Annotated in this window: 52 protein-coding genes, 1 tRNA gene and 1 pseudogene (1 of these 54 only partly in view); 24 read left to right on the plus strand and 30 right to left on the minus strand. The window is 70.7% G+C overall.

The features are described from left to right. Nucleotides 1–191: 191 nt before the first annotated feature. On the minus strand, nucleotides 192–1,484 hold the full coding sequence (locus OU416_RS10610; RefSeq protein ID WP_270926721.1) for a UDP-glucose dehydrogenase family protein: 1,293 nt from the start codon (nucleotides 1,482–1,484) through the stop codon (nucleotides 192–194). 154 nt (nucleotides 1,485–1,638) lie between these two features. Between OU416_RS10610 and OU416_RS10615 the strand changes: the two genes are divergently transcribed. The 3 genes from OU416_RS10615 (at nucleotide 1,639) to OU416_RS10625 (ending at nucleotide 3,829) form a co-directional block, all read left to right on the plus strand. After that, nucleotides 1,639–2,595, plus strand: a complete 957-nt coding sequence (locus OU416_RS10615; RefSeq protein WP_270926722.1) for an aldo/keto reductase — start codon at nucleotides 1,639–1,641, stop codon at nucleotides 2,593–2,595. Between the two features lie 248 nt (nucleotides 2,596–2,843). Beyond that, complete coding sequence (locus OU416_RS10620) at nucleotides 2,844–2,966, plus strand: hypothetical protein (RefSeq protein WP_270926723.1); 123 nt, start codon at nucleotides 2,844–2,846, stop codon at nucleotides 2,964–2,966. A gap of 104 nt (nucleotides 2,967–3,070) precedes the next feature. Then, on the plus strand, nucleotides 3,071–3,829 hold the full coding sequence (locus OU416_RS10625) for an SDR family NAD(P)-dependent oxidoreductase (protein ID WP_270926724.1): 759 nt from the start codon (nucleotides 3,071–3,073) through the stop codon (nucleotides 3,827–3,829). 161 nt (nucleotides 3,830–3,990) lie between these two features. Here OU416_RS10625 and OU416_RS10630 read toward each other — a convergent pair whose 3' ends face one another. Further along, nucleotides 3,991–4,539 carry a hypothetical protein gene (locus OU416_RS10630; protein WP_270926725.1) on the minus strand — a complete coding sequence of 183 codons (549 nt, stop codon included), beginning with the start codon at nucleotides 4,537–4,539 and terminating at the stop codon, nucleotides 3,991–3,993. Nucleotides 4,540–4,918: 379 nt separating this feature from the next. Between OU416_RS10630 and OU416_RS10635 the strand changes: the two genes are divergently transcribed. Continuing rightward, nucleotides 4,919–5,965 carry an NAD(P)-dependent alcohol dehydrogenase gene (locus tag OU416_RS10635; protein ID WP_270926726.1) on the plus strand — a complete coding sequence of 349 codons (1,047 nt, stop codon included), beginning with the start codon at nucleotides 4,919–4,921 and terminating at the stop codon, nucleotides 5,963–5,965. A gap of 68 nt (nucleotides 5,966–6,033) precedes the next feature. On the opposite strand, the gene OU416_RS10640 is transcribed toward OU416_RS10635, so the two are convergent. Beyond that, complete coding sequence (locus tag OU416_RS10640; protein ID WP_270926727.1) at nucleotides 6,034–7,665, minus strand: TM0106 family RecB-like putative nuclease; 1,632 nt, start codon at nucleotides 7,663–7,665, stop codon at nucleotides 6,034–6,036. A 175-nt stretch (nucleotides 7,666–7,840) separates the two neighbouring features. Between OU416_RS10640 and OU416_RS10645 the strand changes: the two genes are divergently transcribed. Next, the gene (locus OU416_RS10645) at nucleotides 7,841–8,392 is read left to right on the plus strand and encodes a DUF6474 family protein (RefSeq protein WP_270926728.1); all 552 of its coding nucleotides are present in this window, start codon (nucleotides 7,841–7,843) and stop codon (nucleotides 8,390–8,392) included. A 41-nt stretch (nucleotides 8,393–8,433) separates the two neighbouring features. Here the strand turns inward: OU416_RS10645 and OU416_RS10650 are convergent, their stop codons facing one another. The 7 genes from OU416_RS10650 to OU416_RS10680 form a co-directional block, all read right to left on the minus strand. Then, nucleotides 8,434–9,576 (minus strand): NAD(P)/FAD-dependent oxidoreductase, encoded by a 1,143-nt coding sequence (locus OU416_RS10650; protein WP_270926729.1) that lies wholly within the window; start codon nucleotides 9,574–9,576, stop codon nucleotides 8,434–8,436. A gap of 67 nt (nucleotides 9,577–9,643) precedes the next feature. Next, nucleotides 9,644–10,507 (minus strand): RNA polymerase sigma factor SigJ, encoded by an 864-nt coding sequence (sigJ, locus tag OU416_RS10655; protein ID WP_270926730.1) that lies wholly within the window; start codon nucleotides 10,505–10,507, stop codon nucleotides 9,644–9,646. Nucleotides 10,508–10,607: 100 nt separating this feature from the next. Further along, on the minus strand, nucleotides 10,608–11,606 hold the full coding sequence (locus OU416_RS10660; RefSeq protein WP_270926731.1) for a glycine betaine ABC transporter substrate-binding protein: 999 nt from the start codon (nucleotides 11,604–11,606) through the stop codon (nucleotides 10,608–10,610). Continuing rightward, nucleotides 11,603–12,370 carry an ABC transporter permease gene (locus tag OU416_RS10665; protein WP_270926732.1) on the minus strand — a complete coding sequence of 256 codons (768 nt, stop codon included), beginning with the start codon at nucleotides 12,368–12,370 and terminating at the stop codon, nucleotides 11,603–11,605. The genes OU416_RS10660 and OU416_RS10665 overlap by 4 nt, the downstream gene beginning before the upstream one ends. Continuing rightward, nucleotides 12,370–13,533, minus strand: coding sequence for an ABC transporter ATP-binding protein (locus tag OU416_RS10670; RefSeq protein WP_270927167.1), 1,164 nt, complete (start codon nucleotides 13,531–13,533; stop codon nucleotides 12,370–12,372). The genes OU416_RS10665 and OU416_RS10670 overlap by 1 nt, the downstream gene beginning before the upstream one ends. 7 nt (nucleotides 13,534–13,540) lie before the next feature. Next, on the minus strand, nucleotides 13,541–14,188 hold the full coding sequence (locus OU416_RS10675) for an ABC transporter permease (RefSeq protein WP_270926733.1): 648 nt from the start codon (nucleotides 14,186–14,188) through the stop codon (nucleotides 13,541–13,543). Nucleotides 14,189–14,473: 285 nt separating this feature from the next. Continuing rightward, nucleotides 14,474–16,114 (minus strand): BCCT family transporter, encoded by a 1,641-nt coding sequence (locus OU416_RS10680; RefSeq protein ID WP_408642284.1) that lies wholly within the window; start codon nucleotides 16,112–16,114, stop codon nucleotides 14,474–14,476. A gap of 431 nt (nucleotides 16,115–16,545) precedes the next feature. On the opposite strand from OU416_RS10680, the gene OU416_RS10685 reads away from it, so the two are divergent. From OU416_RS10685 to OU416_RS10695, 3 genes are all read left to right on the plus strand, one after another. Next, complete coding sequence (locus OU416_RS10685; protein WP_270926734.1) at nucleotides 16,546–16,986, plus strand: hypothetical protein; 441 nt, start codon at nucleotides 16,546–16,548, stop codon at nucleotides 16,984–16,986. A gap of 69 nt (nucleotides 16,987–17,055) precedes the next feature. Beyond that, nucleotides 17,056–17,781 carry a YcnI family copper-binding membrane protein gene (locus tag OU416_RS10690; RefSeq protein WP_270926735.1) on the plus strand — a complete coding sequence of 242 codons (726 nt, stop codon included), beginning with the start codon at nucleotides 17,056–17,058 and terminating at the stop codon, nucleotides 17,779–17,781. Further along, entirely contained in the window at nucleotides 17,778–18,308 is a 531-nt protein-coding gene (locus OU416_RS10695) for a copper resistance CopC family protein (RefSeq protein WP_270926736.1), read from the plus strand. The genes OU416_RS10690 and OU416_RS10695 overlap by 4 nt, the downstream gene beginning before the upstream one ends. A gap of 71 nt (nucleotides 18,309–18,379) precedes the next feature. On the opposite strand, the gene OU416_RS10700 is transcribed toward OU416_RS10695, so the two are convergent. Then, the gene (locus tag OU416_RS10700) at nucleotides 18,380–18,580 is read right to left on the minus strand and encodes a DUF397 domain-containing protein (protein ID WP_270926737.1); all 201 of its coding nucleotides are present in this window, start codon (nucleotides 18,578–18,580) and stop codon (nucleotides 18,380–18,382) included. Continuing rightward, on the minus strand, nucleotides 18,577–19,434 hold the full coding sequence (locus OU416_RS10705) for a helix-turn-helix domain-containing protein (protein WP_270926738.1): 858 nt from the start codon (nucleotides 19,432–19,434) through the stop codon (nucleotides 18,577–18,579). The genes OU416_RS10700 and OU416_RS10705 overlap by 4 nt, the downstream gene beginning before the upstream one ends. A gap of 134 nt (nucleotides 19,435–19,568) precedes the next feature. On the opposite strand from OU416_RS10705, the gene OU416_RS10710 reads away from it, so the two are divergent. From OU416_RS10710 to OU416_RS10720, 3 genes are read left to right on the plus strand one after another with little or no spacing between them, the layout of a single operon-like run. Then, nucleotides 19,569–19,826 carry a zinc finger protein gene (locus OU416_RS10710; protein WP_270926739.1) on the plus strand — a complete coding sequence of 86 codons (258 nt, stop codon included), beginning with the start codon at nucleotides 19,569–19,571 and terminating at the stop codon, nucleotides 19,824–19,826. After that, nucleotides 19,823–20,035, plus strand: coding sequence for a hypothetical protein (locus OU416_RS10715; protein WP_270926740.1), 213 nt, complete (start codon nucleotides 19,823–19,825; stop codon nucleotides 20,033–20,035). The genes OU416_RS10710 and OU416_RS10715 overlap by 4 nt, the downstream gene beginning before the upstream one ends. Continuing rightward, nucleotides 20,032–20,319 (plus strand): hypothetical protein, encoded by a 288-nt coding sequence (locus tag OU416_RS10720; protein WP_270926741.1) that lies wholly within the window; start codon nucleotides 20,032–20,034, stop codon nucleotides 20,317–20,319. The genes OU416_RS10715 and OU416_RS10720 overlap by 4 nt, the downstream gene beginning before the upstream one ends. A 257-nt stretch (nucleotides 20,320–20,576) precedes the next feature. Here OU416_RS10720 and OU416_RS10725 read toward each other — a convergent pair whose 3' ends face one another. From OU416_RS10725 to OU416_RS10740, 4 genes are all read right to left on the minus strand, one after another. Then, nucleotides 20,577–23,141: a hypothetical protein gene (locus OU416_RS10725; RefSeq protein WP_270926742.1), complete on the minus strand. Its 2,565-nt coding sequence runs from the start codon at nucleotides 23,139–23,141 to the stop codon at nucleotides 20,577–20,579. 343 nt (nucleotides 23,142–23,484) lie between these two features. Continuing rightward, entirely contained in the window at nucleotides 23,485–23,790 is a 306-nt protein-coding gene (locus OU416_RS10730) for a hypothetical protein (RefSeq protein ID WP_270926743.1), read from the minus strand. Between the two features lie 146 nt (nucleotides 23,791–23,936). Next, a complete protein-coding gene (locus tag OU416_RS10735) occupies nucleotides 23,937–24,839 on the minus strand; it encodes a phosphotransferase enzyme family protein (protein WP_270927169.1) in 903 nt (300 codons plus the stop codon). Nucleotides 24,840–24,877: 38 nt separating this feature from the next. Then, nucleotides 24,878–26,185 (minus strand): helix-turn-helix domain-containing protein, encoded by a 1,308-nt coding sequence (locus tag OU416_RS10740; RefSeq protein WP_211841220.1) that lies wholly within the window; start codon nucleotides 26,183–26,185, stop codon nucleotides 24,878–24,880. 282 nt (nucleotides 26,186–26,467) lie between these two features. Between OU416_RS10740 and OU416_RS10745 the strand changes: the two genes are divergently transcribed. Together OU416_RS10745 and OU416_RS10750 are read left to right on the plus strand one after the other, a co-directional pair. Next, nucleotides 26,468–26,719 carry a hypothetical protein gene (locus tag OU416_RS10745; RefSeq protein ID WP_270926744.1) on the plus strand — a complete coding sequence of 84 codons (252 nt, stop codon included), beginning with the start codon at nucleotides 26,468–26,470 and terminating at the stop codon, nucleotides 26,717–26,719. A gap of 13 nt (nucleotides 26,720–26,732) precedes the next feature. Beyond that, a complete protein-coding gene (locus OU416_RS10750; protein WP_270926745.1) occupies nucleotides 26,733–27,071 on the plus strand; it encodes a hypothetical protein in 339 nt (112 codons plus the stop codon). A gap of 388 nt (nucleotides 27,072–27,459) precedes the next feature. Here the strand turns inward: OU416_RS10750 and OU416_RS40290 are convergent. The 4 genes and pseudogenes from OU416_RS40290 to OU416_RS10765 all read right to left on the minus strand — a co-directional run. Then, nucleotides 27,460–27,807, minus strand: a pseudogene (locus OU416_RS40290) (GtrA family protein); the annotation flags it as partial. Further along, nucleotides 27,773–29,200, minus strand: a complete 1,428-nt coding sequence (locus OU416_RS10755; protein ID WP_270926746.1) for a glycosyltransferase family 2 protein — start codon at nucleotides 29,198–29,200, stop codon at nucleotides 27,773–27,775. The gene OU416_RS10755 and the pseudogene OU416_RS40290, both read right to left, overlap by 35 nt. Further along, nucleotides 29,197–30,744 carry a glycosyltransferase family 39 protein gene (locus tag OU416_RS10760; protein WP_270926747.1) on the minus strand — a complete coding sequence of 516 codons (1,548 nt, stop codon included), beginning with the start codon at nucleotides 30,742–30,744 and terminating at the stop codon, nucleotides 29,197–29,199. The genes OU416_RS10755 and OU416_RS10760 overlap by 4 nt, the downstream gene beginning before the upstream one ends. Before the next feature lie 245 nt (nucleotides 30,745–30,989). After that, the gene (locus tag OU416_RS10765; RefSeq protein WP_270926748.1) at nucleotides 30,990–34,409 is read right to left on the minus strand and encodes an L-tyrosine/L-tryptophan isonitrile synthase family protein; all 3,420 of its coding nucleotides are present in this window, start codon (nucleotides 34,407–34,409) and stop codon (nucleotides 30,990–30,992) included. Nucleotides 34,410–34,836: 427 nt separating this feature from the next. On the opposite strand from OU416_RS10765, the gene OU416_RS10770 reads away from it, so the two are divergent. Then, a complete protein-coding gene (locus OU416_RS10770; RefSeq protein ID WP_372907222.1) occupies nucleotides 34,837–35,520 on the plus strand; it encodes a TetR family transcriptional regulator in 684 nt (227 codons plus the stop codon). 181 nt (nucleotides 35,521–35,701) lie between these two features. Here OU416_RS10770 and OU416_RS10775 read toward each other — a convergent pair whose 3' ends face one another. After that, the gene (locus OU416_RS10775; protein WP_270926750.1) at nucleotides 35,702–36,877 is read right to left on the minus strand and encodes an amino acid deaminase/aldolase; all 1,176 of its coding nucleotides are present in this window, start codon (nucleotides 36,875–36,877) and stop codon (nucleotides 35,702–35,704) included. An 82-nt stretch (nucleotides 36,878–36,959) separates the two neighbouring features. Here OU416_RS10775 and OU416_RS10780 point away from each other — a divergent pair, with 82 nt between their 5' ends. After that, nucleotides 36,960–38,264 (plus strand): D-arabinono-1,4-lactone oxidase, encoded by a 1,305-nt coding sequence (locus tag OU416_RS10780; protein WP_270926751.1) that lies wholly within the window; start codon nucleotides 36,960–36,962, stop codon nucleotides 38,262–38,264. 60 nt (nucleotides 38,265–38,324) lie between these two features. Here OU416_RS10780 and OU416_RS10785 read toward each other — a convergent pair whose 3' ends face one another. The 6 genes from OU416_RS10785 to OU416_RS10810 form a co-directional block, all read right to left on the minus strand. Then, nucleotides 38,325–38,981 (minus strand): SDR family oxidoreductase, encoded by a 657-nt coding sequence (locus tag OU416_RS10785; protein WP_270926752.1) that lies wholly within the window; start codon nucleotides 38,979–38,981, stop codon nucleotides 38,325–38,327. A gap of 226 nt (nucleotides 38,982–39,207) precedes the next feature. Continuing rightward, nucleotides 39,208–39,840, minus strand: coding sequence for a hypothetical protein (locus OU416_RS10790; protein ID WP_270927170.1), 633 nt, complete (start codon nucleotides 39,838–39,840; stop codon nucleotides 39,208–39,210). A 272-nt stretch (nucleotides 39,841–40,112) separates the two neighbouring features. Continuing rightward, a complete protein-coding gene (locus OU416_RS10795; RefSeq protein ID WP_270926753.1) occupies nucleotides 40,113–40,901 on the minus strand; it encodes an IclR family transcriptional regulator in 789 nt (262 codons plus the stop codon). Between the two features lie 94 nt (nucleotides 40,902–40,995). Beyond that, nucleotides 40,996–41,445 (minus strand): HD domain-containing protein, encoded by a 450-nt coding sequence (locus OU416_RS10800; RefSeq protein WP_270926754.1) that lies wholly within the window; start codon nucleotides 41,443–41,445, stop codon nucleotides 40,996–40,998. A gap of 17 nt (nucleotides 41,446–41,462) precedes the next feature. Next, nucleotides 41,463–41,942: an anthrone oxygenase family protein gene (locus tag OU416_RS10805; RefSeq protein ID WP_270926755.1), complete on the minus strand. Its 480-nt coding sequence runs from the start codon at nucleotides 41,940–41,942 to the stop codon at nucleotides 41,463–41,465. Between the two features lie 602 nt (nucleotides 41,943–42,544). Beyond that, nucleotides 42,545–42,627, minus strand: a tRNA-Leu gene (locus OU416_RS10810). Between the two features lie 212 nt (nucleotides 42,628–42,839). Here OU416_RS10810 and OU416_RS10815 point away from each other — a divergent pair. The 9 genes from OU416_RS10815 to OU416_RS10855 all read left to right on the plus strand — a co-directional run bounded on the left by OU416_RS10815 (nucleotide 42,840) and on the right by OU416_RS10855 (nucleotide 55,179). Beyond that, nucleotides 42,840–44,210, plus strand: a complete 1,371-nt coding sequence (locus tag OU416_RS10815) for an FhaA domain-containing protein (protein ID WP_270926756.1) — start codon at nucleotides 42,840–42,842, stop codon at nucleotides 44,208–44,210. 45 nt (nucleotides 44,211–44,255) lie between these two features. Then, on the plus strand, nucleotides 44,256–44,717 hold the full coding sequence (locus OU416_RS10820) for an FHA domain-containing protein FhaB/FipA (protein WP_270926757.1): 462 nt from the start codon (nucleotides 44,256–44,258) through the stop codon (nucleotides 44,715–44,717). Continuing rightward, nucleotides 44,714–46,108, plus strand: a complete 1,395-nt coding sequence (locus tag OU416_RS10825; RefSeq protein WP_270926758.1) for a PP2C family protein-serine/threonine phosphatase — start codon at nucleotides 44,714–44,716, stop codon at nucleotides 46,106–46,108. Before OU416_RS10820 ends, OU416_RS10825 begins: the two co-directional genes overlap by 4 nt. Next, complete coding sequence (locus OU416_RS10830; RefSeq protein WP_270926759.1) at nucleotides 46,108–47,535, plus strand: FtsW/RodA/SpoVE family cell cycle protein; 1,428 nt, start codon at nucleotides 46,108–46,110, stop codon at nucleotides 47,533–47,535. Before OU416_RS10825 ends, OU416_RS10830 begins: the two co-directional genes overlap by 1 nt. Then, nucleotides 47,532–48,989 carry a peptidoglycan D,D-transpeptidase FtsI family protein gene (locus tag OU416_RS10835; protein WP_270926760.1) on the plus strand — a complete coding sequence of 486 codons (1,458 nt, stop codon included), beginning with the start codon at nucleotides 47,532–47,534 and terminating at the stop codon, nucleotides 48,987–48,989. The genes OU416_RS10830 and OU416_RS10835 overlap by 4 nt, the downstream gene beginning before the upstream one ends. Before the next feature lie 3 nt (nucleotides 48,990–48,992). After that, nucleotides 48,993–50,267 (plus strand): protein kinase domain-containing protein, encoded by a 1,275-nt coding sequence (locus OU416_RS10840; RefSeq protein WP_270926761.1) that lies wholly within the window; start codon nucleotides 48,993–48,995, stop codon nucleotides 50,265–50,267. A gap of 37 nt (nucleotides 50,268–50,304) precedes the next feature. Continuing rightward, nucleotides 50,305–52,269, plus strand: a complete 1,965-nt coding sequence (pknB, locus tag OU416_RS10845; protein WP_270926762.1) for a Stk1 family PASTA domain-containing Ser/Thr kinase — start codon at nucleotides 50,305–50,307, stop codon at nucleotides 52,267–52,269. Nucleotides 52,270–52,642: 373 nt separating this feature from the next. Beyond that, nucleotides 52,643–54,052, plus strand: coding sequence for a hypothetical protein (locus OU416_RS10850; RefSeq protein WP_270926763.1), 1,410 nt, complete (start codon nucleotides 52,643–52,645; stop codon nucleotides 54,050–54,052). Then, nucleotides 54,049–55,179: an ARPP-2 domain-containing protein gene (locus tag OU416_RS10855; RefSeq protein ID WP_270926764.1), complete on the plus strand. Its 1,131-nt coding sequence runs from the start codon at nucleotides 54,049–54,051 to the stop codon at nucleotides 55,177–55,179. The genes OU416_RS10850 and OU416_RS10855 overlap by 4 nt, the downstream gene beginning before the upstream one ends. Nucleotides 55,180–55,225: 46 nt before the next feature. Here the strand turns inward: OU416_RS10855 and OU416_RS10860 are convergent, their stop codons facing one another. The 3 genes in view from OU416_RS10860 to OU416_RS10870 are tightly spaced (at most 50 nt apart) and all read right to left on the minus strand, a layout consistent with a single transcriptional unit that may run on beyond the window. Next, nucleotides 55,226–55,867 (minus strand): aminodeoxychorismate/anthranilate synthase component II, encoded by a 642-nt coding sequence (locus tag OU416_RS10860; protein WP_270926765.1) that lies wholly within the window; start codon nucleotides 55,865–55,867, stop codon nucleotides 55,226–55,228. A gap of 50 nt (nucleotides 55,868–55,917) precedes the next feature. Continuing rightward, nucleotides 55,918–56,073: a hypothetical protein gene (locus OU416_RS10865; protein WP_270926766.1), complete on the minus strand. Its 156-nt coding sequence runs from the start codon at nucleotides 56,071–56,073 to the stop codon at nucleotides 55,918–55,920. Continuing rightward, a protein-coding gene (locus OU416_RS10870) for a class E sortase (RefSeq protein WP_270926767.1) crosses the window boundary here: on the minus strand, nucleotides 56,073–56,484 show its 3' portion. Its footprint extends 410 nt past the window's final position; 412 of the gene's 822 nt are visible here — the last part of the coding sequence; its start codon lies beyond the right edge, outside the window; it ends in the stop codon at nucleotides 56,073–56,075. Before OU416_RS10870 ends, OU416_RS10865 begins: the two co-directional genes overlap by 1 nt.

Raw genomic sequence — 56,484 nt, forward strand, 5'->3', positions numbered from 1 at the left:
CGCAGGCTTAGACAACCTCAGCGATAACAAGAACCCGCCCTGCATTTCAGCACCTGAACCCCACCCGTGATGATCTTGAGCCCATATCACAACCACCCAACCCAAGATCCAAAACAGCCTCTATAGCCCCTCAAAACACTCACGGGTCCTGACCAGGGAAAACGGAGCCGATGACGGTGCCGCGCGGTCTCTCAGCCGACCGGGGTCCGGCCGACTCCCCGCCAGCTCAGGCCCGCTCGGCGGAGGGCGTCGGGGTCCAGGTGGTTGCGGGTGTCCACGACCACCGGGGCTTCGAGCTCCTGGGCCACGCGGGTCCAGTCCAGGGTGCGGAACTCCTGCCACTCGGTCAGCAGCACCAGCGCCGCGGCGCCCTTCGCCGCCCGGTACGGGTCGTCGACCAGGGTCAGCGGCAGGCCCGGCTCGTCGCCGCGCAGGCCCGGGTCGAAGGCGACCAGCTCCGCGCCCCGCGCCGCCAGCAGCCGGGCCACCTCCAGCGCGGGCGAATCGCGCAGGTCGTCGGTGCCCGCCTTGAACGTCAGGCCCAGCAGCCCGAGCCGGACGCCGTCCAGCGAACCGCCGCAGGCGTCGACGACCTTGGCCACCATCCGCTCCCGCTGCCGCGCGTTGGCCGAGATGGTCGCCTGCAGCAGCGGGAAGTCGAACTCCACGGCCTCCGCGACCTGCAGCAGCGCCGCGGTGTCCTTCGGCAGGCAGGAGCCGCCCCAGCCCGGGCCGGGCTGCAGGAACGCCTGCCCGATGCGCCGGTCGTAGCCCATCCCCTCGGTCACGTCGGTGATGTCGGCGCCCAGCCGCTCGCAGAGCTCGGCGATCGCGTTCACGTAGGACAGCTTGGTCGCCAGGAAGCAGTTCGCCGCGTACTTCACCATCTCCGCGCTGGCCGCGTCGGTGAGCACCGTCGGCGCGCCGAGCCGCGCGTACAGCGCCGCCACCCGCTCGGCCGCGTCCTGGGTGTCCGAGCCGACCACGATCCGGTCCGGGTTGAGGAAGTCGTGCACCGCGGAACCCTCGCGCAGGAACTCGGGGTTGCTCACCACCGCGACGTCGGGACGCCCGACCAGCTCGCGCAGCCGCGCCGAGGTGCCCACCGGCACCGTCGACTTCGTCACCAGCACGCACCCGGTCGGCAGCACCTCGCGCACCTCGCGCGCCACCGACTCGACCACCGCGAGATCGGCCCCGCCGCCGGAACCCATGGGCGTCGGCACGCACAGGAACACCACTTCGGCGTCGGCCACCGCGCCTGCCGAGCCCAGCACGAACTCCAGCCGACCGGCCGCGATGCCCTCCTGCACCAGCTCGGCCAGCCCCGGTTCGTGGATCCGGACCTCACCGCGGGACAGCTGCGCGACCTTCTCCGCGTTGACGTCGCTGCACACCACGCGGTGACCCAGCGAAGCCAGGCACGCACCGGTGGTCAGCCCCACGTACCCGGTACCGACAACGACGATCCGACGGGCGAACACAGTCCCCACACCCCTTCACGCGCACGACCGGGCGGTCGCGACCCCCTTTCGGCATCGTGGCACATCGCCCGACGAGTGGAACCGACTTGGGCAAACGTTCACGCGCCGTACGTCCGGAGTGACGGGCAGGTGACCAGCCGTTTATGGTCACCGCGTGGAACAGCGACGCCTGGGCGAATCCGGTCTGGTGGTCAGCGCGGTCGGTCTCGGTTGCAACAACCTGGGCCGACCGGGCACGGCGACCGAGTCCCTGACCGGCGCGCGAGCAGTGGTGGACACCGCGCTCGACGCCGGCATCAGCTTCTTCGACGTGGCCGACGTGTACGGCTCGCCGCGCGGGCGCAGCGAGGAGCTGCTCGGGCAGGCGCTCTCCGGCCGCCGCGAGCACGCGATCATCGCGACCAAGTTCGGCATGGACATGCAGGGCGGCAACGGCCCGGACTTCACCGCGCGCGGCTCGCGCCGCTACGTGCGCCGGGCGGTGGAGTCCTCGCTGCGGCGGCTGGGCACCGACTGGATCGACCTGTACCAGCTGCACCGGCCGGACCGGCTGACACCGCTGGAGGAAACCCTCTCGGTGCTCGACGACCTGGTCCGCGAGGGCAAGATCCGCTACGTCGGGCACTGCAACCTGGCCGGCTGGCAGCTCGCCGACGCGTCCTGGCTGGCGTCCTCGGCCGCGCTGACCGGGCCGGTGTCCACGCAGAACCACTACTCGCTGCTGGCGCGCGAGGCCGAGCGCGAGGTCATCCCGGCCTGCAAGCGGTTCGGGGTCGGGCTGATCCCGTACTTCCCGCTGGCCAACGGGCTGCTGACCGGCAAGTACCGGAAGGACCAGGAGCCGCCGGCCGGCAGCAGGCTGGCCAACCGCAACCAGATGCTGATGGACGCGCCGTGGGAGCGCATCGAGCAGCTGCGGACCTTCGCCGAGCAGCGCGGCATCCCGATGACGTCGGTCGCGGTGGGCTGGCTGGCCGCGCAGCCGGTGGTCGGCTCGGTGATCAGCGGCGCGACGACGCCGGAGCAGGTGCAGGCCAACGCGGTGGCCGGGCAGTGGCGCCCCACCCAGGAGGACGTCGACGTCCTCAACGCCATCTGCCCACCGCTGTGACGCCGGGGTCACGCGACTGAAGTAATGAACGCTCTGTGATCACCCCTGTTCCGCGGCGTGCGGACGTCAATTTCGCGCGAAATTGACGTTCACCCGGGTGATGGTCAATTTCGCGCGAAATTGACGCGGCCGCCCCTGGAGCGGAGTGATTCCGGTCACGTTGGGTGATGGGGTTTTCGCTCGGACGGACCGGAGTTCTGCCCTGGTGGCAGACGCGGCGGTCGCGGTGAGCGGATCACGCTCTTCGCATGGAGCTCATCGGGTTCGCCGCACTGTTCATCGGCCTCGCGCTGCTGGCCGCGCTGCCCCTGGTGGCGCTGCTCAAGTTCGCCGAGGCGTTCTCCGGCGAGGAGGTGCGCCGCCATCGGTGACCGCCGCTTCGCCCCGTGCCCGTTCCGCGTCAGATGCTGGGCAAGGAAGTTCCCAGGTGTTAGACATGCCCGGGTACCAGCACCGGACGCAAAGGAACGAGCAGATGCAGATCACCGACACCGCGGCGATCGTCACCGGCGGGGCTTCCGGCCTTGGCGCGGCCACCGCCAGAGCACTCGCCGGGCGCGGCGCTCAGGTGTTCGCGGTGGACCTGCCGGACGCCGTGGGCAAGGCACCGGTGGTCGACGGCATCACCTACGCGGCCGCTGACGTCACCGACGCCGAGCAGGTGCAGACCGCGGTGGAGCAGGCCGCCGGCGCCGGGAACCCGCTGCGGATCGTGGTGAACTGCGCGGGCATCGGGCCCTCGGCACGCATCGTGGGCCGCCAGGGCGCGCACGACCTGGAGTTGTTCCGCAAGGTCATCGAGGTGAACCTGCTCGGCACCTTCAACGTGCTCCGGCTGGCCGCGGCGGCGATCCGCGAAACCGAGGCCGACCAGCAGGGACAGCGCGGCGTGGTGATCAACACCGCGTCGGTGGCGGCCTTCGACGGGCAGATCGGCCAGGCCGCCTACGCGGCGTCCAAAGGCGGGGTGGCGAGCCTGACGCTGCCCGCGGCGCGCGACCTGTCCTCGGCCGGGATCCGCGTCATGACCATCGCGCCCGGCATCATCGACACCCCGATGCTGGCCACCGTGAGCGAGGAGTACCGCCAGGGCCTGGCCGACGGCGTGCCGTTCCCGAAGCGCCTGGGCAGCCCGGAGGACTACGCGAAGCTCGCGCTGAACATCGTCGAGCACGACTACCTCAACGGCGAGGTCATCCGCATGGACGGCGCCCTCCGGATGGCACCCCGCTGACCAAGCGACCGTGAACGAGCGATCCCCCGGCCGAGCTGCCGGGGGATTCGCTCGTCCTGCAACGGTTCCAGCGCGTGGGGCCAGCAGAGGTCACCGACGCCGGACCGTGAACGCCGAGCTGGTCAAGGGGCCGGTCGTCCGCCCCGTCGGCCTGCTCCGATTCACTCGGCAACCCGGCGGACCTGTGGTTTCTTGTCCGGGATGCCCCACAGGTCCACGCCTTCAGGAGTGAGTTCGGTGTGCTCGTTCACCCGGATCATCAGGTTCCCGTCCGAAGGCTTTCGCGGACGGTACGCGAAACCACCCGTGCTGCTCACGCCTTCGGCAGGCGGAATTCCGGGGTCGAACTCGATCACCAGGTCCCCCTCTTCGAGGAATCGGTAGAACCCGAGCAACCGGGCGAGCTTGGCGTCGCTCATGCCCGCACCGCCGGTCGCCATGTATTCGGCGTGGTCCCTCAACCGGCGATTGGGGCTGGCGGGCTGGAACTTCTCTCCCGTCTTCCAGGGGTAGTGCTCCAGCACCCGCTCGCGCGGAGTCTTGGAGTAGTTTCCGGACGCAAGCTTGATCTGCGAAATCCGCTGTCTCGACACACCCGCGATCGCGGCGATCTCGTTCTGGGTGTACTTCTTGCCGGTCTTCGGGTTGATCTTCCGCTTGTACGACTCGATCTCGGCGGCTGTGATCGCCGAGCCCTTGGTGTTGGCCATGATCGGTGACGTCTCTCTACTTCGGGAGAGCGGCTCAGCGGGACGACGCAATCGTCTCTGGTCGAGCCAAGCGTCTCCATCGCATGATCTCTGCCCGTTCTATCCGTCCGGGATGGGAAAGACGTTTCACCCGCTGAGTGCCGTCTGCGCCACTCGGCCGACAGCGGGCGGTCAGCAGCTCAGCCGAGTCATCTCCGCTGGTCAAGACCCGTGAGCACTTTGCGGGGCTAGAGCACCACAAAACGCTCACGGACCACCTGCGGACGTATCGCCGTCACGAACCAGGTCCACCGGTCCTGCCCGGAACGGCCTTCCGGGCAGTGCGGCTGGGCGATTCGGCGCAAGATGGGCTCCGGTCGAAACGCGGAGGGAGCTCGCGATGGGGCAGGTCATGAAGGCCGTTCAGTACCAGCGGGTCGGGGAGAGCCCCGTGGTCGTGGAGGTGCCCAAGCCCGAACCCGGCCCCGGGCAGGTGCTGCTGCAGGTCACCGCAGCGGGCATGTGCCACTCCGACATCGGGGTGATGAGCTGGCCCGCGGACAGGCTGCCGTTCGAGCTGCCGCTCACGCTCGGGCACGAAGGCGTCGGAACCGTCGCGGCGCTCGGCCCCGGCGTGCGCGGGGTGTCCGAGGGCGAGTCCGTCGCGGTGTACGGGCCGTGGGGTTGCGGGGTGTGCCGGAACTGCGCGCAGGGCAAGGAGAACTACTGCACCCGAGCCGGTGAGCTGGGCATCCGGCCGCCGGGGCTGGGTGCGCCCGGCGCGATGGCCGAGTACCTGCTGGTCGACGACGTCCGGCACCTGGTCCCGCTGGACGGTTTGGACCCGGTGCAGGCCGCACCGCTGACCGACGCCGGGCTCACCCCGTACCACGCGATCAAGCGCTCGGTGCCGAAGCTGGTCGGCGGCAGCACCGCGGTCGTCATCGGCGCGGGCGGGCTCGGGCACCTGGCGGTGCAGATCCTGCGCGCCACCACCGGGGCCCGGGTGATCGCGCTCGACGTGGCCGACGACAAGCTGGAGCTGGCCCGGCAGGTGGGTGCGCACGACGTGGCCCGCTCCGACGAGTCGGCGCCGGAGCGCATCCGGGAGCTCACCGACGGACTCGGCGCGGACGTGGTGCTGGACTTCGTCGGCATCGCGCCCACGGTGAAGCTCGCCGCGCAGTCGGTGGCGATCGAGGGCGACATCACCATCGTCGGGATCGCCGGAGCTCCGCTGCCGGTCGGCTTCGGCCTGCTGCCGCACGAGGTCTCGGTGGCCGCGCCGTACTGGGGCAGCCGCTCGGAGCTGATCGAGGTGCTGGACCTAGCCCGGTCCGGCGCGCTGCACGCGCACGTGGAGACCTTCGGCCTGGACGAGACGCCGGAGGTCTACGAGCGCTTCCACGCGGGCGAGATCACCGGCCGCGCGGTCATCGTCCCGTAGCCGCGGGAAGTCGGCGCCGTCCGGTCAATTTCGTACGAAATTGACCACCCGCCCTCTCGACGCAGCGGTCAGAGGTCTTCGGCGAAGGGGATTTCGCGGACCTCGTCGGAGGTCATCCAGCGGCGGATCGTCCAGGTGGCCCGGACGTCGTCCTCGTTGTAGCGGAGGATCCGGTCGCGCTGGGACAGCTCGGGGGTGCCGCCGCCCAGGCCCACCGCGTCGCGGTACCAGCGCATCGAGTTCTCGCCGCTGGCCTCGGCGTCCCGCCAGCCGAACCCGGCGCTCGGCGCGATCACCTTCAGGCCCTTGCCGTTCGGGCACAGGAACTGCTCGCGCACCGAGGCGAACAGGTCGACCCACTCCGCGGAGCGGATGAACTCGCGCACCTCGGCCACCGACGGCACGCCGGGCTTGCCCGCGAAGCGCTGCGCGGAGGCCAGCATCCAGCGGTTCTCCGCCAGCTCGTTGTAGCAGTAGGCGCGGAAGGTCAGGCCGCGCTCGTAGGCCAGCCGGCGCACCGAGCAGAACCAGATCCAGAACTCGGCGAAGGAGCGGCCCTCGTCGTCGGACGGCAGCGGCTCCCAGCTGACGAACGCCCGGTAGCCCTGCTCCTGGCCGATGTCGGCGCCGGAGAGCCAGCAGCCCCACAGGTAGGCGCCGGAATCGCCGTAGCTCTCCATGTCCACGTCGACTTCCACGTCCGCCCGCGGCACCGACAGGTCGCGCACCCGGCGCACCAGCGGCAGGTCCTGCAGCCACGCCTTGGCGAGCAGGATCGCGTCGGTGTTGCGGACGCCCGTCAGCGGCAGCTCTTCGGCCCGCTCCAGCGGCATCTCGGCCAGCTCGTCCACTGTGGACACACCGAGGTCGCGCAGCGCGGTGGCGTCCTCGCCGCGCACGACCAGGCTGACGTCGCGCCGGTCGCGCAGCTGCTGCTCGCACACCGGCCACCACGGGCAGCCCTTGCACTCGTTGATCCGAGAGGGCTCCGCGAGCGGCTCGGCGCCTTCGGCGGCCGCGGTGGCCACCGCCAACCGGTCGCTGAACCGGGCGTCGTACTCGGCCAGCGCGGTGCGCCCGCCCGGCCAGTTCGGGGCCGCCAGGTCGTGCCAGACCACGACGTCGGCCTCCACGCCGATCACGCCGCCCTGATCGGCGGCCGCGCTCATCCCGCAGGCCTGCAGCAGCCGAACCGCGTGCGCCAGCCGGAGCTGGTCGCGGGGCTGCGCCCGCACCTTGCGGAGCCGGTCGGTCGAGGCCTCCTCGGGCAGCGGGCGCTCCACCGGGGACACCCGCGCGCCGCGCCCGGGATCGGTGATCTTGTGCCGCACCACGAGCACCGGCACGTACCCGTCGCCGCTGCGCACCAGCAGGTCGACCGTGCCGCGCCGCCCGCTGCCGGAGTCCGACGGCAGCTGTGCGGCGGAGATGTAGCGGATGCCCGCGCGCATCGCGTCCAGCGTGAGCTCCGCGCGGTCGACCGGAGCGCCGCGCGGGATCTCGGTCCAGTCCGGACCGTGCAGCCTGCTGAGCAGCTTCGCGACGGCGCGGCGGTGCTCGGCGGCGTCGGCGATCCGCTGCTCGATGCCCAGGTCCAGCGGAGCCTGCGGCTGGTCCTGCATCGACGGGTCGTTCTCCAGGTGCACGCGTCGACGGCAACGCGTCACCACGCTTGCGTCGAGCAGCACCTTCTCCTTCACGGGTGAAGCGTATGCCGTCGGCATGACAGGTGCGCCCATCACCCCGGCTACACGACCGAGCGTCGTCGTACGCTCCGCGCACGACCCGTCGCCGTCTGCTGTCGTGCGGGGCTGGTCGCGGTCTTAGGCTTTGCAGCGGCCGGGGCCACCGGCCGGACAGGGAGGTGACGGCCCGGTGAGGAAGCGCACGACCGCGAAGCGGACCCCGACCGAGTCCCGCAGGACGGCCAAGGCCGCGAAGAAGGCCGACAAGCGGGCGGCCAAGGCGATCAAGAAGGGCGAGCACGGGCGCATCACGCCGGGCAACGCCAAGAAGGCGATCGGCGTGGCCAAGGTGGTCGGCCCGGTGCTGCTGCCGTTCGCCGTCCGCGCGGTGTCGGCGCTGCGCAGCAGCTACGACCGGGCGCGGGCCCGGCACCTCGGGGTGCCGGTGGACGACCTCGGCACCTACACCGGCCACGGCGCGGCGCTGCACGCGCGCATCGCCGGCGACTCCGAGGCGTTGCGCGCGCTGCGCGAGCAGGCGGACGACGCCGAGGCGAGGCTGATGGCGGAGCGGTACGCGGAGCGGACGGGCGCGCGGCTGATGCAGCTGACGACGGCGGTGCGGGCGGCGGAGCGGATGCCCACGCAGCGCCGCCGGTCGGCGCACCGCGCGGTGGACGCGGAGCTGGGCCGGATCGAGGACGACCTGCTGACCCGCTTCGGCGTCCCGACCAGGAGATGACCCGGAGTGCGGTCCGCCGGGCGGGCGGACCGCACCGAGGATCACTGCGCAGCGGCCTCGCCGGGGAAGAAGGGCCGTTCGACGCGGATCTGGTCGGCAGCGGCCAGGATCTCCGCGGCGTCGTCGACCGGCGGGTGGATCGCCTGGTTGATCCGCTGCTTGACCGCCTTGCCCTCCGCACCCGCGAGCAGCACCTCGCGCTCCCAGCCCTTGGTGAAGAGCCCACCGGCGCCGCCCAGGTCGAGGCAGGTGACGTACGGGCCGACGGCGAACTCCCGCAGCGGCGTGCCGAGCAGGTCGGCCGCCGCGTTGTACCCGGCGACCTTGCCCATCGGGGTGGCGTGCTGGCACGCCTGCATGACGGTGCGCTCCGCGTCGTAGGCCGCCGCGGCGGTGTCCCCGGCGGCGAACACCTCCGGCAGGGCGCGCAGGTGGTGGTCCACCGGAACCCGCCCCAGCGGGTCCAGCCGGTCGCTGATCTGCCGGGTCAGTCCGCTGGCCCGCATCCCCACCGTCCACACCACCGCATCCGCCGCGACCTTCGTGCCGTCGGACAGGGCGGCGTAGCCGTCGCCGACCTCGGTCAGGGTCGTTTCGAGGCGGCGTTCGACACCGAGCTCGTCCAGCGCCGATTCGATCTGCGGGCGCGGGCCCGGGCCGAGCTGGTGCCCGACCGCGGCGGCCTGGTCCACCAGCACCACCCGCCCGCGGGCGGCCAGTTCGGTGGCGATCTCCAGGCCGGTGAAACCGGCGCCGACGACCACCGCGGAGAAGTCCTCGCGGTCGCGCAGGTGGTCGGCCAGCGCCTGCGCGCCGTCCGCGGTGTCGATGTCGAAGAGCCGCTCCGCTCCGGGCAGGCGTCCGGGGCGGACGACCTCGCTGCCCGCCGCCAGCACCAGCCGGTCGTAGCCGATCACGCGGCCATCGGCGAGAACCGTGCGCCGCTCGGTGTCGATCGTGCTGACCGAGGCGCGCAGGTGCTCGACGCCGATCGGGTCGAGAATCCTGCTGAGCTCCACCTTGGCCAGGCCCGGCTCCGGCTCGTACAGCCGTGGCCGCAGCACCATGTGCTCGCTCGGGCTGATGAGGGTGATGCGCAGGTCGGCTTCCCCGCGTGCCAGGGCCGCTCCCGCCGCGCTCCACACCCCGGCGAAACCTCCGCCGATGATCACAACTCGCGCCATCGTGGCGTCCTCTCCTGAAGCTCGCCCCCGGGAATCGGGGGGTCGGCAGGGAGACAGGACAGCGGGCTCAGATGTGACCGATGCGGGCGAGCTTCTCCGGGTTGACCAGTCGCCGGAACGCCGTGATCCGCCCGTCGGCGACCTCCGCGGTGTCGAGCCAGCACAGGACTCCGGCCTTGTAGGTCGCCATCGCCGGGAGGCCGTTGACCTCGACGATGCGGAAGGCGTCGGGGCGCCGCAGCCGGACCACGCGGATCACCAGCTGGGCGATCGTCTCGACGCCGAACACCGGCTGGCGCGAGGCGGGCACCTGGCCGCCGCCGTCGGCGAGGTAGACGGCCTCGGGGTGCAGCAGCCGGACGAGTTCGGCCAGGTCACCGCGGTCGGCGGCGGCCTTGAACGCCTTGAGCGCGCGTTCGGTCTCGGCCTTGGAGGCCCGGGGCCGCCCGTCGGCCGCGGCCACCTTCGCCCGGGCGCGGGAGGCGAGCTTGCGGCTGGCGGCGGGTGTCGCGCCGAGCACCTCGGCGACCTGGTCGAACGGGAAGTCGAAGACGTCGTGCAGGACCAGCGCGACGCGCTCGGAAGGGCTGAGCCGTTCCATGACCACCAGCATCGCGGTGCCCACCGACTCGTCCACCAGGACTTCTTCGGCGGCGTCCGGCCCGGTCAGCAGCGGTTCGGGAAGCCAGGTGCCGACGTAGGCCTCGCGCCGGACGCGCGCGGACTTCAGCACGTTGTAGGACGTCCGGGCGGCCACCGTGACCAGCCAGGCCCGGAGGTCCCGCACCTCGGACAGGTCCGCGGCGGTTGCCCGCAACCAGACGTCCTGGGTCACGTCCTCGGCCTCGGCGACGGTGCCGAGGATCCGGTAGGCCGCGCCGAACACGGCCGGGCGGTGGACCTCCCAGTCGGCAGGCACCGGGTTTCCCATCTCGATCTCCTCACGCCACCGGAACGATAGCGCGAGGCGAACAGGCGTGCGAACGACGACGGGCACCTGCCGATCGCAGGTGCCCGTCGAGTTCCGCCGGTCAGCGGCCGGGGATCGTCACGAAGCCCTTCTCCGCCATCCAGTCGCGGGCCACGTCGGCCGGGTCGCGGCCGTCGACGTCGACCTGGGCGTTGAGCCGGACCAGTTCCTCGTTGGTCAGCACCGCCGACACCGGCTCGAAGATCGCGGTGATCTGCGGGTAGCGCTCGAGCAGCTCGTCGCGGGTGGTGACGCCGATGTTGTAGCGCGGGAAGAACAGCTTGTCGTCCTCCAGCACCTTCAGGTCCAGCGCCTTGATCCGCCCGTCGGTGGTGAACACCTCGCCGAAGGTGCAGGTGCCGTTCGCCGTCGCCTGGTAGATGCTGCCCTCGGTCAGCGTCTTCACCTTCGACTTGTCCGCGGTGAAGCCGTACTCCTGCTCCACCCCGGGCATGCCGTCGTTGCGGTTGGCGAACTCGGTGTCCACGCAGAACGTGGCGTCCTCCGGGTGCTCGGCGACGACCCGCGAGATGTCCGACAGCTTCTCCACGCCCAGCCGCCGCGCCGCGTCCTGGTTGACCGCGAACGCGTAGGTGTTGTCCACGTTGTAGTCGATCGCGGTCCAGGCGACGCCGTTGCGCTCCAGGTCCTGCTTCGCGACCGCCTCGTACTGGGCGCGGGCGTCCGGGATCGGGTCGTTGTTGCCGTTGTAGCTGATCCAGGACGTGCCGGTGTAGTCCCACAGGATGTCGATCTGCCCGCTCTGCAGCGCGTTGCGGGCCGTGGACGAGCCCACGATGCTGCTCAGGTCCCGCACCTCGGCGCCACCGGCGGACAGCGCGAACTGCGCGATGTAGCCGAGCACGACCTGCTCGGTGAAGTTCTTCGACCCCACCGTGATCGTGACGCCCTCCAGCTCCGGCACCGGCCGGATCGAGCCGGGCTCCACCGCCAGCGGCACCGAGCTGCCGGAGCTCAGCCCGCAGCCGGACAGCAGCACCCCGGTCATCGCCAGCGAGGCCAGTTTCAGCGCGCCGCGGCGCGACGTTCGCAGCTTCATCGCAACCCCTTCGGCGACAGGTAGGTCTCGGCCAGCGCGCCCAGCCAGTCGACCAGCAGCGCCAGCGCCATGGCCAGCACCGAGCCGACGATCATGACCGTCCAGTCGTTGAGCTTGTAGCCGGTGTCGATCATCTCGCCGAGGCCGCCCGCCCCGACGAACAGCGCCAGCGTCGCGGTGCCCACGGCCAGCACCAGCGCGGTCCGCAGCCCGGCCAGGATGAACGGCACCGCCAGCGGCAGCTCGATGCGCAGCAGCACGCCGGCCCCGGACATGCCGATGCCGCGACCGGCGTCGATCAGCGACCGGTCCACCTGCTGCAGGCCGACGATGGTGTTGCGCAGCACCGGCAGCAGCGCGTAGAAGGCGATCGGCAGCACCGCGATCCAGAACCCGGTGGAGCCGCCGGTGAACAGGAAGAACAGCACCAGCAGACCGACCGCGGGCGCGGCCTGGCCGATGTTGGCGATGCCGATCACCAGCGGTGCGGCCCGGCGCGCCCACGGGCGGCTGAGCAGCACGCCCAGCGGCACCGCCACCACGATCACGATCAGCGCCACCGCGAAGCTCATCAGGAAGTGCGCCCAGGTCAGGCCGAGGATGTAAGGCGCGTTGATGCTGCGCGCGGTCACCTCGTCGTTGTCCTGGCCGAACGCCCAGACCAGCACCGCGGTGACCAGCACCACCACCGCGATCGGCTGCGCCAGCAGGCGCAACCGCTCCGCGGTGCGGGATCCGGAGTCCGAAGCGAACTGGCTGCTCATCACTCGTCCTCGGCCGGATCGTCGGCGTGCTCTTCGCGCAGCGCCTTGATGGTGTTCATCACCGTGTCGATGTCGACCACGCCGACGTACTCGCCGCGCGAACCGGTGACCACCGCGACGCCGTCGTCGTCGGTGAGGATCGCCTCCAGCGCGTCCTGCAGCGTGGAGGCGAGCGAGACGCTGTCCTCCACCGGCCGGCCCGCGCGGTCCAGCGACGACACCGCACCGGCTTCGCGGGCCGAGGCCCAGCGCAGCGGGCGGTTGCGCTTGTCCAGCACCAGGCCGATCGCACCGCGGCGGGTGCCCAGCTTCGCCTTGAGCGCCGACGGCGCCTCGTCCACCGTCGCGGTCGGCACCTGGCCGACCTCGATCTCGCGGACCCGCCGCAGGGTGAGCTGCTTGAGCGCGGCCCCGGCGCCGACGAACCCGGCGACGGTGTCGTCGGCCGGGTTGGCCAGGATCGCGTCCGGCGTGTCGTACTGCAGGATCTTGGAGCGCTCGCCGAGCACCGCGATCCGGTCGCCGAGCTTGACCGCCTCGTCGAAGTCGTGCGTGACGAACACGATCGTCTTGCCCAGGTCTGCCTGCAGGCGCATCAACTCGTCCTGCAGCACACCTCGGGTGATCGGGTCCACCGCGCCGAAGGGCTCGTCCATCAGCAGCACCGGCGGGTTGGCCGCCAGCGCCCGCGCCACGCCGACGCGCTGCTGCTGACCGCCGGAGAGCTGCCGCGGGAAGCGGTCGCGGTACTCCGCCGGGTCCAGGTTGACGAGGTCGAGCATCTCGTCGATCCGCTCGCCGATCCGCTTCTTGTCCCAGCCGACCAGGCCGGGCACCATGCCGACGTTCTCGCCGACGGTCATGTGCGGGAACAGACCGGCCTGCTGGATCGAGTAGCCGATCTCGCGACGCAGCTTGTCCGGGTCGAGGCCCAGCACGTCCTGCCCGCCGATGGTGATCTTGCCGGAGCTCGGTTCGATCAACCGGTTGATCATCCGCATGGTGGTGGTCTTGCCGCTGCCGGACGGGCCGACCAGCACCACGGTCTCCCCGGCGGGGATGGTCATGGTCACCGACTCGACGGCGGGCAGCTTCTGACCGGGGTAGCGCTTGGAGACCTCCTCCAGGCAGATCTCCACGCCGTGCCCGGTGGTCTGGTTCATCTTGTCGTCAGCCACGAATACCTCTCGAAGTCGTCAACCGCCCGATCAGCACGAAGACGGCGTCCAGCAGCAGCGCCAGGACGATCACGCCGACGGTGCCCGCGATGGCCATGTTCAGCGCGTTCGCGCCGCCGAGCTGGCCGAGGCCGCTGAAGATCAGGTTGCCCAGGCCGGGGCCCTTGGCGTAGGCGGCGATGGCCGCGATGCCCATCAGCATCTGGGTGCTCACCCGCATGCCCGCGAGGATCGCGGGCCAGGCCAGCCGCAGTTCGATGCGGGTCAGCACCCCGAACCGGCCCATGCCGATGCCGCGCGCCGCGTCCAGGATCGGCTGATCGACCGTGGACAGGCCGACGATGGTGTTGCGCACGATCGGCAGCAGCGCGTACAGCACGAGCGTGAGCACCGACGGCGCCACGCCCAGCCCCAGCACGGGGATGAGCAGGCCGAACAGCGCGAACGACGGAATGGTCAGGACAGCGCTGGAGAGCGCGGTGGCGATCGCCGCCCCGGCGGGGCTGCGGTAGACCGCAACCCCGACCAGGACGCCGACGATCGTCGCCAGCACGATGCACTGCAGCACCATGCTGGCGTGCTGGTAGGAGTCCACCAGCAGCGATTGCCACCTGGATGCGACGTAGTCCAGGAAGTTCACTCGTTACTCTTTCCCGCCCGCCGCGGGCTCGTCTCGACCGGGTCGTCCGGTCGTCCTACTACTGCTGTCGACACGGATTTCGGCGCCGAGCGAGCGGCGCCCCCTCCTCTCGGAAGTCGGTCGCACCCGGCCGGCTCCGGGGTCACCGGGGAACCCGGAGCCGATCACACGCGACCCGTGCACTTTCGACACCCGCGAAATGCGACAAAAGCCGCAGGGGTGAAAAAGCTGCGCGCCCGGCCGCCGCAGCAGCCGGGCGCGCAACGCTTCGGCCAGGAGGACTCGCTACTTCTTCTCCCCGGCCTGGGTCTCAGCGGTCTCCGCGTCCTCGTCGACAGGCGTGGTGACCAGCTGGAACTCGCCTTCGTGCTCCTCGGTACCAGCGATCACGGCCTGCTCCAGAACCTCCGCGCCCTTGGCGTCGCGGAGGGTCATCGGGTCGCTGCGCAGGTCCTTGAGCAGGGCCACGCACATCAGCACCATGACGATCGCGAACGGCAGCGCACCGATGAAGGTCAGGTTCTGGATGCCGTCCAGCGCCTTCTCGGCGTCACCACCGGCGGAGCCGATGACCAGCATGATCGCGGCGACCGCACCGGTGGCGGCACCCCAGAAGATGACCACCCAGCGGCTCGGCTCGATGGAACCGCGCTGCGACAGGGTGCCCATCACCACGGACGCGGCGTCGGCACCGGAGACGAAGAAGATCGCCACCAGGACCATCACCAGCACCGAGGTGATCAGCGTCAGCGGCAAGTGGTCCAGCACCGCGAAGGTCTGCGCCTCGGCGCTGCCGTCGCCGTACACGCCGTTGCCCGCCTTCTGGCTGTCGATCGCGGCACCGCCGAAGATCGCGAACCAGACCAGGCTGACCACGCTGGGCACGAGCAGCACGCCGCCGACGAACTGGCGGATGGTGCGACCGCGGCTGATCCGCGCGATGAACATGCCGACGAACGGCGTCCACGAGATCCACCAGGCCCAGTAGAAGACGGTCCAGCCCGCCAGCCACTCCTGCATCTCCGCGCCACCGGTGGCACCGGCCCGCGAGGCCATCTCGCCGAACTCGCTCATGTAGGAGCCGAGCGCAGTGGGCAGCAGGTCCAGGATGAACACCGTCGGGCCGACCACGAACACGAACAGCGCCAGCAGCGCGGCAAGCACCATGTTGATGTTCGACAGCCACTGGATGCCCTTGGCCACGCCGGACACCGCGGAGGCGATGAAGCACACCGTCAGCACGACGATGATCAGCACCAGGATCGTGGACGAGGCGCCCTCGATCCAGCCCGCGGCCTTCATGCCCGCGCTGATCTGCAGGGTTCCGATGCCCAGCGAGGCGGCGGAACCGAACAGGGTGGCGAACAGCGCGAGGATGTCGATCAGCTTGCCGATCGGGCCCTCGGCGTTGCGCTTGCCGATCAGCGGGCGGAACACGCCGCTGATCAGCTGGCTGCGGCCGCGGCGGAAGCTGCTGTAGGCGATCGCCAGGCCCGCCACCGCGTAGATCGCCCACGGGTGCAGCGTCCAGTGGAACAGCGAAGTCGCCATCGAGGTCTCGATGGCCGCCTCGCTCTCCCCCGGGACGGTGCCCGGCGGCGGCGAGACGAAGTGCCCCAGCGGCTCGCTAACGCCGAAGAACATCAGACCGATGCCCATACCGGCGCTGAACATCATGGCGATCCAGGACACCGTCCTGAATTCCGGCTTCTCGCCGTCCTGGCCGAGCGGGATCCGGCCGTACTTGCTGAAGGCCAGAAAAAGGGCAAAGATGACGAAACCGGTCGCTGCGAGCACGAAGCCCCAGCCGGTGTTCAAGATCAGCCAGTCGAGCGCGGCCTTCGACGCGACGCTCAGCGAGTCGGTGCCAACCGACCCCCAGACCACCACCGCGAACATGATCGCCGCGGCGACGCCGAACACGATCCAGTCGGTTCGCGGTTTGCCCAGGAATTCGGTGTTCGCAGACAGTTCAGTTGTATGGCTCCCCTTGGCGGAGTCACCACTTCGTTCTGTTGTCGACACAGGTTCCGGCGTCGATTTGCGGCGACGCCCCCTCCTCTCCGTCGTCAGTCACGACGATCCGATTCAGCACCTCACGCATTGGGCGCAGCTGCACTCGGACCGCCTGCAACCCGTTAAACCGTGACCCAATCGGGTGAACAAGGCAAGCTCGCCCGCGGTCAGCGTGGCCGAACCGACACCTAGACTGGGCTCTCGTGGCAGCCGGTCTCGCACCTACGCAGGGCGCACTACGCGTCCTGCGCGGCGCTGCCCTGGCCACCACATCGGCGTCACTGTCCGTAGCCGCTCACGCGGCTGCGGGCGGGTCATTACCCGATCTGGGTTCGACCGTTGTGATCACCGTCCTCCTGGCCGGCGCCGGTGTGGCACTCGCTGATCGCAAGCGCGGGTCGTGGGGCATTCTAGGGGCACTCGGCGTCAGCCAGCTGTCACTTCACGTATTTCTCCAGCTCGTGGCGTCCCACCAGGACGGACCGGATGCCATCGGCATGCCGTTCTCGCCCCTGGCGATGACCCTCGGTCACCTCGGCGCCGTCCTGGTGACCGGACTGCTGATGGCCCGGGCGGAGCGTGCACTCTTCGTAGTCGCACGCCTGCTCCGTTCGATTCTGCCGAGGCGCCCGCGGTCGCTACCCGCAGTGACCGAACCGCCCACGGTGTGCGTCCCGGCGATCACGGTGCGTCCCCTGGCGCACCTGCTCTACCAACGCATCCACGCCCGTCGCGGGCCCCCGGAATCTCCTGCCCAAGATCAGGTGGAATTCGCCGCCTGATCGTTGTCGATCTGTCATTTTTCCGATCATCGGCTCGATGACCGATATTCCAGGAGATTCCAAGTAAACATGTCGACAAAACGATTCGCGGTCCGATCCGCGGCCCTGACGGCTGCCTGCGGGATCACCGCGCTGCTCGGCGCTGCTCCCGCGTTCGCCCACGTCAGCGCGCAGCCGGGTGAGGCGGCCAAGGGCGGCCACGCCAAGGTCGCCTTCCGGGTGCCGAACGAGCGGCCGAACGCCTCGACCGTGCAGATCAAGGTCACCTTCCCCGAGGACCAGCCGCTGAGCTCGGTGCGCACCAAGCCGATGCCGGGCTGGACCGCGCAGGTCGAGCGGGTCCAGATCGCCCCGGTCCAGGTGGCAGGCTCCGAGGTCAGGGAAGCGGTGCGCAGCATCACGTGGACCGCGCAGCCGGGCAACCGGATCGGGCCGAACGAGTTCAACGAGTTCGAGGCCACCCTCGGTGCGCTCCCGGACAACGTGGACTCCTTCGCCATGCCCACCACCCAGACCTACGACAACGGCGAGGTCGTGAACTGGGACCAGCCCACGCCGCCGAACGGCGAGGAGCCGGAGCACCCGGCACCGACGCTCAAGCTGGTCGAGGACGCCGAAGGCGGCCACTCGCACGGCGGTGCGGAGGAGCAGCCAGCGGCGGCCGGAGCCGGTGACGACACGGCCCGCTGGCTCGGCGGCGCCGGACTGCTCGTCGGCGCGCTGGGTGTCGGCATCGGGGCCGGGGCCCTGGCCCGCAGCCGCAACGCCGCACCGACCGGGAAGGACGAGTCGTGAAGCGAATGATCGCAGTCGCAGCGCTGGCCGTGGCCGCGCTGCTCGGCGGCGCGGGCACCGCGCTCGCGCACAACGTGCTGGTCAGCAGCGACCCGGCGGACGGCGCGAAGCTGTCGGCCGGACCGAGCGAGATCCGGCTGACGTTCGACCAGCCGGTCCGCTCCGGTGAGGGCTACAACACGGTGAACGTGGTCGGCCCCGACGGGACGTACTGGACCGACGGCGAGGTCCGCGTCGAGGGCAACTCGGTGACCGCCCCGGTCCGCGAGCTCGGCCCGGCGGGCACCTACACGGTCGGCTACCGGATCCTGTCCAACGACGGCCACCCCGTCCCGGGCAAGGTCACCTTCGAGCTGACCCAGGCGGGCAACGGCACGCCGGCCGAGCCGCCGCAGAACGCGGACCAGCCTGCCGAGCAGGCGGGCGAGTCCGGCGGGATGCCGATCTGGCCCTGGATCGTCGGCGCGGTGGTCCTGGTGGGCCTCGGCCTGGTCCTGGCCCTCCGCCTCGGCAAGCCGAAGGCCTGATCACCAGATCAGTTGAAGAGTGAAGGGCACCTTTCGCCAAGTAAGCGGGCGAAAGGTGCCCTTCACCTCGTTCAGCCGTCGAACCTGCCGGACTTGAGCGCGGTGATGAACGCCGACCACTGGGGTGTCGTCGTCGTGAAGTGACCGGCGGCGCGGTTCTTCGTGTCGCGGACAGCGGCTCCGCCGTCGACGCGGCCGACCTCGACGCAGTTGGTCTCCTGGTTGCTCCGACTCGACTTCCGCCAGCCGACCGGGGCCTGCGATAACGTCATTTGGGCGTCTCCTCCTGGTTGATGACGCTGGCGATCAACTCGGCGGTGTCCTCCGGGCTCATCGCCGCCTGCTCGACAGCTTCCCGTGCAGAGACAAACGCTTTCACATCTGCCTCGTCCCTGAGAAATGCCGATGACCTGTGGTGCTCCAGATGCACCACAGGCGCAGCTTTGGCGAACTCCAGGAGGACGAAAGGCCCGACATGCGCGGGTGTCCATCCTGCCGAACGCGGAACGACCCGGATCTCAACGTTGTCCCGCTCGCCCATCTCCAAGAGGAACTGAAGTTGGTCGATCATCACGTAGCGGCCGCCGATCGACTGGTGCAACGCGGATTCCAGCATGTAGGCCGCGAATCGAACCGAGCCGCGTTTGCGGATGATCAGGTCACGGCGGCCGAGCCGCATCATCACCCGCTTGTCCGTCTCCGCGTTGGGCATCCCGGTGCTCATGATCGCCCGCGCGTAGTCAGCGGTTTGCAGCAATCCAGGAACGACGATCGGCGATACATCGGTCATCGCGATGGCCATCCGCTCGAACTCCAGCAGCGCGGCCAGCTGATCTGCTTCGCCGGTGCTGCCGACCGACACCGTGTTCGGTGGTTCTGAGGCTGCTTCTCTGGTCAGCCTCATCAGGCGTTCCCGGGTTGTGCCGTTGATGCCGAGCACTGCGCAGAGGGCCGATACCGATTCCGTCGACGGGACTCGCTGGCCCAGCTCCCAGCGCACCACGACGGAATGGGACACGTCGAGCTTCGTCGCGAGCTCGCGGAGCCCGAATCCGGCGGTGGTTCGTGCATCCCGGAGTTCTGCTCCGAGGACGTAAGCACGCGGCGCAAGAGTGGTCTCGGTCATGCACCAGACATTAGCCACTCTGACGTGCACTGTCGTCAATCGATCAGGCGATTGTCGGCCATAAATCAGACCGAAATTATTGGTCTCGCAGAAATCGAGACCACAGGACCACGTAGGTCGCAGGAGGGTGAGCAATGCCGAATGTTCCGCCCGGACGCGAGAAGAAGTACCGCCCGCACCCGTTCAGCTGGGTTCCCGCCGAGGGTCAGCGGCACGCCAGCAGCGACCAGCGTCCCGCCGGAGGTTGGCCCGACGATACCGAGGTCACGACCTTGTGCAGCCAGCAGGTTCGTGCCGCGACCGGTGATCTGGCCTGGCTCTGGCCGACGTGCGCCGCCTGCAACACCGAAGCGCGCAAACTCGCCGGTTTCCCCGCAGCAGGCCTGCGATGACCAGCCGCCACATCCGGATCGCCCGGCTGGCGCGGACAGCGGTGCTGATGCTCGGCTACGCGGCCGACGACATCGAACGCGGCTTCTGGAGCGACGCCGAACTGCACAAGCTCGCCGACGGACTCGACACGCTGGTCACCGCTCTGCGCGGCAATGACCAAGGCGCCCAAGGACTTCTCGTCATCAACGTGGAAAGGCTCGACACATGACCATCCCGATGATCACCGCAACCATCGCCGCTGTTCTGGTCGCTTTCTTCGTTGTCCACCGGGCTTATTGCTACCGGCTTCAGCACGCCGGGGGTGGGGATGGGGCGCTGACCGTTCGGTATCTGATCGAGCGGGTCGAGGCCGAGACCAGTGGTGGTCGGCATTGTTTGCGCGAGCCCGACTCCGGTGGGCGTGGTTCTCCTGACGAGGATGCGCCGACGAGCGAGTTCCGGCGGAATTCCCAGGTGTTGCAGCGGGTTCACGCTGGGCTTCAGCGGCTTTAGACCCGGTCCCGGCTGTTCTGCCCCCGACCAGGCAGCCGGGACCGCCCTTCTCGCAAGGCAATCCGCGCTTTCGCGACGCGGATCCATGGCGCGGGCGGGAGTTCCCCTCCCTGCTCCTGCTCGCAGCGGTGCCCCGCGGTCCTCCCCCGGCCGCGGGGCGCTGCGCTTCCCGGCTCGTTTCTGCTGGTCAAGTGCCGTGAGTGGTTTGGGGTGTTATAGCGCCCCAAAACACTCACGGGAGCTTGGACGACTGAACCTCACTTGGGGCGGAGGCGAGTGCCCGAGAGGAGGCGCTCGGTCGGGCGGCCTGCGGGGGTCAGCAGGTCTGGGGGGACCATCAGCCAGGGTTGGCGTAGGCCTCGGCGGGTTGGGGTTGCTGGGGCGTAGAGGGGGCGGAAGCCCTGGTCCACCAGGGATATCGCGTAGTCGACCGTTACCTGTTGGTGCTGGTTCAGGGCAGCTGTGCCGTGCCACGGCATCACGCCTGAGCCGCCGATGGGGACGAAGCGGAGCCTGCCCGGGGTCGGGCGGATGGACAGGCTCATGCGGACGCCGTCCTGCCAGAGGACCTGGTAGTCGAGGTCGGCGTCCACGTGCTTGTTCGCCAGGTAGGTGGTGGTCTCGCGCCAGGCCGAGACCAGCAGGTCGGCGCGGGCGCTGCGGACCTCGGCCGGGGTCGAGCGGTCGGTCAGGTCGAAGGGGTCCGCGTAGATCCGCTGCGACCAGGCGAGCGGATCACCGCCGTGGCACGGGATGTCCACCGCGTGCAGGACCGACCGGAACAGCTCGGCGAACCTCGGTTGGCCGGGGGCCGACGGGTCGCGGATGGCCGCTTCGGCCAGCACCGCTCGCGGATTCCGGAGGACGTCCAGGCCCGCGAAGGCCGCTTCGTACTTCTCGCGGTGCGCGAGCAGGAGTTCCGGGCGCTGGGTGCGGTCGCCGCAGGCCGGGTGCGCGTCGGCCGCGTCGTCGAAGTCCTCGACCGACACCAGCTCCGCCGCGCCGGCCGCGGCCACCTGCCGGGCGAATTCGTCCTGGTAGGCCGCGCACCGGCCCGGTTCGCGGAACCGGAAGTGGCTGGCGTCGGTGAGCGCCCGGACGCGGACCCCGGGCGGGTGCACCTGCCGGACCGCCGCGTCCAGCTGCCGCAGCCGGACCAGCATCGCCAGCTCCGCCAGGTCGGGCAACCCGCCGAGCGCTTTGAGCCGGGAGCCGTCCTGTTTCAGCGACGGCCCCACCACGACGAACCTGATCGGCTCGCCCGCCTCGACCGGGCCGCGCAGATCCCGCTCCGCCGCCGCGAGCGGATAAGCCGACCTCGACGCGCCGAACGGCTTCGCGGTGATCACCTGCCACACCGCCCGGATCCGGTCGGCACCCGCGGCGATCGCCGAACCCAGCTTCCGGCCGCTGGTGACGGCTGCCGCCACCAGCGAATCGACGATCCGCGACTGCTCCGCACCGGTCAGCTCCGCGCCGTGGCCCCAGATCGTCGGGCGGCTGCTCAGCTCGCCGACCCGCAACCCGCTCAGCGAGGTCACGTGCGACAGCTGCGCCTCGCGGGCGTGACCGCGGCCGAGCGGGACCGGGTGCGGCAGCGACTCGAAGGTCTCGATGCCGTCGCCGGATTCGTCCGAGGTGAAGCCCGGCAGGCGGACCGGGATCACCAGGGCATCGGGGAACGCGGTGCGCAGCGCGGCCCGGTTGGCCGCCGAGTCGTCGAACGCCGCGATGAGCTCGTAGCCGTGGAATTCCCGCAGCGCGGCCACCTTCTGCTCGGCGACGGGTCCGTCGCCGGAGGTGCGCAGGTCGAGGTGCCCGAGCCCGCAGCCGGTCAGGAACTCCGCCGTCGCCGCGCGCACCCGGTGCCTGCGGCCGGTCAGCCAGACCACCCGCGCGCCCGCCTGCTCCAGGTCGCGGACGTACCGCTTGATGCCCGGAGCGAGGGTGTCGGTCAGCAGCGCTTCGCCGTGCCACGCGATGTTCCGGCGGTACTCGGCGTGCAGCGCGTCCCCGAGCCGCACACCGTTGCGCGCCAGGAACGGCTGCCAACCGGCCGGGTAGAGGCCCGGCAGCACAGCGGGATCGGCGAACTCGGCGATCCCGTGCGCCGCACCCACCTGCCGCAACGCCTCGCGGACCCGCCGCAGCGGCTGGACCGCGCAGAAGTCCAGGTCCACCGCCACCAGCGGACGCGGCAGCCCGCTCTCGCGGCGGCACCGCGCGCTGCGCTCGCGGACCGCCCGGAGCACCTGGTGCAGCACCTCGTGCTGGCCCGCTCCGACGACGTGCACGAACTCGCGCCACGGGTGGTCACCGGCCAGCAGCGCCGCGGTTTCCGCCGACAGGTTCCGCAATTCCTGCGAGACGACCTCGTCGAACGCACCGCGGATCCGCTCCTGCTCGTCACCGGTGACCAGCACGCCGGCCGCCGCCAGCTCGGTCAGCCTGCCGTCCAGCGCGGCGATCGCCGCGGGCACCTCCGCGGCCGGGCGGACGCCCTCGAGCACGATCCGGCCGGTGGCCGACGACTCCGGCCCGAGTTCCACGCCCACCTCGCCCGCGGGCAGCACGCCCCTGGCCAGCAGGCCGCGGAAGGTGATCAGCAGCGGCCGCACGACGAACTCGGCGAGGTGGTCCCGCGCCGTCCAGTCTCCCGGCCGGCCGGCCACCAGCCGCTTCAACGCCAGCACGTCTCCTGGGAAGTCACTGCACACCAGATCACCCAGGGCGAGCCAGTCCTGCTGGGCGGGTGCGCAGTACAACCTCAGCAGCGCGTCGTCGGCCAGCGCGCTCCGCAACCCCGCGCGGAATTCCGGCATTTCTTCCGGACTGCACAAAATCATCTCCCATCAAGGATTTTTCCGACCCCGGCGAGCGAATTCGCCGGGATGCGACGAGAATTCGGCTGCGGTGCGCAGATCTCGGAAAGCAGTGGTGCTCATCACCGTTTCCGAGCACGACGCACCGCGGACCGTCCGAACGAACGGCGGGCACGGCAGATCGCCGCGATCGAGCCGGAAAACCGGCTCCTACCGGGGAAAACGCGCACTTCAGCCCGACCGAACTGCGCGCTGCGATGGGTGAGGCACCGGGAAAAACCGCTGGTCGGAGGCGCGATTCGCCGAATCGTCAACGATGACGCGCCGAGCGCCGAGCGGTCATTCAGCGTCGGTGAGTTGCACCGACGCCCAGACCACCCGGTTCCTCCAGGCGGAGCAGCGCAGCGCGACCGCGCCGCTCCAGCTCCCGGCGGGTGATCCAGCCCTTCGCGTAGTGGCGGTAGTTCTGGGCGAGCAGCACCATTTCCGCGAGGTGGTCGGCGTGCCGTCGCCGGAGCTCCGCTGGCAGCAGCGGCAGCGAGGCGACCTGGGAGTCCACCACGTCGTCGAGCACCCGGGCGGAGCGCAACGCGCGCGCCCGGCGCCAGCGCGGGGACAAGGCCCCCAGCAAGAACTCCGCGACCATCATCGACAACCCACCCAGTTGCAACACCCTGACGGATCAGTTCCCTCGTATGGTTTACCCCTTCGGGTCAACGTCGTCACCAAGAATGACCAAAAGAGCACGGCAAGTGGTCTCAAGATCGCCCGTTCGGGTGTAGGGCTGTCCGGCGATCAGCTGTACGGGGCCCACTGCGCGGCGAGGTCGCCGTCGCGCATCGTGCGCAGCCGCCGGTGCAGCTGCTCGCGGAGCCCAGGATTGCTGCGCACGATCGGCAGCACGCCGGTCGTGATCTTCAGCTCGCGCAGCTCCCGCAGCACCGGGAAGCCTTCCCACCCGGTGATGTCGAAGCCGTACGCGGCGGCCAGGTCCTCGTACCAGGACGGCGGGTGGCCCATCCGCAGCCTGCCGACCGCCAGCGGCGTCAGGTCCCACTCCGGCGGCCCGACGCACAACGAGTCCAGGTCGCACAGCAGCGGGCCGTCCGGACCGCCGATCACGTTGCCCAGGTGCGCGTCCGCGTGGATCACGCACTGCGGCAGCGGGAACCGCAGCTCGCCCAACCGCTCCTCGACGTGGTCGCAGCGCTGCTCCAGGAAGTACCGGTCCGCCGGGTCGATGTCCACCGCGTCGGTCAACCGGCGCCGGATGTCGGCCATCGGCTGCCAGTCCAGGAACGTCGGCGACAGCGGCTTCGAGTGCATCAGCCGCAGCAGCGCACCCAGGTCCGCCCCGTCCGGCACCGGTCCCATCTCCGGCACGTACCGCCACAGCGTCGCCAGATGCTCCCCCACCTGGACCGGCTGCTCGAAACCGGGCAGCAACCGCACCGCGGGCACGCCGTGCACCGCCAGCCAGCGCGCGGCGTCGACGGCGTTGAAAGCTCGGTAACCGAACGACGGGGAGAGCACCACGCGGACGATGACGGGATCGTCGCGGAGCAGGAACACCCCGTTGTTGATGAATCGGATCAGCCGCGCACCCCGCGGATCCAGTCCGACGGAGGCGCAGATCTCGGCCAGCGCCAAGCCCAGTTCAGGCGGGACTCGCTGGCCCTGTTCGACGTATGTCTGCATGCTCATGGTGTTCGCACCGGCGCATCGATCCGGGCAGCTCACGCCTGCCGGAACTGCCGGACCTCTTCGAACAGGTCGCGGGCGTCGGAATTGGCCCGGTGCTTGGCGGCTTCCAGCTCCAGCGGCTTGAGCCGGTCGGAGACGCGGGCGGACTTGACCCGTTCGCCGTGCTGCAGCGCGCGGCGCCCGACCTTGATGCCCTCCTGGACGTCACCGGCCCGGAAGTGGTTGGTGGCCTGCAGGCTGAGCCCGAAGACGTGGGTGCGCTGCATGTCCGCGCCGTAGGCCTCGTTGCACTTGATGGTCTCGGCGACGGCGATCGACGCGTGCTTGCGCGGGTCGAACACGGCCAGCGCGTCGTGCGCGGAGCCGATCATGCCGTGCAGGTCGTTCTCGTTGAAGAACCGCACCCAGTCCGGCGCCTCGCTGGCCTGCGCCCGCGCGAACTCGTCCTTCGTGCGGCCCACCATCTTCTGCACCTGGTCGGGCCGGTTCAGCATCCCGTAGGCCCAGGCCTCGTTCGCGCACAGCACCGCGACGGTCAGCGCAGATCCGGACTCCTGCGCGGCGATCTGGCCCAGCTGGAACAGCTTCAGCGCCTCGTTGGGCTCCTGGTGGTGCAGGTAGACCCGGCCCATCCGGTACAGCACGCTGGCCAGCAGCCCGTGGTCATCGGCCTGCTTGGCGAACTCCAGCGCCTTGCCGAAGTGGCCGCGCGCCGGGTCGAGCAGCCCGACGTCGAACGAGGTCCACCCGGCCAGGCTGTGCATGTCCGCCAGCGCCACGAACAGCTGCTTGCGCACCAGGTCGGTGGAGGTCGAGTCGAGCAGCTGCTGCGCCCAGGAGAGCTGGGCCACCACGGCGTCGCGGCAGGTGCCGCCGCCGTAGCGGTAGTCGAGATCGCGCAGGGCCTTGGTGGCGGCCTGGATCTGCTGCACGTCGGTCATGCCGATCCGGGCCGGCGCCGGTGTCTGCGCGTTCGCCGGGAGCCAGCTGGTGGCCTCCCCGAACACGGCAGCGCCCATGGTCACCTGGGCGGCGTGGGACAAGAACTTCCGACGCTTCACCGATTCGTCCTCCTCAGCTTCGAGGGCGTTGGTCGCGCTAGCGACCCGCATCGCGGTCGCCCCGTCGTAAGCGAGGCCCATGTAGCCCCGCGGGATACCCAGCCCGTCGGCGATCCTGGCCAGCACGTCGTAAGCCATGACCTGCCGACCCTTGAGGATCTCGGACACCTCGGATTGCGACTGGCCCGTGGAGGCCGCGATCTGGCGCTGCGAGACACCGCGTCGGCGCAGTTGCTTGTAGATCTCGCTGACGTCCCGCCGGGCCAGGGCGTCCCGCATCTCCCGATCGTTCCAAACGTCGGGTGTAACGGGAGAGCCGCTAGAACCGATGATGTTCATTTAGACCCCCTGACGCTCTGCACGGGCGTTGGTCGCAGGGTAAGGGCACTGCGGCAGCCCGGTGAAGCCCGCTTCGGTAGAGGTGATCGGTTGCGCTGAAGTCCGCCGACCGCTCGTCGTCGCCATCGGCCCGGTCACCGCCCGACGACTAGGCGAACCTGGCCGACTGGGACCAATCTAGTCACCAGCAAGCAACCGAGCACGGACGGGACGGGAAGCGAAGTGGACGAGCAGGTGCGGGAATCCGGGATCGGCCAGACGGCCGAGTCCGCTCCGGCAGCTGCCGACCGCCGGCGTTGGTGGCAGGTGGACTGCCGCGATCTGTCGAACGCGCACCGGAACCTGGCCGTGCTGGTCGACCGGGATGAGGTCGAGCTCGTCGGACCGCCCGGCCACGCCGCAGTGCTCTCCGCACTGGGCGTGCGCCAGTTGTCAACAGCGTTGCGGGATGCCGCGACGCAGGCGAGAAAGTGACGGTGACGTTCCTGTGGACGAGATCCTGGGTCAGGTGCTGCGAAACGCGGTGCGCGAGCGGCTCGACATGCTGAGCGAGCTCGCGGACCGGGCGGACGCCACCTCCCTGCTCTCCGTAGCGCGTTCCGAACTGCCCCGGCTCACCGAGGGGTGGCGAACGCTGCTCACCGCGCACGAAGCCGACGAGAAGGGCAACTGCCCGGAGTGCTCCAGCCGCTGGCGCCCGCAGAAAGCACCGTGCTCGGTGTGGCGCTCGGCGTACGAGCACCTGGTGGTGGGCGCTCTGGCTCCCCGTCCCGCTCGGCACCAGCGACCGGCGCACGCTCTGCGCCCGGTGGCGCCGGTGCCGTAAAGCCGGCGGACTCGGTCCCGGACAGCAACACCTCCTCCCCGACCCCGGGCAAGACCGAGCAACCGCCAGGTGACGGCCGATGGGCGACTGGTCGCGTTTCCCCGACCTCGGCCAGCGCGCATCGGCCGTCACCGCGAAAAACTCCACAGCGAGAAGAACTTCCGCGGGCTGGTGCTGACGCACTCCCCTCCCCCCGACCGGTACTGGTCCGCGGACTCCAACCGCTTCGGAACCCGTTTCCCCGGACGGCTCCGAAGTGAGGATGGAAAGGCCCTGGCAGCTCGATTCCCCGACCGAGCCGCCAGGGCTCTTTCCTTTTCCCGGACGGGAAGACCCAGCGGTTCAGCGCGACGAACCGCAGCACCGTGCCGATCCCGCTGAACACCGCCAGCGCCAACAGCTCCGGCAGCAGCCCCGCCGCCGGCACCGCGGCGCGCACCAGCAGCAGCCCCAGCACCGTGACGGCGTAGGTCACCGCGAACGCCAGCAAGCCGCGGATCTGCACCGATGCCGTGGAATTCGGCCGGTCGCGGAAGGTGCAGCGTCGGTTGAGCTCGGTGTTGGCCACCGTCGCCACGACCAGCGCGACCAGGTTGGCCAGCAGCGCCGGGCAGCACGGCCGCAACGCCGCGAACAGCGCCGCGTGCAGGACCGTCGTGAACGCGCCGACGCAGGCGAACGGGACCAGGCGCCGGGCGCCGTCAACGCGCGGTGTCCGCGTCGAGCACGAGGCCATGGGCCGTCAGCTCCCAGTAGTGCCTGCGCTTCGGGCGCGCCAGCTGGGTCACCGCGCGGATCGCGGCCACGCTCATCAGCGCCCAGTACAGCGGGATCGTCAGCATCGCGGGAACCGCGCGGTGCAGCCCGGGGCGCACCATGCACGCGACGATGAACAGGTAGATCGTGGCCAGGTTGCCGAGCAGCATCACCACGACGCCCGCGTAGAGCACCGGCCCCGGGTACAGCGGCTCGATTCGGCTCGGCCCGTCGAGCAGGTACCAGCAGGACAGCGCCCAGAAGACCGGGGTGCACAGCACCGTCAGGTTGCTGACCGCGAAGGTGAGGTGGAAGCTCGCGAACCGGCGCCAGCCGAGCTCGGCGAGCAGCCTGCGCGGGTGGCGCATGTGCACCAGCCAGGTCTGCAGGTGGCCCTTGATCCAGCGGCTGCGCTGCCGGATCCAGTTGCCGGTGCGGCTGTTGGCCTCTTCCAGCGTGACCGAGTCGAGCATCCGCACCTGCCAGCCGCGGCGGGCGATCCGGATGCCGAGGTCGGCGTCCTCGGTGACGTTGTGCGGATCCCAGCCGCCCAGTTCGCGCAGCGCCGAGGTGCGCAGGTGGTTGGACGTGCCGCCGAGCGGGATGGGCAGGTCGAGCCGGTCCAGGCCGAGCAGGGTGAGCCGGAAGTTCAGCGCGTACTCCCCGGCGAACATCCGGGTCAGCCAGTTCGTCCACGGGTTCCAGTAGGCGAGTTCGGCTTGCAGGCACGCGACTTCCGGCGGGTGGTGGGCGAAGGCGGCGGCGGCCTTGCGGAGCTGGTCGGGCTCCGGCCGGTCCTCGGCGTCGAAGATGACGCAGTGCTCGGCGGTTACCCGGGCGAGGCCGGCGTTGCACGCGTTCGGCTTGGTGCGCGGCCCGCCTTCGGGCACCACGACGATCTCGTACTGCGGGCCGAGGTCGTGACCGGCCAGCGCCGAGCGCGTGGTGCTGTCGTCCTCCTCCACCAGCAGCAGGACGTGCAGCTTGCCGACCGGGTAGCGCAGCGCGTCGAGGTGCGCGAGGAGGCTGGGCAGCACCGCTTCCTCCCGGTGCAGCGGCACCAGCACGGCGTAGCTCGGCAGCTCGTCGTCGGGGATCTCGGTGCCGACCGGCTCGACCGCTCGGGGCGCGAGCAGCACCAGGAACACCCGGTAGCCGATCACCAGCACGTAGCAGGCGGTCATCGCGATCACGCCGATCTGCGCCCAGGCCAGCGCGGACACGCCGTAGCCCGTCACGGCCCAGAGCAGGACCGATCCGAGCACGAAGCCCAGTGCTGCCAGCGAGAACCTGCGCTGACCGGTGCTGAGCAGCTCCCGCGCGCTCAGGTGCTCCGGCAGCGGAGCGACTGCGGATTCCGTCCCGATGCTCATCGGCAACTCCCGCGAAGCCGGTAGACCTGCCGGTCGGCGTCCGCGTACACCAGCGCGTAAGACCTGGTCAGCTCTGGTTTTCCGTGCAGGCTCGTCCACACCCGGTCGGGCACTCCGCGGGCGCGGCCGAGGTGGATCCACCGGATGCCGTGCGCGGCCGGGTCGGCCAGCGCCGGTTCCCACTGCCGGTAGCTGCCCTCGTAGACGACGTCGCGCAGCGGGATGCCCGATTCGAAGTTGACGGTCTCGTTGTTCCAGGACTGCATCAGCACCCGTCCCCGGTCGTAGTGCTCGCGCAGCCAGGCTGCGCCTCGCGCGCTGGTCCGCTCGGCCGCGCCGGCCCGGAAGGCCTGCGGCTCCTGCAAAGTGGCGATGCCGCCCGCGGCGAGCAGCACCGAGGCGATCCCGGCAGCCACCGGCGCGCACCGGGCCAGCGAGCGCGGCCGCACCTGCGCGGCCAGGTATCCGATGAGCAGTGCGGCGGGCACGATCACGACGAGCCCGAACCGGACGTTGTACAGGTCGCCGCTGATCTGCGGGACGTGCAGCGGCCGCTGCCCGGATTGCAGTGCGAAGACGTAGAAGACGGGCAGGACCAGCAGCAGAACCGGCGCCAGCGCCTCCGCCCGCAGGCGGGTCCGCCACACCAGGAAGCCGAGCCCGGCCGCCGCGGCGACCAGCACCACCGGCCCCACCACCGCGACCACCGCCCACAGGTAGCTCGCGCCCGCCACGGCCCAGTCGCCCACCGCGGGATCACCGGCCGCCACCCACAGCTCCGGCTTGGCGAACTCGCCGCGCAGGAAGTTCAGCGGGTCGCCGAAGATGATCGCGTTCCAGCCGATCCAGCCCACCACGCCGCTGGCGGCCAGCACGCCGAACAGCACGAGATCGGCCCGGACCACGTGCCAGCGCCCGGCACGGCGCCACGACCGCCAGCCGACCGCGGCGACCAGCACCGGCAGCAGCACCCAGCCCTCGTAGCGGACGAGCGTGGTCAGCATCGTCGCGAGCGCGCAGAGCAGCAGGTACCGGAGCCGATCGGTGCGGCACCACGCGACGAAGCACGCGATGGTCGCGGCGATGCCCGCCAGCATCGGCACTTCCGTCATGGGCGTGCTCTGCAGGTAGAGGACGTTCGGGTTGGTCGCGAACACGGCTGCCGCGACGACGCCGCCGACGGCCTTGCCGGTGATCCCGCGACCGGCCTGGTAGAGCCAGCCGGTCGCCGCGACGTAGCAGCCCATCGACAGCGCGCACGCGCCGATCCCCGACCGCAGCAGCGGATCCCACTCCACCAGCGGAGCGGCCAGCAGGTGCGGCAGCGGCAGCCAGACGCCGCCGAGCTGGGCGGCTCCCGGCGTCGACGCGCCGGAGACGCGGCCGGTGATCAGCAGGTGGGACATGGCATCGGCGTAGGCGAGCGTGGTGCCGGAGAGCGCGGTGACCACGCAGGCGCCGATCGACAGCAGCGCGGCGGCGACCAGCACGGCGATCAGCGCGGGATCGCGGAACCGGGCAGCGGGACGAGACGACATTTCCATCGGGTCTTCCTGCTCATGTCGTGCGGTCGGCGCGTGAGCGCCCGACCTGGGCGCGCGCCATCACGCCCCGAACCGGGGCGGAGGGCTGGATGCGTTGATGAGCCGCTTCAGGCGAACCGGCGCTGCGCTGGCCTGGTCCGAACGGCGATGCACTCAGCTTCCAGGCCGTTGAGCTGGACCGCAAGGAAAACGCCCCGAGGGGATGCTGTCCTCGGGGCGCGCGTAATCGTCGGGCGTTCGGGGCGTCACTTCCGGCGGAGGCGGGCCTTGGCGATGAGGTGCTCGTCCAGGCGCAGGCCCGACTGCGGCGCCGCGCCCCGGGGCGTGGGGACGTGCGAGCGCTGCGCCGGGTAGGTGCGGTCGGCCGGGACCATCGCCCAGGGCTGCCGCGGGCCCAGCAGCGGCGAGTAGACCGGCACGAACCCCTGGTCCAGCAAGGAGATCGCGAAGTCCACCGCCACCGTGCCGCGCGGGTCCAGCACGCCGGTGCCCTGCCACGGCAGCAGGCCCGAGCCGCCGAGGTAGGTGAAGCCCAGGCAGCCCTTGCGCACCGCGCTGAGCGTCAGCCGGACCCGGTTCGGGAACATCCGCTCGTAGCCGAACTCCTCGTCCACCTGCATGGTCGCCATGTAGCGGATGACGGTGTGCCACGCCCGGCGCAGCACCGCGCAGCGCGCCTGGCGCACCTCGGCGGACACGCCCTGGTCGCCGAGGTTGTAGACGTCGGCGTAGATCGCGGTGGACCACTCCAGCCGGTCGACGCCGGTCGGCACCGAGACCGGCACGGAGTACACCATCGACATCAGGATCTCCCGGAACAGCCCGATGACCTGCGGCGCGAAGTCGTCCGCGCCCGCCGTCCAGCGGTGCACCCGCTCCAGGGTGCGCAGCGGGTTGTCGGTGATGTCGAACTCCCGCAGCGATTCGCCGAGCAGCCGCCGGTACTTGGCGATCCGCTCGGCGCGCTGCGCGGGCAGCCCGGGCCCGAGCCGCTGCTCGGCGACCACGTCGATGTCCTCGACGAGCGTCCGGTCGCCGATGCCCGCCAGGTCGGCGTACTCGCGCAGCTTGCGCTGGTAGGCCTCGGTGATCGCGGCCGGGCGGCTCCGGAAGTGCCGCCCGTCGGTGAGGATGTTGAAGTGCAGGCCGGGCGGGTGCACCGCGCTGATCGCCCGCTGCATCTCGCGCAGCCGGGCCATCGCGCCGAACTCGGCCAGGTCGGGCAGCGGGCCGCCCGCCTTGAGCCGGTTCAGGCACTGCTTGACCGGGAAGCCGAGCAGCACCACCTCGATCGGTTCGCCGCGCCGCACCGGCGGTTCGGCGTCGGCCCGCAGGTCGGCGAGCTGGTAGTTGGCGCGGGAGCCCTTGAAGAACTGCTTGCGGGTGAGCACGTGGTGCACCGCGGCGAGCACCTGCTCGTCGGCCGCCGGTCCCCGGTCGAGCCCGAACTTGGCCGCCGCCGCGAGCCCGGTCCGCGCCGCCGCGCGATCGGCGTCGGCGAGCACCGAATCCACGACGTCGCGGGTCTCCTGCGCGGTGAGGTGCACGGCCCAGCGCTGCGCCAAGCGGTTCTTGCGCAGCGCGCCGATCTGCAGCTCCTCCAGCGAATGCGTGTTGGACAGGCGCGGTCCGATGCGCTCGTCGGGGCGCGGGCGGGTTTCGAAGGTGGCGATCACCGCGTCCTGGTGCCTCCGGCGCTCGGCGGCGAACCCGGGGATCTCCACCGCGACCGACCGCGCGGCACCGAACTCCGCGCAGATCGCGTCCCGGCCGGACCGCGCGTCGTCGAAGACCGCGACCACGTCGACCTCGCCCAGGTCCGCCGGTTTCAGCGCGCCGTCGTCGGGCAGGAACCGCAGGTCCGCCTCGGCGATCCCGGCCGCGGCCAGCACTTCCTCGGTCTGCTCGCGGAACCGCTCCTTGCGGCGGGTGTAGAACACCACCTGCCCGCCGGCGTCCTGCACGTCCCAGGCGAACCGGGCCAGGCCCGCGTTGACGCTGTCGGTGCGCAGCCGCTCGCGCGGGCGCGCCAGGAACGCGCGGACGAAGTCGGCGCGCACCGCCGCCCAGTCCACCGCCGGGTAGCGCTCGCCCAGCGCGCTCTGCTCGACGAAGTCGTCCCAGGTCTCCGGGGAGTGGGTCGGCAGCAGCGGCAGGGTGCCCGCGCTGGCGAGTTCGAGGATGCCCTCCGGAGCACCGGGTCGCGGCCCGGCGATCGCGCGGGCGGCGTCGAGGATCCGTTGCAGCGGGACGAATCCGCACAGGTCGACGTCGATGGCCACCGCGGGCCTGCCGAGGTCCGGGTTCCACCGGCGCTGCCGGGTGCGCTGCTGGACGTCGTCGAGCACCGACCGGAGCACCGCGTCCTGCTCCTCCGGCACGGTGTGCGCGTAGCACTGCAGCGGCTGCTCGCCCGAGAGCAGCTCCGCGGTGCTCGGATCGAGGTAGCGCAGCTCCTCGGCGATCACCCGGTCCACCGCGTGCCGGATCTGGCCCGCCCGGCGACCGCCGCCGAGCTCGGTGAACCCGGTGCTGAGCCGGTCCAGCGTGCCGACCAGCGCGCGGACGCCCGCGGCGACCTCGGCGCGACCCGGCTCCCAGCTCACCCGATCGTGATCGGTGACCACGATCCGGCCGGTGGCTTGCAGTTCCGGGGAGAGCTCGACGGCCAGCCCGGTCTCGTCCAGCGCGAATAACCCGATCCGGTGAACGTCGAGGGCCACCCGGAAGGTCCGCAGCAGCGGCCGGACGAAGTGCTCCAGGAAGTACTCGAGCTCGTCCTCGCGCCATTCGAAGCGGTTGTCCAGCACCACGCGGAGCAGTTCCGGCGTGCCGTCCGCGCCCGGCCGCAGCAGCGCGGAGAGCGGGACGGCGATGGTGCCGCCGGGGTGCGACGGGTGCGCGGGCGCCGGTTCGGCGAGGCGGATCAGCGCCGCCGCACCGGTCTCGGTGTCGACCACCGCACCCGGCACCGGTTGCGCCGCGCAGTGCATCCGCAGGTTCGGATCGTCCGCCACGACCTCCGAAAACCGTTCCCCGCAGCGGATCTGCCGCTGCGCGCGGTCGCGCGAGGTGACCGAGCTCAGCTGCACGGTGCGGGCCCGGCCGTCGACGCTGAGCTGCCCGCTGGGCAGCTGCACGGCCAGGTCCGGATCGGTGACCGCGATCAGCAGCTCCGCGGTGAGCTCCGGGTCGGCGCCGGGCAGCAGTTCGACGCGGTCCAGCGGAACCCTGGTGCAGGCACCGGGTTCCGGCGCGTCGGCCAGGGATCGGGTCAGCCGCTGCAACCAGCTCGCGTCGAAGACCTTGCGGGTGCGGCGCGAGCGCACCAGCGCGCGGTACAGGTCGGCCCAATCCGGTTCGCCGCCCAGCGGAACTCCGCTGCCGATGCCGGTGAGCAGCAGTCCGCCGCAGGAGCCGCGCTCGACGCGCAGCCCGTACCCGCCGTCGCCCAGCAGCTCGTTCGCCGCCGCGGTGGTCAGCCGGCGCCGGAGCGCCGGGGCGTCCTCGGCCGCGAGGCGCCGGCTCGGGCGGTGGGCCGGCTCTGCGGTCAACCGCGCGGTCACGGCGTCGCGGTGCGCGTCGCGCACGGGACAGCGCAGCAGGCACGGGTAGCCGCGGCAGGGTCGTTGCAGGTCCTCGCGCTCCCCCAGGTCGGAGTCCACCGGGTAAGCACATCACGTCGAACGACGGGAAAACGAGAGGAAGCCGCGCAGTAACCCACAATGACCTTTCTGTCACGGAGAATGACGACCCGATCACCCTAGATAGTGACCTCGCGCGCTGACAACATGACTCAATGCATATCCGAATCATGTAACGCGGCCGGATCCGCAGGTCAGAGGCAGGGCTGTCACCCGGCCGATGACCAAACACCCCGATTGGTCAAGTCGTTGCCCGAGAAATCACCCGTTCGATTGATACCGTCTTCGGCATGTCCGGAGCGCACGACCGCCTGCGGGCCGGGAGACTTGGGACATCACCGGCATCCGGGAACGTCCCCGGAATTCACCGGTGAACCAGACCGCCGGGTCGAACTCGGCACATCTCCCAGGGATCCCCTGAAAGAGAATCACGGTCGTGGTCGGCAAGATGGTCAGTGAAGATGATCAAGGAGTTGCCTTGCCAGCCGAAGTCGCCCCACTGCGCCGCAAGCCGGTCCAGCAGCGCAGTGCACAACGCGTGGAGAAGATGCTCGTGGCCTGCGCCGAGCTGATCGACGAGGTGGGGTACGACGGGTTAACGACCACGCTCATCGCCGAGCGGGCCGGTGTCGCGGTCGGCTCGCTCTACCAGTTCTTCCCGGACAAGCGGGCGGTGGTGCAGGAGCTGACGCTGCGCAACCTGGACCGCTTCGTGCGCACCGTCTCGGCCCGCTTCGAGCAGCTGGAGCTGGCGCACTGGTGGGACGCGGTGGACGCGGTCTTCGACGTCTACCTGACCATGCACCGCGAGGTGCCCGCCTTCAGCCGCCTGCACTTCGGCGACGTGGTCGACCTGCGCCTGCTGGACCCGGGCAAGGACAACAACGCGGTCATCGCGGAGAAGCTGATCGGGCTGCTCGCCGAGGAGTTCGGCCTCGACCCGCAAGATCTGCTGCTGCCGCTGGCCGTCGCGGTGGAAGCGGCGGATGCGGTGCTGCACATGGCATTCCGCCGCGACCCGGCGGGCGATCCGGTGCTGGTGGCGGAGGCGAAGGAGATGGTCCGCGGTTACCTGTCCAACCGGATTCCGGAGAATCAAACACCGTCGGCGAAGCCGTCCACGCCTTTGTAAGCGGCGGCAGCCGCTTTGAGTGGGCACGCAGGTCGACCACCGGCGGGTTCTGAGTGCTTTCCTGGCGAGGACGGCCCCTCCGCCGTGTATCGGACATACATCAGGAGGGGCACCCGCAGTCCGGGGAAGCACTCAGGTTCCGCCACGCAACCACCCGAGCAGACCGACCACCGATGGGCTTTCAGCCGAAGGATCTGCCCTCGCCGCGGTAGGTCGGGACAGTGGTCAGCTTCCGGCCGTCGATCAGGTGGTAGTGGGTGAACCGCTCGGCCAGCTCGCCCGCCTTGGCGTGCCGGAACCACACCCGGTCGCCGAGGCGGAGCCGGTCGGCGGCCGGCCCGACGACGGGCGTCTGCACCTCGCCGGCGCCCTCCGTCGAGGTCAGCCGCAGCCCGCGCGGCCGGATCGGCGCGGGAACCCGGTCGGCGCCCGGCGGGCCGGAGGCCAGGTAGCCGCCGCCGAACAGGGTCGCGATGCGCGGTGCCGGCCGGTGCACGACCGGCAGCGCGTACTGCACCGCGGGGCGCGGCTGGAACGACCGGTAGGCGTCGAAGAGCGAGGGCCCGATCAGCCCGGAACCGGCGGCGAGCTCGGTGACCGCCGATTCCGCGGCGGTGCGTTCGAGGCTGCCGGTCCCACCGCCGTTGACGAATTCCAGCGGTGCCAGCGCGCGCACCTCGCGGACCACCGCGGCGCGCCGCTCGGCCAGCTCGGCCGCGGACCGGCGCTGCAGCCAGCGCACCGCGGCGGCGCGCAGCGGCTGTCCGGCGGGCGCGTCGCCGATCCCGGCGATCTGGCCCTCGTACACCATCACGCCGACCAGCTGAAAACCGTTGCGGCGCACGATGGTCGCGGCGGCCCGGCGCGCTTGGCCGGCGCTGTGCAGCGGAGAGCGGCGGGTGCCGATGTGCAGACCGGGCAGCGGCCGCCAGGAAGCGTCGACCTCCAGGCAGAGCCGGATGTCCGGGCGGGTGGCGCCCACGGCGTCGTCGATGAGGTCCAGGTGTTCGGGCGAGTCGACCATGAGCGCGATCGCCGCGGCGGCCGCCGGATCGGCGGCGAGCTCCCGCAGCGCACCGCGATCCACCGTCGGGTAGGCGACCAGGATGTCGTCGCCGAGCCCTTCCCGGTGCAGCCAGAGCGCTTCGGCGAGGCTGTAGCACATCAGCCCGGCGAACCCGGGAGTTCGCAGCGCGCGGGCCAGGAGTTCGCGGCAGCGCACCGACTTCGTGGCCACGCGGATCGGCCGTCCGGCCGCCCGCCGCACCAGGTCCGCGGCGTTGTGGTCGAACGCGTCGAGGTCGACCACCGCGAACGGCGGGTCCAGCTCGCTGGTGATCTCGTCTATCCGGGGCACGTCGACAACGGTAAGCCGAAAGGTCTTGTTATGTGAATCTCTTTCACATAATTTCTCGGCGTATGCACCGAAGGAGGTGGGCATGCAGCGTTGGACCAACTGGGCCCGCACGGCCACCGGCACCCCCAGCAGCGTGCTCGCGCCGCGGGACACCGCCGAAGCCGCGGTCGCGATCAGGGAGGCCGCGGACGCCGGCCGCACCGTGCGCCCGCTGGGCACCGGCCACTCGTTCTCCAGCATCGGATCGCCGGGCACCGGCTGCGCGCTGGACCTCTCGCACTGGACCGGCATCGTGCGCGCCGAACCGGACACCGGGCTGGTCACCGTCCGCGCCGGAACCCCGCTGCACCAGCTGAACGCCGAGCTCGACGGCCTCGGCCTGGCGATGGCCAACCTCGGCGACATCGACCAGCAGACCATCTCCGGCGCCATCTCCACCGGCACCCACGGCACCGGCGGCGCGCTCGGCGGCCTGGCCACCCAGGTCGAGGAGCTGGAACTGCTGCTCGCCGACGGCAGCGAACGGCGCTGCTCGGCCACCGAGGACCCCGAGCTGTTCGCCGCCGCGCGCGTCGGCCTCGGCGCCCTCGGCGTGATCACCTCGGTGACGCTGCGCTGCGTACCCGCGTTCACCCTCCACGCCGACGAGCGCCCGGCGCCGCTGGAGGAGGTGCTGGAGCGCTTCGACGAGCTGGCCGCCGACAACGACCACGCCGAGTTCTACTGGTTCCCGCACAGCGCGAACACGCTGGTCAAGCGCAACAACCGGCACGACGGCCCACCGAAGCCGCTGCACCCGGTCCGGCACTTCCTGGAGTACGAGGTGCTGGAGAACCGGCTGTTCGGCACGGTCTGCAAGCTCGGCCGCGCGGTTCCCCGGCTGGTGCGGCCGCTCAACCGGATCTGCGCGTCGACCTGGTCCGCGCGCACCTACAGCGACCGCTCGCACCGGGTCTTCACCACGCCGCGCAGCGTCCGGTTCGTGGAGTCCGAGTACGCGATTCCGCAAGAAGCGCTGCGAGATGTGCTGCGGGAGCTGCGATCCGCCGCGCGCGGACTGGACGATCCGGTCATGTTCCCGGTCGAGGTGCGCGTCGCGGCGGCCGACGACATCTGGTTGTCCACCGCCTACGAGCGCCCGACCGCCTACATCGCGATCCACCAGTTCCAGGGCATGCCGCACCGCCGGTGGTTCGACGCCTTCGAGGACATCGCGGGCGCGGCGGGCGGGCGGCCGCACTGGGGCAAGATGCACCGGCTCGACGCCGCCGCGCTGCGCGAGCGCTACCCGCGCTTCGACGACTTCCGCCGCCTGCGGGCCGAGCTCGACCCGGCGGGCGTCTTCCGCAACGCCTACCTGGACCGCGTTCTCGACCCCTGTGGATAACTCCGCGACCTGTCCACAGCGGGACCGCGATCCCGCTGTGGATCGGCTGCCCGATCCGGGTCAGCCGAGGACCTGGCGGAGGGCCTCGGGGATCGGGGTCGGGCCGTTGACGAGCTCCAGCTCCCGCCCGACCGAGGCGGGTTCGTCCAGGAGTGCGAGGAGCACCGCCGCGACGTCCGCCCGGGTCACCTCGGCGCGGCCGACCTCCGAGTCCAACCGCACCCAGCCGGTCGGCTGATCGTCGGTCAGCCGACCGGGTCGCAGGATCGTCCAGTCCAGCGGCCGGGACCGCAGATCCGCCTCCGCCGCGCGCTTGGCGTCCAGGTACGCGCCGAAGACCGGGTCCACGTCGGACGGATTCGGCTTCCGCGTCCCCATCGAGCTGACCTGCAGGAACCGGCGAACTCCGGCCTCCTGGCAGGCGTCGGCGAGCAGCGCCGAGGCCGCCCGGTCCACAGTGTCCTTGCGCGCCGCACCGCTGCCCGGACCCGCGCCCGCGGCGAACACCGCGGCGTCCACACCGGACAGCGACCCGGCCAGGTCGACGGCGTCGATCCGCTCCAGATCGGCCACCAGCGGCTCCACGCCGTCGGCCCGCAGATCCGCCGCGTGGTCCGGGTTGCGGATCAGCCCGAGCACCGAGTCGCCGCGTTCGGACAGGCCCCGGCCCAGGTGTCGCGCGATCTTCCCGTGGGCGCCGGCAATCACGATTCGCATGCCGTCCAACGTAGGCCACCGGCCGCTTCTGCACCGATCAACACAACCTGTGGACAACTGGCCACAACCTGTGGACAACTGGCGCGGAGTGTGGGGCGAACGGCCGCGCACCACAACGGGTGGTGCCGGCGGGCCGTTCGCCCCACACCTCATGGGTGGGGATGAAGAATGCGCAGTTCCAGCCGGAGTGAAGCGGCGCGGGCGGCTGGAACTGCGTCCCCAGGGGTTAGCTCCGGGTGGGTGCCGGGGCCTCGGTGGCGAGCAGCTGCTCGTAGACCACCTCGTTCACCCAGCGGGAGACCGCGGTGTGCTCCACCGGTGGCGCGTCGGCGAAGCAGCGGCCCGGCAGCTCGACCTGGACGTCGTCGCCGTCCGCGCTGAGCACCGCGATGCCGAACTGGCGGGCCCGGATCAGGCAGGTCTCGGTGAAGTCGGGGGCGATCGCGACGGTGCGCGGCACCACGATCGCCGCGCTGGTGAACCGGGAGAACGGCACCGCGGCGGTCAGCGCGCTGCGCCAGTGCCGCGCCGGGGCGAGCACGCCGGAGAGCTGCGCGGCGGGCGGGGGCACCCGGCCGTCCATCTCCGGCCACACCCAGGTGGAGATCTCCGCGCGGTCCAGCACCGGGCCGCTGCCGAGGCAGAGCCGCTCGGCGTGCGATTCGGGCAGCAGCTCGGCCGTCGCGATGACCTGCCGCCCGTACAACTTCACCGGCGGCAGCACGCTGCCCGCCCACCCGAGGATGTCGACCGATCGCTGCGCGAGCCGGCCCATGGAGGCGACCGGTCCCAGCGGGGACCGAAGTTGCGTCGTCGAGCAGGCTCGGACCTCGTCCTCGGTCCAGGCACGTCCCGGCATTCCGGTCACGGCGTTCCGCCTCCCTCATGAACAGCGCTTGCACTCCACGGCCACCGACGGCGGGGCCACGTGCTGACTAAAACAGCTCGGGGCGGGTTCTGCGCTGCTCATCGGGGGTCGCTGCGACCGGCGGCGGGCATCGGTCGGTGACTGGTCGATGAATGACAACTGGACTTCAGTCCAGCGATGCCGCCATTCAGGTGATAGCGATGCGACTCCCAGTTCCGGTGCGCGCTTCGGGGTGCTGGAGCGCCCCGAAGCGCGCACGGGCGCTACCGGGACAGCAGGTCCAGCTCGGAGCGGTCCAGCTCCACCAGCCGCTGCCGGATTCCTTCCGCGGCGGGCAGGAGCGCCTTGACCAGCTTGCCGACGTCGGCGCGAGCGCTGTGCGCCACGACGCCGAGAGCTGCGACGACCGAGCCACCGGCGTCGTGCACCGGCACCGCGACCGAGCAGTTGCCGAGCGTCATCTCCTCGTTGGCCTGGGCGAAACCGCGGCTGCGCACGCTCTGCAGCTCGCGCCCCAGCCTGCCGGGCTCGGTGATGGTGTAGGCGGTGTGCCGGTCCAGCCCGCGCTCGCAGCACTCGTGCACCACCGTCGTCGGCGCGTGCGCGAGCAGCACCTTGCCGACTCCCGTCGAGTGCAGCGGCAACCGCCCGCCGCTGCGCGAGATGATCGGCACCGCGCGCGGCGTCGTGAGCTTCTCGACGTAGACGACCTCCAGCCCGGAGCGGACCGCGAGGTGGACGTTGTCGTGGGTGTGGCGGCACAGCTCCTGCATGTGCGGCAGGGCGACCTCGCGCAGCCGGCTGTTCACCGGCGCGAGCAGCCCGATCTCCCACAGCCGCAGGCCGATCGCGTACCGGCCGTCGCCGTCGCGCTGCAGCGCGCCCCACATCTCCAGCTCGCGGACCAGCCGGTGCGCGGTGGCCAGCGGGATCTCCGCCCGCCGCGCGATGGCGGTGAGGGTCAGCCGGACGTGGTCGATGTCGAAGGCGGTGAGCACGCTGAGCGCGCGCGCCGTGACCGATCGGCCAGGATCCCGGCTGTTCCCCGCCATGTCGCCTCCCGTGGAGCGGTCACCTGGCCGCTCGGGTGTCACCAGCTGGACCCAAGCCCAGCACAGTCGATCGTTTTCGCCAAGCCCGCGCCGATCAGCCGAGCCCGAGCAGCTCCCGCATCCGCGCGTACTTGCGGGCGAGCCGGTCCCGGGTCGCGGCGTCCAGCGCGGCCAACCGGCGCGGATCGGCGTTGTGCGCCAGATCCGCCTCCTTGACCAGCACCGCGCCGGGAGTCGCGAGGATCCGCGCGGCGTACTCGGCCGGTTCCTCCCCGGACCTCTTGGTCACGGCGAGCACGATGTCCCGGGTCCCGGCCGGGAGCGGGGCCCGGCGCAGCCACTCCTCGGTCACCGCCCCGTCCTCGACGGAGTCGTGCAACCAGGCCGCGGCGATCTGGGCCTCGCTGCCGCCGCGGTCCCGCACCCCGGCGGCCACCGCGGCGAGGTGCTCGACGTACGGCCGCCCCGCCTTGTCGACCTGCCCGCGGTGCGCCCGCGCGGCGAACTCGGCGATCTCGTCCAGGCCCATGCCCCGCGCTCCCACAGCCGAACCGTACAAGATCAACTCGTCAGCACCCCGGTGACCAGCGCGATCAGCCAGCACAGCAGGGAACCGACGCCGGCGAGGGCCCGGACCAGGTTCCACCGGACCCACCTGCCCTCGAACCGCTCCCGCAGCACGACGTCGTCCGCGCCACCGGCGGCCAGCTCGTTGTTCAGCGGCACGTTCACCGCCCCGGTGACCAGGAACATCACCAGGTAGAGCCCGGCACCGGCGACCGCCCACCACGCCCCGGGCGCGGCGGCGGACCACACCAGCCACGCGGCCACCCCGCCCAGCACCAGCCCGCCGAGGAACATCGGCAGGAAGACCGGGTTCAGGATCGCCGCGTTGATCCGCTGCATCGAAGCGACGAACGCCCGGTCCTCCACGGCCCGCAGCCCCGGCATCACGGCGTACCCGAACCCGGCGAACAACCCGGCCACCAACCCGCTGCAGCACACCGCAGCGACCACCAGCACCTCGACCAAAGAACCCACTCCAGCGGCCAACCCGGACAAAACCACCGATCACCATAGGCCGCCGAACGCGGCGCACCCCCGCACTCGGCCCAAGAAGCCCCGAAACCGCAACCGAGTGGTGATCCCCACACTCCCCGATCGAACCCCGGTGTTCGCTGTCCGCTGAACCCCAACGCTCCCCCGAACATGACAAACCCCACCCCACAACAAAACCCGGCACCCCCACCCCGAAAACCCCGCAGAAACCCCAAAACCGACACACCAGAAACCCCCACAACCCAAAAACCCCAGGCCAACACCCGAACAACGGACCACTACGACATCCGGAGCACTCGCGACCCAGATCACGGAGACCAGGACCACTCACGTCCGAACACCCGAGAACTGAAGGCCGAGCACTGAAACCACGAGCACAGGCCGGGAACACCCGACGAGCGACGAGCGAAGCTCGGAGCACGAAACGAACCGCTGGTCGGCAACCCAGGCCGGGAACGCCACCCACCGCAAGGAGCAGAGAAGAAGGTGGCCACCGCACCGTGGGGGCCTACGGGGGCTCGGCCCCCGTAAAAGAAATACGAAGAAGGCCCCCCGGCGAAGCATGAGCCGGGAGGCCTTCGGAGTGGGCGAGGAGGGAGTTGAACCCTCACGTCCTTTCGGACACACGGACCTGAACCGTGCGCGTCTGCCATTCCGCCACTCGCCCGTGGCTTGGCTGGAAGCTTACACTGACTGCTTCCGGCCTTCGGCACCGGGGTCGCTTTCGCTTCCCTGCTGCCCTGTTGGCGAAAGTAGATTAGCACGGGCTGACGAGGGGCTTCGGCGGGGGGTCGGACTTGTTGGGAACTGGGCGGTGTCTCGGCCCGTTGACCCAGATACGATGGGTGCCAGGAGTCGTACGCGTGGAAGGAAATTGCCGTGGGCCTCGTGCAGCGCTTTGAGCGCCGACTCGAAGGCATCGTCGGTAACGGCTTCGCGCGCGTTTTCGGCGGGAAGGTCGTGCCCCAGGAGGTCGCCCAGGCGCTGCAGCGGGAAGCCGAGCTGCAGGTCCGGGAGCTCGCCGGGGGTCGACTGCTCGCGTGCAACCACTACGTTGTGCAACTGAGCCCGTCCGATCACGATCGGCTCACCGACGACGAGGACCGGGTGACCGACCTCCTCGCCGACTGCGTTCAGGAGCATCTCACCGAGCAGGGGTGGGACACATATGGTGACGTCGTAGTCTCCCTGGAGCGCTCTGAGACGCTGCACACGGGACAGTTTCGAATCAGCTCGACCGTCGACCCCGACGTGACTCGACGGCCGGCACAACCGCGTACCGCAGGAGACCGACCCATGAGCCAGCCACCAGGCCACTATCCCCAGGGAGATCCGTACAACCAGCAGGGGCAGTACGGCTACGACCAGGGTTACGGCCAAGGCCAGGACCCCAACTACGGCTACGGCCAGCAGCAGCCCCCGGCTGCCGGCTACGACCAGGGCTACGGCCAGCAGCAGCCCGCCGGCGGTTTCGACCAGGGCGGCTACGGGCAGCAGCAGCCCGGTTACGACCAGGGCGGCTACGGCCAGCCCGCCGGTTACGACCAGGGTTACGGCCAGCAGCCGGGCTACGACCAGGGCGGCTACGGCCAGCAGCCGGGCTACGACCAGGGTTACGGCCAGCAGCCCCCGGCCGCCGGTTACGACCAGGGCTACGGCCAGCAGCAGCCCGGCGGTTTCGACCAGGGCGGCGGCTACGGCCAGCAGGCCGGTTACGACCAGGGCTACGGGCAGCAGCCCGGTGGCTACGACCAGGGTTACGGCCAGCAGCCCGCTGCCGGTTACGACCAGGGTTACGGCCAGCAGCCGGGTTACGACCAGGGCTACGGCCAGCAGCCTGGCGGCGCCTACCCGCAGTCGGGCGGTTTCCCGGACCAGGGCGGCTACGGCCAGCAGCCCGGTGGCGCCTACCCGCAGAGCGCGCCCGGTGGCTACCCGCAGGGCGGCCCGCGCGGCATGATGACCGCGACCCTGCACCTCGACGACGGTTCGAACCGCTCGTACACGCTGCAGCAGGGCTCGAACATCATCGGCCGCGGCCAGGAGGGCCAGTTCCGGCTCCCCGACACCGGGGTCTCCCGCAAGCACATCGAGATCACCTGGGACGGCCAGAGCGCGATGTTGGCCGACCTCGGTTCCACGAATGGCACCACGGTGAACGGCACTCCGGTGCAGACTTGGCAGTTGGCGGACGGAGACGTGATCAGGGTCGGGCACTCCTCCCTGATCTTCCGCGCTCAGCAGGCCTGAGACCGCGAACCGCGTCCCCGACACGAGTAGGAGCGTTCACAACAAGTGCCAGAGCTGGTGATGCAGCTGACCAGAGCAGGGTTCCTCGCCCTGCTCTGGTTGTTCGTGCTGGCTGCGCTTCGAGTGGTTCGTTCGGACCTCTACTCGGCGTCCGGGATGCGGCTCCCGTTGCCAGGAGCGGGTCGGGCCCCGGCCAAGGCCAGGGGCAGGAGCAAGGCGCCACGCCAGATGGTGGTGACGCACGGTGCGCTCGCCGGCACGCGCATTTCGCTGGACGGCCGGCCGATCCTGATCGGCCGGGCGGACGACTCCACGTTGGTCCTCGATGACGACTACGCGTCGACACGACACGCGAGGTTGTCGCTTCGGGGCTCCGATTGGTACGTGGAGGATCTAGGCTCCACAAACGGCACATACCTCGATCGGGCGAAGGTCACGGGGCCGACCAAGGTCCCGCTCGGCGTTCCGATCAGAATCGGCAAGACGGTGATCGAGCTGCGCTCATGACCCTCGTCCTTCACTACGCAGCCCGCAGCGACCGCGGCCTGGTTCGTTCCAACAACCAGGACTCGGTCTATGCCGGCCCACGACTACTCGCCCTCGCGGACGGCATGGGAGGCCATGCCGCCGGGGAGGTCGCCAGCAAGGTCGTCATCGCGGCGCTCGCGCCGCTGGACGACGACGAGCCCAGCGATGACCTGCTGGGTCAGCTCCGCAACGCGGTGCTGACCGGCAACGGCGCCATCGCCGAGCTGGTGGCCAACGACCCGGACCTGGAGGGGATGGGCACCACGCTGACCGCTGTCCTGTTCGCGGGCAGCAAGCTCGGCCTGGTGCACATCGGCGACTCCCGGGCCTACCTGGTCCGCGACGGCGAGCTTGCCCAGATAACCCACGACGACACCTTCGTGCAGTCGCTGATCGACGAAGGCCGGATCACCGAGGAGGAGGCCGCCAACCACCCGCAGCGCTCGCTGCTGCTGCACGCGTTGACCGGCCACGAGGTGGAACCGAGCCTGGCGATCCGGGAAGCGCGCGCCGGGGACCGCTACCTGCTCTGCTCGGACGGGCTGACCGGCCCGGTGAGCACCGAGACGCTGGCGGAAGCCCTGCGCATCCCGGACCCGCAGCAGTGCGCGGACCGGATGATCGAGCTCGCCCTCAAGGGCGGCGGTCCGGACAACGTGACCGTGATCATCGCCGACGTCGTCGACGTCGAGTTCGGCGATGACGCCCCGATCGTCGGGGGCGCGGCGGGAAATGGCGATGAGCATCCGCAACCCGATTCGTCGGCGGCGCGCGCTTCCGCGGTGACCATGCCGCGGCCGCAGCCGCAGCGTTTCGAGCCCACCTCACCTCCGCCGGAGCTGCCGCGCAAACGGCGTTGGCTGCGCTGGCTGCTGGTGATGTGCGGCGTGCTCATCCTGCTTGTCGGCGGCGGACTGGTCGGGCGTTGGTGGGTGCTCAACCAGTACTACATCGGCGCCAACGACGCCGACGAGGTGGTGATCTACCAGGGCGTGCAGGGCAGCGTGCTCGGCGTCTCGCTGAACTGGCAGGTGGAGACCTCCTGCCCGCCGGACTCGGCCGCGGACTGCACCCCGATCAAGCTGATGGACCTGCAGGAAGCGCAGCGACCGGACGTGCGCAACGGCATCACCGAGGTCAACGGCCTGCAGGACGCCCGCGAGGCGATGCGCCGGCTGCGGATGACCGCGCTGCTGCCCGAGTGCCAGAAGCCCGAGCCGCCCGCGCAGCCACCGGCACCGCCGGCCAACCAGCCCGGCGACGTCCCGCCGCCCGGCCAGCCGAACGCCGAGGTGCCCCCGCCGGACGACGCCACCCCGCTGCAGACGGAGGAGCAGAAGCCGGGCGTGACCTGCCGGATGGTGAGTTGATGCCCGAACCGGCCGCTCAGACCGGAGCGACCAGCGGCGCCCCGCGAGTTCTCACTCGGCGGGGCACCGAACTGTTCATGCTGGTTTTCGCTGCGGTGCTCGTCACCTTCGCGCTGCTCATCGTGGAGATCTCCCAGGAGCAGACCGTCACCCGGGACCTGTTCCTCTACGGTGCGGCGTTCCTGGTGCTCTTCGGCGTGGCGCACTTCGCGGTGCGCCGCTGGGCGCCGTACGCCGACCCGTTGATCCTGCCGCTGGTGGCGCTGATCAACGGGATCGGCCTGGTGATGCTGCACCGGCTCGACCTGGCCGAGGTCTACGGCGGGCCGTTCACCGGCAAGCAGATCATGTTCAGCGCGGTCGGCGTGGTGCTGTTCGTCCTGGTCCTGGCGTTCATCAAGGACCACCGGACGCTGGCCCAGTACGGCTTCACCTGCGGGTTCGTCGGGATCGCGCTGCTGGCGCTGCCCGGTCTGCTGCCCTCCAGCATCTCGGAGGCCAACGGCGCGAAGCTGTGGATCCGGTTCGGCCCGCTGGGCTCCATCCAGCCCGGTGAGTTCGCCAAGATCCTGCTGCTGATCTTCTTCGCCTCGTTCCTGGTCTCCAAGCGGGAGCTGTTCACCACCGCCGGGAAGCGCTTCCTCGGCGTGGACTGGCCGCGCCCGCGGGACCTGATGCCGGTGATCGCGGCCTGGGTGCTGTCCATCGGCATCCTGGTGCTGGAGAAGGACCTGGGTTCCTCGCTGCTGTTCTTCGGCATCGTGCTGGTCATGCTCTACATCGCGACCGAGCGCGCGGTCTGGGTGTTCCTCGGCCTGTCGATGTTCGCGCTCGGCGCCGTCGTCGCGTTCAACCTCTTCGACCACGTCCAGCTCCGGGTGAACACCTGGCTGGACCCGCTGGCCCCGCTGGGGCCGAACGGCGAGGACCCCGCCTTCCAGCTGCGCAGCGGTCTGTTCGGGATGGCCAACGGCGGGATGTTCGGCTCCGGGCTGGGCTCGGGCCGGCCGTACATGACCCCGTGGGCGGCCAGCGACTTCATCATCTCGGCCATCGGCGAAGAGCTCGGCCTGGTCGGGCTGATGGCCGTGCTGATGATGTACCTGCTGCTGGTGATGCGCGGTCTGCGCACCTCGCTGGCGGTGCGCGACTCCTTCGGCAAGCTGTTCGCGGGCGGTCTCGCGTTCACCATCGTGCTGCAGCTGTTCGTGGTCGCCGGTGGTGTCACCGGGCTGATCCCGATGACCGGTCTGACCGCGCCGTTCCTGGCGGCCGGTGGGTCGTCGCTGCTCGCCAACTACGTGCTGGTCGCTCTCCTGCTGCGGATCTCCGACGCCGCGCGACGGCCGCAGACGCCTGCCAAGCCCAAGCCCAAGCAGGCGCCGATCGCGGAAGCGCATACGGAACTCGTGGAGCGTCCCCGATGAACAAGCCGCTGCGCCGAGTGGCGCTGGCCATGATGGTGATGGTCGTGTTGCTGATGGGCAACGCGACCTACATCCAGGTGATCCAGGCGGACGAGCTCCGCGAGGACTCGCGGAACAAGCGGACCCAGTTCGAGGAGTTCGCCAGGGAGCGCGGGCAGATCATCGCCGGCGGCCAGTCACTGGCCCGGTCGGTGCCCAACGAGGACAACCGCTACAAGTGGCTGCGCACCTATCCGAACGGCCCGACGTACGCCCCGGTGACCGGGTTCTACTCGTTCTACTACGGCTCCAACGGCATCGAGCGCGCCGAGGACAAGATCCTCACCGGCAAGGACGACAGCCTGGCCTTCGACCGGCTGTCGGACATGATCACCGGCAAGGAGTCGCGCGGCGGCAGCGTCGAGCTGACCATCAACACGGCCATGCAAGAGGTGGCCTACAAGGAGCTGACCAGCAAGGGCTTCACCGGCTCGGTGGTGGCGCTGGACCCGCGGTCGGGCGAGATCCTGACCATGGTCAACGCGCCGTCCTACGACCCCGGCCTGCTGGCCTCGACGGACAACAACGAGGTCGCCAAGCAGTGGGACAACCTCAGCGGGGCCGACGGCAACCCGATGGCCAACCGCGCGGTCTCCGAGATCTACCCGCCCGGTTCGACCTTCAAGCTGATCACCACGGCCGCCGCGCTGCAGAACGGCTACAAGCCGGACAGCAAGGTGGAGACGGCCGCGCGCATCCCGCTGCCCGGCACGGCCAGCGCCACGCTGCCCAACTACGGCAGCAACACCTGCCGGGGCGACACGCTCACGGCGGCGGTGGCCTACTCCTGCAACACCGCCTTCGCCAAGATCGCCGGTGAGCTCGGGCCGGACAAGATGCGGGAGACCGCCGCGGCGTTCGGGTTCGGCGACGACCTGCAGATCCCGATGAGCGTCGCCAAGTCCGACCTCGGCGCGATGGCCGACCAGGCGGCGCTGTACCAGAGCGGCATCGGTCAGCGCGACGTGCGGGTCACCCCGATGCAGAACGCGATGATGACCGCGGCCATCGCCAACGGCGGCAAGCTGATGAAGCCGCAGCTGGTGAAGAACACCCGCTCGCCGGACATGTCGGAGCTGGACACCTTCCAGCCGGAGGAGATGAAGCAGTCCGTCTCCCCGGAGGTCGCGAGCATGCTCCGCGAGATGATGATCCAGTCGGAGAAGTACACCAAGGGCTCCGGCAAGATCTCCAACGTCTCGATCGCCTCGAAGACCGGCACCGCCCAGCACGGCGACGTCGGCGACAAGCCGCACGGCTGGTACGTGGCGTTCGCCCCCGCCGAGAACCCGACCATCGCGGTCGCGGTGATCGTGGAGAACGGTGGTGACGAGGGCGCCGAGGCCACCGGTGGCTCGGTCGCCGCCCCGATCGGCCGGGAGGTCATCCGGGCCGGTCTGCAGGGAGGTGGCTGATCCGTGCTGACCTCCGGCCAGTTACTCGCCGACCGGTACCGCCTCGGCAAGCGCATCGCGGTCGGCGGGATGGGCGAGGTGTGGGAGGCGGTGGACGTCCGGCTGGACCGGACGGTGGCGATCAAGGTGCTCAAGGCGGAGCTGTCCGGGGACGCGGAGTTCCTGCACCGCTTCCGCACCGAAGCGCGCACCACCGCCTCGCTGAACCACCCGGGCATCGCCGCGGTCCACGACTACGGCGAGACCGCCGCGATCCCGGACGGGCCGGAGGACACCGCCTACCTGGTGATGGAGCTGGTCGAGGGCGAGCCGCTGGCGGCGATCCTCGCCCGCGAGGGCCGCATCAACACCGACCACACGCTGGACATGCTGGAGCAGGCCGGCCAGGCGCTGCAGGCCGCGCACCAGCGCGGTCTGGTGCACCGCGACGTCAAGCCCGGCAACATCCTGATCACCCCCGACGGCAAGGTGAAGCTGACCGACTTCGGCATCGCGAAGGCCGCCGACTCGGCGCCGGTGACGCGGTCCGGCATGGTGATGGGCACCGCGCACTACATCGCGCCGGAGCAGGCCCTGGGCAGCGACGCCACCCCGTCCAGCGACGTGTACTCGCTGGCGGTGGTCGGTTACGAGTGCCTCATGGGGCACCGGCCGTTCCTGTCCGACAACGCGGTGACGGTCGCGATGATGCACATCCGCGACATCGCGCCGCCGCTGCCGCCGGACGTGCCGCCGGGCGTGCGCGCGCTGATCGAGGCCACCATGGCCAAGGATCCGCGCCGCCGCTACGCCGACGGCGGCGAGTTCGCCGGTGCCGTCGCGGCGGTGCGCTCGGGCCGGCCGCTGCCGACGCCGTCGTCGCTGGTGCTGCCGCAGCAGCGGCAGCAGCTGAACGTGCCCGTGCCCAACACCGGCGTCCACCCGATGCCGACGCAGCTCCCGCCGATGGGCAACACCTATCCACCGGGGCTGATCCCGCCGCAGGCGCCTGCCCCGCAGCTGCCGCCACCGCAACCGCCGCCCACCTCCTCGGCCAACAAGGTCGTGATCTGGGTGCTGGTGGCGGTGCTGGCGATGGCGGTGCTGGTCGCGGTGGGATTCACCACGTACTGGCTCGTCAACCGGGACGAAGGCCTGGGTGCGGAAACTCACGGCCTGGATTCCGCCGCGGCGCTGGGCCACACTGCGCTACGGCAACCGGACCCGGTGGTGCTGCCGGGCACCGGAGTCGGGGGAACACCACTCGTCCCGTCGGCCGACGAGGGCGGATCGGCATGATGGGACGATCGTTGACAAGGATCGGAACGACGCTTCGATGAGTTCACCCCGACTTCTGTCCAACCGATACGAGCTCGGCGAGACGCTCGGCTACGGCGGCATGTCCGAGGTGTTCCGCGGTCGCGACACCCGGTTGAGCCGGGACGTGGCGGTGAAGATCCTGCGCGCCGACCTCGCCCGCGACCCCACGTTCCAGCTGCGGTTCCGGCGCGAGGCGCAGAACGCCGCCGCGCTGAACCACCCGGCGATCGTGGCCGTCTACGACACCGGTGAGACGGACACCGAGAGCGGTCCGCTGCCGTACATCGTGATGGAGTACGTCGACGGCCGGACGCTGCGCGACATCGTCAAGACCGAGGGGCCGCTGGCACCGCGCCGGGCGATGGAGGTCATGGCGGACGCTTCGGCGGCGCTGGACTTCAGCCACCGGCACGGGATCGTGCACCGCGACGTCAAGCCGGCCAACATCATGATCACCAACTCCGGTGCGGTGAAGGTGATGGACTTCGGCATCGCCCGCGCGCTGGCCGACGGCCAGGCGGCGGTCACCCAGACCGCCGCGGTGATCGGCACCGCGCAGTACCTGTCGCCGGAGCAGGCCCGCGGCGAGGCGGTGGACGCGCGCAGCGACGTCTACGCCTCCGGCTGCGTGCTGTTCGAGCTGCTCACCGGGGAGCCGCCGTTCACCGGTGACTCGCCGGTCGCGGTGGCCTACCAGCACGTCCGGGAGGAGCCGCGCAAGCCCTCCGACGTCAACGCGACGGTGCCCGCCTCGCTGGACGCGGTGGCGCTCAAGGCGCTGAGCAAGAACCCGGCGAACCGCTACCAGTCGGCCGCGGAAATGCGCGCCGACCTGGTGCGGGTGCTGTCCGGGCAGCGCCCGAAGGCTCCGATGATCATGTCGGACGAAGAGCGCACCGCGATGCTGTCGCAGTCCGCGGCGACCGAGCTGATGCCGCCCGGCAGGCACCGGTCGGTGGACCGCGACCCGGAAGATCCGGTCGACGACGAGAAGGAGCGCAAGCGCCGCCGCACCCGGACGGTCGCGCTGATCACGGTGGCCTGCGTGGCGGTGTTCGCGCTGGCCGCGTGGGCGGTCACGCTGCTGATCGGCAACGACGCGGAGAAGACCGAACGGGTCCCGAACTTCGTGGGCATGATGAAGAACGCCGCGCAGGAACGGGCGACGACGGAGAACTGGAAGGTCAAGCTCACCTCGTGCCCGTCCAGCCGGGATGAGATCGAGAAGGTCGTCAAGCAGACGCCCGAGTACCCGTCGGAGCTCAACAGGGAGACGGCCAGGATCGAGCTCTGCATCGGCACCGGCCCGGAGAGCGTGCAGGTCCCCGACCTGGAGGGCCTGTCCATGACCGAGGCGCAGCAGGAGCTGGACAAGGTCGGCCTCAAGCTGGGCATCCAGCCGAAGGAGAAGGAGACCTCCGACCCGGCGCTGTACCAGCGGATCATGGACTGGGACAGCCGGGGCACCTCCGTGGCCAAGGGCACCACGATCAACGTCGTGGTCGGCAAGAAGATCGACACGGTCGCGCTCCGCGACCTGCGCGGCATGTCCTACGACATGGCCAAGGCCTACCTGGACGGCGCCGGGTTCACGGTCAAGAGGCAGACCCGCGACTCGGACCAGCCCGCGGACACGGTGATCGACCAGTCGCCGGCCGGCGGCACTCAGGTCCGGCCGAACTCCGAGGTGGTGCTGGTGGTCTCCAACGGCCAGCAGATCACCGTCCCGCAGCTGACCGGCATGTCGCCGAGCGAGGCCAAGCAGGCGCTGCAGGCCCTGGGCTGGAACGGCAACATCAACGAGGTCACGCAGGAGACCACCGACAAGGACATGGACGGCAAGGTCGTCGGTTCCTCGCCCAGCTCCGGCCAGAAGGTCGGCAAGGGTCAGACGGTGACGATCTACGTGGGCGACTACACCAGTTCCCCGACCACCAGCCCCGGCAACGACGGCGGTTTCCTGCCGCCTTGGGGCGGCTGAGCCCGGAAAAATGCCGTGATCGCGGTCGGCGAGTGTTGTTAGCATTCCACTCGCCGACCGCGGGACTCCGGCGCGACTTCCGGAACCTGCCTCTACAGCAATGATTCGCAGCTCGTGCTCCCATTCCCCGGTCGGCGCCAAGACCTAGAACCTGTTTGGTGGCTGGTCTGCGTGGCGGTGCGGGTGGCGGAACCTGAGCGCTTCCCTGGACTGCGGGTGCCCCTCCTGATGTATGTCCGATACACGGCGGAGGGGCCGTCCTCGCCAGGAAACCGCTCAGAACCCGCAGCGGTGCAAGTTGCGTGCCTGCTCCAAGCGGCTTCGCCGCTTATAAGGCGCGGACGGCTACGCCGACAGACACTGAGGGGGAACCGTGGAATCGCGGGGAGAGCTGCTCGCTGCCAGCGATGTGCTGCTGTTCGTCAACGCCGCGATCACCGCGACCGGCCAGCGCGAGTTCCACACCGGTGCCGGCGAGCAGCAGCTGTCCCTGGACTTCCTGCACGAGTACATGCTGGTCAACTACCGGGACCTCTACGCGGGGGTGCTGGCGCTCGACATCAACGACCACAACGCGGCCCTGATCGTCCGGCGCCTGCTGGAGACCTCCGGCGAGGCGAGCGCCGAGCAGCGCCGCAGCGAGGGCCGGCTGATCGCGGGACGGCTGGCGCTGCTGCCGCCGCAGCGCGTGTTCCGGCTGTTCAGCGCGCTGCGCCGGGCCAAGGTGAACAACCGCCGGACCCGCGCGATCATGCGCGACTGGCTGGCCGCCCGGCCGGACCCCGCGTTCGACGCCGTGAAGTACCGCGGCGGCATGAAGCGCGCTTTCCGGCACGCGCACCTGACCCCGGCCGGTGACGAGCTGGGCACCTTCCTGTTCGCGCCGCTGAGCCGCCCGCAGTACGCGACGCCGCTGCTGGAGACCTGGCGCCGCGCGCACTACGAGCAGGCCTCCGTCTACGAGCTGCCGCTCACCGCCGCCGAGGGCTTCGCCGCCAAGCACGGCATCCCGCGCGAGGTCTTCCTGGAGCGCATCGCGCCGAAGATGACCCGCTTGGAGACCCTGCGGCTGCAGGAGTCCGGCGCCGCCGAAGCCGACCTGACCCGCATGCCGCTGACCCGCTTGGCCTCCTACGCGCTCGCCCTGCCGGTCGAGGACCGGGTGCGCCGCCGCGACGAGCTGACCCGCGCGCTGCGCGCCGCGGCCGACCGGGTGGCGGGCCCGCACCGGGGAAGCTGGGGCAAGGTCGCCGCCGTCCTGGACGACAGCTTCTCCGCATCCGGCTCGGGCCAGAAGCGCCGCCGACCGCTCGCCGTGGCCCTGGCCTGCCACCACCTGCTCGCGGCTCTCGCCGACGACTACACCGCGCGGTGGACGTCGGGCCGCACCGACGCGCTGCTCGCCCGGCCGCACGGCGCGACGCCGCTGGGCAGGCGGATCCTCGACGCGCTGGAAACCGGCCCGGACCGGCTGGTGATCGTCTCCGACGGGTGGGACAACGCGCCGCCCGGCCTGGCCGGTGAGGTGCTCCGCGCCTGGCGCACCCGGCTCGACCCGGAGCACCGCACCGGCGTCGTGCACCTCAACCCGGTGTACGACGCGACCGGGTTCGACGTGCGCGGCCTGTCCGAGGTCGTGCCCAGCACGGGGATCCGCGACGCCGAGGACCTGCCCGCGCTGGTGGAGCTCGCCCAGTTCGCGACCGGCCGGACCGGGCTGGCGGACCTGATCGGCTACCTGGACAGCCGGGCGGACCGGCTGCTCGGCGGGGAGACGCGATGACCGGACTCGACCTGACCGGCCTGGAAACCCGCCCCGCCCAGGCCTGGGGTGCCGTCCGCCTGGTGCCGCTGGTGCGCCCGGAACCGATCGACGACCTCCGGCTGCACCCGCGGATCTACGGCGATTCGGTGGGCGTGGTCGAGGCGGGCCACCGCGGCACCTACATCTCCTACGTCCCGCACGGGTTCGTCGCCGAGTGGACCGGCGACGGCACGGCGGTCGCCTACGGCACCCAGCTGCCCGGCGACGAGCCGCCTGCCGCGATCCCGCTGCGCTTCCACCGGAAGATGGCCCGTCGCGAAGCCACCGGACGGCTGCGGTTCCTGCCCCTGCACCTGGCGCTGGAGGGCTACCTCGCCCTGCACTTCGGCGGCCCGGAGATCGCCTGGGCGGAGTGGTCGCAGCAGGCCCTGCGGCGAGGTCTCTCGCCGCGCGCGGAAGCCGCCTACTCGGGTGCGGCGATCCCCGGCCTCGAAGATGCGCTGCGGGTTTTCGAGATCCACCCCGGCCAGTGCGGCATGCTGCTCTACGTCGCCGACGCGCTCGCGGCCGCGTTCGTCGTCCCGCACCCCGAGGACTACCGCGTCCTGCACCCGACGCTGGTGCAGGACATGCACGGCGAGCTGATCTTCCAGTACGCATTGCTCATGCCTCCGGTCGAGGACTTCCGCGCGAGCATCACCGACGCGCGGATCGACTCCTTCGCGGACCTGCGCGCGGCCGCCGACGCCGAGGAGCGCTCCTGGGCGGACTTCCACGACGCGACGATGGCGGCGGGCCTGCTGGAGCAGAACTGCACGTGGCAGTCGGTGTACCGGATGGGGCGCTTCGAGCTGGCCCGGTTCCTGCCGGTGTTCCGGCCCAAGGAGGAGAACCACATCGGCGAGGCGATCCGCGACGAGCGGGGCCGGACGGCGTACTTGAAGACGTTCCGGCTCTCCGAGAGCCAGGTCCGCCGGGGCCACCTGCTCAGCCGCCTGGCCGCGCACGGCTGGCACCTGGCCGGCACCGCGGCCGACCTCGGCATCGACGAGGCCCAGCTCGGTCTCCGCCTGGAATCCGCGGGCTTCGGCCACCTGCTCCGCCAGGACGTCCTCGACGCCTACCGCAAGCAGGCCCGGCGCTAGGCCGCGTCAATTTCGCGCGAAATTGACGTTCACCCGGGTGATGGGGTCAGCGCTGGGCGGCTGCGGCGACCTCGCGCATCCCGCGTTCGAGCTCGTTGACCAGGTGTTCTTCGACGGGGTGGCCCGCGCTGGCCATCCAGTTCGCCAGCATCCGGTGGCCGCCGTCGGTGAGCACCGACTCGGGGTGGAACTGGACGCCCTCGACCGGCAGCTCGCGGTGGCGCATGCCCATCACGATGCCCGACGCGGTCCGCGCGGTGATCTCGAAGTCGTCCGGGATGGTGTCCGCGCGCACGATCAGCGAGTGGTAGCGGGTCGCGATGAACGGCTCCGCCAGCCCGGCGAACACCCCGGCGCCGGAGTGGTGGATCTCGCTGACCTTGCCGTGCAGCAGCTCCGGCGCGCGCTCGACGACGCCGCCCCACACCGCGCCGATGGCCTGGTGCCCGAGGCACACGCCCAGCACCGGCTTGCGCTCCGCGGCGCAGCGCTGGATCAGCTCCATCGTGCGCCCGGCGCGGTCCGGCGTGCCCGGGCCGGGGCTGAGCAGGAGCCCGTCGGCGGCCGCCACCTCGTCGTCGGTGACGACGTCGTTGCGCCGCACGACGCAGTCCGCGCCCAGCTGGGCCAGGTACTGCACGAGGTTGTAGACGAAGCTGTCGTAGTTGTCGACGACGAGTACGCGCACGGCGCCAGAGTACGCGGGCACCCACCGTCCCGTCCCGCCGGTTTTCGCCACTACTGCGTGGTGACCTCGTTGAAGGGCAGGAGCGGGTCGATCGCGGGGAACACCACGAGCAGCAGCAGTGCCACCACCAGCACCACCAGCAGCACGGCTTGCAGCGCCTTCGCCGCGGTGCCGCCCGGGAGGTGCCGCCAGATCCACCCGTACATCAGCGTTCCTCCAGCTCGGCGGGGCGCAGTTCCGGGCGTGCCGGGTCCTTCGGGTACTCCGTGGTGAGCACGCCGTGCACGATCAGCCGCTGCTCGGCGGAGAACTCCGGGTGGCAGGTGGTCAGCGTGATCAGCCGGGTGCGCTGGTCGGCGGGCAGCAGGTCGGCCGGCCTGCCGGGCACGGGGTGGATCACCTCGCCTTGCGCGGGCAGCACGATGCGGCGGCCGTGCACCTGCTCGTAGGGCTCGCCGACGGGCGCCACGCCCCGGCAGCGCGGGTCACCGCCGCGCCCGTCCCAACCAGCGACTTCGTCGGCCATGGGCAGCACGCGGTAGACGTACCAGCGCGTCTCGGTCTCCACCACGACCGGATCGCAGGATTCGAGCTGGTCCAGGTCGTTGAACGGCGCG

Source organism: Saccharopolyspora indica (genome assembly GCF_027853965.1).
Lineage (GTDB): Bacteria > Actinomycetota > Actinomycetes > Mycobacteriales > Pseudonocardiaceae > Saccharopolyspora > Saccharopolyspora indica.

Coding starts and splice junctions, on each gene's coding strand:
- OU416_RS10620 (WP_270926723.1), top strand. CDS start 2,844: ATGGAGCTCATCGGGTTCGCCGCACTGTTCATCGGCCTCGCGCTGCTG.
- OU416_RS10625 (WP_270926724.1), top strand. CDS start 3,071: ATGCAGATCACCGACACCGCGGCGATCGTCACCGGCGGGGCTTCCGGC.
- OU416_RS10630 (WP_270926725.1), bottom strand. CDS start 4,539: ATGGCCAACACCAAGGGCTCGGCGATCACAGCCGCCGAGATCGAGTCG.
- OU416_RS10635 (WP_270926726.1), top strand. CDS start 4,919: ATGGGGCAGGTCATGAAGGCCGTTCAGTACCAGCGGGTCGGGGAGAGC.
- OU416_RS10650 (WP_270926729.1), bottom strand. CDS start 9,576: ATGGCGCGAGTTGTGATCATCGGCGGAGGTTTCGCCGGGGTGTGGAGC.
- sigJ (WP_270926730.1), bottom strand. CDS start 10,507: ATGGGAAACCCGGTGCCTGCCGACTGGGAGGTCCACCGCCCGGCCGTG.
- OU416_RS10660 (WP_270926731.1), bottom strand. CDS start 11,606: ATGAAGCTGCGAACGTCGCGCCGCGGCGCGCTGAAACTGGCCTCGCTG.
- OU416_RS10665 (WP_270926732.1), bottom strand. CDS start 12,370: ATGAGCAGCCAGTTCGCTTCGGACTCCGGATCCCGCACCGCGGAGCGG.
- OU416_RS10670 (WP_270927167.1), bottom strand. CDS start 13,533: ATGAACCAGACCACCGGGCACGGCGTGGAGATCTGCCTGGAGGAGGTC.
- OU416_RS10690 (WP_270926735.1), top strand. CDS start 17,056: ATGTCGACAAAACGATTCGCGGTCCGATCCGCGGCCCTGACGGCTGCC.
- OU416_RS10700 (WP_270926737.1), bottom strand. CDS start 18,580: ATGACGTTATCGCAGGCCCCGGTCGGCTGGCGGAAGTCGAGTCGGAGC.
- OU416_RS10705 (WP_270926738.1), bottom strand. CDS start 19,434: ATGACCGAGACCACTCTTGCGCCGCGTGCTTACGTCCTCGGAGCAGAA.
- OU416_RS10710 (WP_270926739.1), top strand. CDS start 19,569: ATGCCGAATGTTCCGCCCGGACGCGAGAAGAAGTACCGCCCGCACCCG.
- OU416_RS10715 (WP_270926740.1), top strand. CDS start 19,823: ATGACCAGCCGCCACATCCGGATCGCCCGGCTGGCGCGGACAGCGGTG.
- OU416_RS10720 (WP_270926741.1), top strand. CDS start 20,032: ATGACCATCCCGATGATCACCGCAACCATCGCCGCTGTTCTGGTCGCT.
- OU416_RS10725 (WP_270926742.1), bottom strand. CDS start 23,141: ATGCCGGAATTCCGCGCGGGGTTGCGGAGCGCGCTGGCCGACGACGCG.
- OU416_RS10730 (WP_270926743.1), bottom strand. CDS start 23,790: ATGATGGTCGCGGAGTTCTTGCTGGGGGCCTTGTCCCCGCGCTGGCGC.
- OU416_RS10735 (WP_270927169.1), bottom strand. CDS start 24,839: ATGCAGACATACGTCGAACAGGGCCAGCGAGTCCCGCCTGAACTGGGC.
- OU416_RS10740 (WP_211841220.1), bottom strand. CDS start 26,185: ATGCGGGACGCCCTGGCCCGGCGGGACGTCAGCGAGATCTACAAGCAA.
- OU416_RS10755 (WP_270926746.1), bottom strand. CDS start 29,200: ATGAGCATCGGGACGGAATCCGCAGTCGCTCCGCTGCCGGAGCACCTG.
- OU416_RS10760 (WP_270926747.1), bottom strand. CDS start 30,744: ATGGAAATGTCGTCTCGTCCCGCTGCCCGGTTCCGCGATCCCGCGCTG.
- OU416_RS10770 (WP_372907222.1), top strand. CDS start 34,837: ATGGTCAGTGAAGATGATCAAGGAGTTGCCTTGCCAGCCGAAGTCGCC.
- OU416_RS10780 (WP_270926751.1), top strand. CDS start 36,960: ATGCAGCGTTGGACCAACTGGGCCCGCACGGCCACCGGCACCCCCAGC.
- OU416_RS10785 (WP_270926752.1), bottom strand. CDS start 38,981: ATGCGAATCGTGATTGCCGGCGCCCACGGGAAGATCGCGCGACACCTG.
- OU416_RS10790 (WP_270927170.1), bottom strand. CDS start 39,840: ATGCCGGGACGTGCCTGGACCGAGGACGAGGTCCGAGCCTGCTCGACG.
- OU416_RS10795 (WP_270926753.1), bottom strand. CDS start 40,901: ATGGCGGGGAACAGCCGGGATCCTGGCCGATCGGTCACGGCGCGCGCG.
- OU416_RS10825 (WP_270926758.1), top strand. CDS start 44,714: ATGACCCTCGTCCTTCACTACGCAGCCCGCAGCGACCGCGGCCTGGTT.
- OU416_RS10830 (WP_270926759.1), top strand. CDS start 46,108: ATGCCCGAACCGGCCGCTCAGACCGGAGCGACCAGCGGCGCCCCGCGA.
- OU416_RS10835 (WP_270926760.1), top strand. CDS start 47,532: ATGAACAAGCCGCTGCGCCGAGTGGCGCTGGCCATGATGGTGATGGTC.
- pknB (WP_270926762.1), top strand. CDS start 50,305: ATGAGTTCACCCCGACTTCTGTCCAACCGATACGAGCTCGGCGAGACG.
- OU416_RS10855 (WP_270926764.1), top strand. CDS start 54,049: ATGACCGGACTCGACCTGACCGGCCTGGAAACCCGCCCCGCCCAGGCC.
- OU416_RS10865 (WP_270926766.1), bottom strand. CDS start 56,073: ATGTACGGGTGGATCTGGCGGCACCTCCCGGGCGGCACCGCGGCGAAG.